Origin of the sequence: Streptomyces sp. NPDC047043 (assembly GCF_040644055.1) — a bacterium.
Taxonomy (GTDB): Bacteria; Actinomycetota; Actinomycetes; order Streptomycetales; family Streptomycetaceae; genus Streptomyces.
This window is the reverse complement of record NZ_JBEYVO010000029.1, coordinates 57,672-114,703: the sequence shown is the minus strand read 5'-3', so window position 1 is coordinate 114,703 and position 57,032 is coordinate 57,672. Positions and strand designations below refer to the sequence as shown.

50 protein-coding genes and 1 pseudogene (2 of these 51 cut by a window edge) are annotated in these 57,032 nt (G+C 71.3%); 19 read left to right on the top strand and 32 right to left on the bottom strand.

Going from position 1 to position 57,032, the window contains the following annotated elements:
• The 3 genes from ABZ880_RS38030 to ABZ880_RS38020 form a co-directional block, all read right to left on the bottom strand.
• Window positions 1–1,574, bottom strand: the 5' portion of a protein-coding gene (locus ABZ880_RS38030; RefSeq protein WP_361272928.1) for a hypothetical protein. The gene continues 40 nt to the left of window position 1, outside the view; 1,574 of the gene's 1,614 nt are visible here — the first part of the coding sequence; the start codon lies at window positions 1,572–1,574; its stop codon lies off the left edge, out of view.
• Between the two features lie 586 nt (window positions 1,575–2,160).
• The gene (locus ABZ880_RS38025; protein ID WP_361272925.1) at window positions 2,161–3,795 is read right to left on the bottom strand and encodes an amidohydrolase; all 1,635 of its coding nucleotides are present in this window, start codon (window positions 3,793–3,795) and stop codon (window positions 2,161–2,163) included.
• A gap of 20 nt (window positions 3,796–3,815) precedes the next feature.
• Window positions 3,816–4,079, bottom strand: coding sequence for a hypothetical protein (locus ABZ880_RS38020; protein ID WP_361272922.1), 264 nt, complete (start codon window positions 4,077–4,079; stop codon window positions 3,816–3,818).
• A gap of 17 nt (window positions 4,080–4,096) precedes the next feature.
• On the opposite strand from ABZ880_RS38020, the pseudogene ABZ880_RS38015 reads away from it, so the two are divergent.
• Window positions 4,097–4,261: pseudogene (locus tag ABZ880_RS38015) on the top strand (VOC family protein); the annotation flags it as partial.
• Window positions 4,262–4,309: 48 nt separating this feature from the next.
• On the opposite strand, the gene ABZ880_RS38010 reads toward ABZ880_RS38015, so the two are convergent.
• Window positions 4,310–4,612: a DUF4235 domain-containing protein gene (locus ABZ880_RS38010; protein WP_361272919.1), complete on the bottom strand. Its 303-nt coding sequence runs from the start codon at window positions 4,610–4,612 to the stop codon at window positions 4,310–4,312.
• A 33-nt stretch (window positions 4,613–4,645) separates the two neighbouring features.
• Window positions 4,646–5,656 carry a glutathione S-transferase C-terminal domain-containing protein gene (locus ABZ880_RS38005; protein WP_361272916.1) on the bottom strand — a complete coding sequence of 337 codons (1,011 nt, stop codon included), beginning with the start codon at window positions 5,654–5,656 and terminating at the stop codon, window positions 4,646–4,648.
• 120 nt (window positions 5,657–5,776) lie between these two features.
• Here ABZ880_RS38005 and ABZ880_RS38000 point away from each other — a divergent pair, with 120 nt between their 5' ends.
• Window positions 5,777–6,745: a cation diffusion facilitator family transporter gene (locus ABZ880_RS38000; RefSeq protein ID WP_361272914.1), complete on the top strand. Its 969-nt coding sequence runs from the start codon at window positions 5,777–5,779 to the stop codon at window positions 6,743–6,745.
• An 87-nt stretch (window positions 6,746–6,832) separates the two neighbouring features.
• Here ABZ880_RS38000 and ABZ880_RS37995 read toward each other — a convergent pair whose 3' ends face one another.
• Window positions 6,833–7,270 (bottom strand): nitroreductase family deazaflavin-dependent oxidoreductase, encoded by a 438-nt coding sequence (locus ABZ880_RS37995; RefSeq protein ID WP_361272911.1) that lies wholly within the window; start codon window positions 7,268–7,270, stop codon window positions 6,833–6,835.
• Window positions 7,271–7,572: 302 nt separating this feature from the next.
• Here ABZ880_RS37995 and ABZ880_RS37990 point away from each other — a divergent pair, with 302 nt between their 5' ends.
• The gene (locus tag ABZ880_RS37990; RefSeq protein ID WP_361272909.1) at window positions 7,573–8,772 is read left to right on the top strand and encodes a cytochrome P450; all 1,200 of its coding nucleotides are present in this window, start codon (window positions 7,573–7,575) and stop codon (window positions 8,770–8,772) included.
• 13 nt (window positions 8,773–8,785) lie between these two features.
• Window positions 8,786–8,992 (top strand): ferredoxin, encoded by a 207-nt coding sequence (locus ABZ880_RS37985; protein ID WP_361272906.1) that lies wholly within the window; start codon window positions 8,786–8,788, stop codon window positions 8,990–8,992.
• Between the two features lie 2 nt (window positions 8,993–8,994).
• On the opposite strand, the gene ABZ880_RS37980 is transcribed toward ABZ880_RS37985, so the two are convergent.
• Window positions 8,995–9,546, bottom strand: coding sequence for a TetR/AcrR family transcriptional regulator (locus tag ABZ880_RS37980; RefSeq protein ID WP_361273121.1), 552 nt, complete (start codon window positions 9,544–9,546; stop codon window positions 8,995–8,997).
• A gap of 114 nt (window positions 9,547–9,660) precedes the next feature.
• On the opposite strand from ABZ880_RS37980, the gene ABZ880_RS37975 reads away from it, so the two are divergent.
• Window positions 9,661–10,119, top strand: a complete 459-nt coding sequence (locus ABZ880_RS37975; RefSeq protein WP_361272903.1) for a nuclear transport factor 2 family protein — start codon at window positions 9,661–9,663, stop codon at window positions 10,117–10,119.
• Window positions 10,120–10,128: 9 nt separating this feature from the next.
• A complete protein-coding gene (locus ABZ880_RS37970; RefSeq protein WP_361272901.1) occupies window positions 10,129–10,656 on the top strand; it encodes a flavoprotein in 528 nt (175 codons plus the stop codon).
• 1 nt (window position 10,657) lies between these two features.
• Here ABZ880_RS37970 and ABZ880_RS37965 read toward each other — a convergent pair whose 3' ends face one another.
• From ABZ880_RS37965 to ABZ880_RS37915, 11 genes are all read right to left on the bottom strand, one after another.
• Complete coding sequence (locus ABZ880_RS37965) at window positions 10,658–11,146, bottom strand: alpha/beta fold hydrolase (RefSeq protein ID WP_361272898.1); 489 nt, start codon at window positions 11,144–11,146, stop codon at window positions 10,658–10,660.
• Between the two features lie 20 nt (window positions 11,147–11,166).
• Complete coding sequence (locus ABZ880_RS37960) at window positions 11,167–12,000, bottom strand: alpha/beta hydrolase (RefSeq protein WP_361272895.1); 834 nt, start codon at window positions 11,998–12,000, stop codon at window positions 11,167–11,169.
• Between the two features lie 20 nt (window positions 12,001–12,020).
• Entirely contained in the window at window positions 12,021–12,845 is an 825-nt protein-coding gene (locus ABZ880_RS37955; protein WP_361272893.1) for an alpha/beta hydrolase, read from the bottom strand.
• A gap of 97 nt (window positions 12,846–12,942) precedes the next feature.
• Window positions 12,943–15,690 carry an AAA family ATPase gene (locus ABZ880_RS37950; protein WP_361272890.1) on the bottom strand — a complete coding sequence of 916 codons (2,748 nt, stop codon included), beginning with the start codon at window positions 15,688–15,690 and terminating at the stop codon, window positions 12,943–12,945.
• A 111-nt stretch (window positions 15,691–15,801) separates the two neighbouring features.
• The gene (locus tag ABZ880_RS37945) at window positions 15,802–16,644 is read right to left on the bottom strand and encodes a hypothetical protein (protein ID WP_361272887.1); all 843 of its coding nucleotides are present in this window, start codon (window positions 16,642–16,644) and stop codon (window positions 15,802–15,804) included.
• Window positions 16,645–16,762: 118 nt separating this feature from the next.
• On the bottom strand, window positions 16,763–18,064 hold the full coding sequence (locus tag ABZ880_RS37940; protein ID WP_361272884.1) for an alpha-glucosidase/alpha-galactosidase: 1,302 nt from the start codon (window positions 18,062–18,064) through the stop codon (window positions 16,763–16,765).
• Window positions 18,061–19,008, bottom strand: coding sequence for a carbohydrate kinase family protein (locus ABZ880_RS37935; protein ID WP_361272881.1), 948 nt, complete (start codon window positions 19,006–19,008; stop codon window positions 18,061–18,063). Before ABZ880_RS37935 ends, ABZ880_RS37940 begins: the two co-directional genes overlap by 4 nt.
• Window positions 19,005–19,826, bottom strand: a complete 822-nt coding sequence (locus ABZ880_RS37930; RefSeq protein WP_361272879.1) for a carbohydrate ABC transporter permease — start codon at window positions 19,824–19,826, stop codon at window positions 19,005–19,007. Before ABZ880_RS37930 ends, ABZ880_RS37935 begins: the two co-directional genes overlap by 4 nt.
• Window positions 19,823–20,788, bottom strand: coding sequence for a sugar ABC transporter permease (locus ABZ880_RS37925; RefSeq protein WP_361272876.1), 966 nt, complete (start codon window positions 20,786–20,788; stop codon window positions 19,823–19,825). Before ABZ880_RS37925 ends, ABZ880_RS37930 begins: the two co-directional genes overlap by 4 nt.
• Window positions 20,789–20,812: 24 nt before the next feature.
• Complete coding sequence (locus ABZ880_RS37920) at window positions 20,813–22,108, bottom strand: ABC transporter substrate-binding protein (protein ID WP_361272874.1); 1,296 nt, start codon at window positions 22,106–22,108, stop codon at window positions 20,813–20,815.
• A 5-nt stretch (window positions 22,109–22,113) separates the two neighbouring features.
• Window positions 22,114–22,938, bottom strand: a complete 825-nt coding sequence (locus tag ABZ880_RS37915; RefSeq protein WP_361272871.1) for an endo alpha-1,4 polygalactosaminidase — start codon at window positions 22,936–22,938, stop codon at window positions 22,114–22,116.
• Window positions 22,939–23,187: 249 nt separating this feature from the next.
• Between ABZ880_RS37915 and ABZ880_RS37910 the strand changes: the two genes are divergently transcribed.
• The gene (locus tag ABZ880_RS37910) at window positions 23,188–24,159 is read left to right on the top strand and encodes an aldo/keto reductase (RefSeq protein ID WP_361272869.1); all 972 of its coding nucleotides are present in this window, start codon (window positions 23,188–23,190) and stop codon (window positions 24,157–24,159) included.
• On the opposite strand, the gene ABZ880_RS37905 is transcribed toward ABZ880_RS37910, so the two are convergent.
• The gene (locus ABZ880_RS37905) at window positions 24,160–24,981 is read right to left on the bottom strand and encodes a phytanoyl-CoA dioxygenase family protein (RefSeq protein ID WP_361272867.1); all 822 of its coding nucleotides are present in this window, start codon (window positions 24,979–24,981) and stop codon (window positions 24,160–24,162) included. It abuts the gene before it with no gap.
• Window positions 24,982–25,044: 63 nt separating this feature from the next.
• Here ABZ880_RS37905 and ABZ880_RS37900 point away from each other — a divergent pair, with 63 nt between their 5' ends.
• Together ABZ880_RS37900 and ABZ880_RS37895 are read left to right on the top strand one after the other, a co-directional pair.
• A complete protein-coding gene (locus ABZ880_RS37900) occupies window positions 25,045–25,953 on the top strand; it encodes a helix-turn-helix domain-containing protein (protein ID WP_361272865.1) in 909 nt (302 codons plus the stop codon).
• A 424-nt stretch (window positions 25,954–26,377) separates the two neighbouring features.
• Complete coding sequence (locus ABZ880_RS37895; RefSeq protein ID WP_361272863.1) at window positions 26,378–28,237, top strand: RICIN domain-containing protein; 1,860 nt, start codon at window positions 26,378–26,380, stop codon at window positions 28,235–28,237.
• 9 nt (window positions 28,238–28,246) lie between these two features.
• Here the strand turns inward: ABZ880_RS37895 and ABZ880_RS37890 are convergent, their stop codons facing one another.
• The 3 genes from ABZ880_RS37890 to ABZ880_RS37880 form a co-directional block, all read right to left on the bottom strand.
• Window positions 28,247–29,500: an SLC13 family permease gene (locus tag ABZ880_RS37890; protein WP_361273119.1), complete on the bottom strand. Its 1,254-nt coding sequence runs from the start codon at window positions 29,498–29,500 to the stop codon at window positions 28,247–28,249.
• 80 nt (window positions 29,501–29,580) lie between these two features.
• Entirely contained in the window at window positions 29,581–30,258 is a 678-nt protein-coding gene (locus ABZ880_RS37885) for a DUF4232 domain-containing protein (RefSeq protein WP_361272861.1), read from the bottom strand.
• 127 nt (window positions 30,259–30,385) lie between these two features.
• The gene (locus ABZ880_RS37880) at window positions 30,386–31,750 is read right to left on the bottom strand and encodes a serine/threonine-protein kinase (RefSeq protein WP_361272858.1); all 1,365 of its coding nucleotides are present in this window, start codon (window positions 31,748–31,750) and stop codon (window positions 30,386–30,388) included.
• Between the two features lie 19 nt (window positions 31,751–31,769).
• Between ABZ880_RS37880 and ABZ880_RS37875 the strand changes: the two genes are divergently transcribed.
• A complete protein-coding gene (locus ABZ880_RS37875; protein ID WP_361272856.1) occupies window positions 31,770–32,339 on the top strand; it encodes an RNA polymerase sigma factor in 570 nt (189 codons plus the stop codon).
• A 35-nt stretch (window positions 32,340–32,374) separates the two neighbouring features.
• On the opposite strand, the gene ABZ880_RS37870 is transcribed toward ABZ880_RS37875, so the two are convergent.
• Window positions 32,375–34,750, bottom strand: coding sequence for a SpoIIE family protein phosphatase (locus ABZ880_RS37870; protein ID WP_361272853.1), 2,376 nt, complete (start codon window positions 34,748–34,750; stop codon window positions 32,375–32,377).
• 256 nt (window positions 34,751–35,006) lie between these two features.
• Between ABZ880_RS37870 and ABZ880_RS37865 the strand changes: the two genes are divergently transcribed.
• The 5 genes from ABZ880_RS37865 (at window position 35,007) to ABZ880_RS37845 (ending at window position 45,887) form a co-directional block, all read left to right on the top strand.
• The gene (locus ABZ880_RS37865) at window positions 35,007–38,105 is read left to right on the top strand and encodes a glycoside hydrolase family 2 TIM barrel-domain containing protein (RefSeq protein WP_361272851.1); all 3,099 of its coding nucleotides are present in this window, start codon (window positions 35,007–35,009) and stop codon (window positions 38,103–38,105) included.
• 186 nt (window positions 38,106–38,291) lie between these two features.
• Window positions 38,292–39,233 carry an ABC transporter ATP-binding protein gene (locus ABZ880_RS37860; RefSeq protein WP_361272849.1) on the top strand — a complete coding sequence of 314 codons (942 nt, stop codon included), beginning with the start codon at window positions 38,292–38,294 and terminating at the stop codon, window positions 39,231–39,233.
• A 73-nt stretch (window positions 39,234–39,306) separates the two neighbouring features.
• Window positions 39,307–40,665, top strand: coding sequence for an ABC transporter permease (locus ABZ880_RS37855; RefSeq protein ID WP_361273116.1), 1,359 nt, complete (start codon window positions 39,307–39,309; stop codon window positions 40,663–40,665).
• A 4-nt stretch (window positions 40,666–40,669) separates the two neighbouring features.
• Window positions 40,670–43,426 (top strand): phosphoesterase, encoded by a 2,757-nt coding sequence (locus tag ABZ880_RS37850; RefSeq protein ID WP_361272846.1) that lies wholly within the window; start codon window positions 40,670–40,672, stop codon window positions 43,424–43,426.
• Between the two features lie 217 nt (window positions 43,427–43,643).
• Window positions 43,644–45,887: a glycoside hydrolase family 9 protein gene (locus tag ABZ880_RS37845; protein ID WP_361272843.1), complete on the top strand. Its 2,244-nt coding sequence runs from the start codon at window positions 43,644–43,646 to the stop codon at window positions 45,885–45,887.
• Window positions 45,888–45,893: 6 nt separating this feature from the next.
• On the opposite strand, the gene ABZ880_RS37840 is transcribed toward ABZ880_RS37845, so the two are convergent.
• From ABZ880_RS37840 to sigJ, 3 genes are all read right to left on the bottom strand, one after another.
• The gene (locus ABZ880_RS37840; RefSeq protein WP_361272840.1) at window positions 45,894–46,394 is read right to left on the bottom strand and encodes a hypothetical protein; all 501 of its coding nucleotides are present in this window, start codon (window positions 46,392–46,394) and stop codon (window positions 45,894–45,896) included.
• Between the two features lie 104 nt (window positions 46,395–46,498).
• Window positions 46,499–47,968: a cytochrome bc complex cytochrome b subunit gene (locus ABZ880_RS37835; RefSeq protein ID WP_361272837.1), complete on the bottom strand. Its 1,470-nt coding sequence runs from the start codon at window positions 47,966–47,968 to the stop codon at window positions 46,499–46,501.
• The gene (sigJ, locus tag ABZ880_RS37830; protein WP_361272835.1) at window positions 47,965–48,885 is read right to left on the bottom strand and encodes an RNA polymerase sigma factor SigJ; all 921 of its coding nucleotides are present in this window, start codon (window positions 48,883–48,885) and stop codon (window positions 47,965–47,967) included. Before sigJ ends, ABZ880_RS37835 begins: the two co-directional genes overlap by 4 nt.
• Window positions 48,886–49,056: 171 nt before the next feature.
• Between sigJ and ABZ880_RS37825 the strand changes: the two genes are divergently transcribed.
• Complete coding sequence (locus tag ABZ880_RS37825; RefSeq protein WP_361272833.1) at window positions 49,057–49,668, top strand: hemerythrin domain-containing protein; 612 nt, start codon at window positions 49,057–49,059, stop codon at window positions 49,666–49,668.
• Here the strand turns inward: ABZ880_RS37825 and ABZ880_RS37820 are convergent.
• Window positions 49,665–50,387, bottom strand: a complete 723-nt coding sequence (locus ABZ880_RS37820) for a 2OG-Fe(II) oxygenase (RefSeq protein WP_361272830.1) — start codon at window positions 50,385–50,387, stop codon at window positions 49,665–49,667. The two genes, ABZ880_RS37825 and ABZ880_RS37820, sit on opposite strands and share 4 nt — an antisense overlap.
• A gap of 14 nt (window positions 50,388–50,401) precedes the next feature.
• The gene (locus ABZ880_RS37815) at window positions 50,402–50,893 is read right to left on the bottom strand and encodes a methylated-DNA--[protein]-cysteine S-methyltransferase (RefSeq protein ID WP_361272827.1); all 492 of its coding nucleotides are present in this window, start codon (window positions 50,891–50,893) and stop codon (window positions 50,402–50,404) included.
• A gap of 146 nt (window positions 50,894–51,039) precedes the next feature.
• Here ABZ880_RS37815 and ABZ880_RS37810 point away from each other — a divergent pair, with 146 nt between their 5' ends.
• The 3 genes from ABZ880_RS37810 (at window position 51,040) to ABZ880_RS37800 (ending at window position 53,721) form a co-directional block, all read left to right on the top strand.
• Window positions 51,040–51,285, top strand: a complete 246-nt coding sequence (locus tag ABZ880_RS37810; protein ID WP_361272824.1) for a hypothetical protein — start codon at window positions 51,040–51,042, stop codon at window positions 51,283–51,285.
• Window positions 51,286–51,288: 3 nt separating this feature from the next.
• Window positions 51,289–51,666, top strand: coding sequence for a toxin Doc (locus tag ABZ880_RS37805; RefSeq protein ID WP_361272822.1), 378 nt, complete (start codon window positions 51,289–51,291; stop codon window positions 51,664–51,666).
• A gap of 447 nt (window positions 51,667–52,113) precedes the next feature.
• Complete coding sequence (locus ABZ880_RS37800) at window positions 52,114–53,721, top strand: RICIN domain-containing protein (protein ID WP_361272819.1); 1,608 nt, start codon at window positions 52,114–52,116, stop codon at window positions 53,719–53,721.
• Window positions 53,722–53,752: 31 nt separating this feature from the next.
• Here ABZ880_RS37800 and ABZ880_RS37795 read toward each other — a convergent pair whose 3' ends face one another.
• The 4 genes from ABZ880_RS37795 to ABZ880_RS37780 form a co-directional block, all read right to left on the bottom strand.
• Complete coding sequence (locus ABZ880_RS37795) at window positions 53,753–54,733, bottom strand: NAD(P)-dependent oxidoreductase (RefSeq protein WP_361272817.1); 981 nt, start codon at window positions 54,731–54,733, stop codon at window positions 53,753–53,755.
• 2 nt (window positions 54,734–54,735) lie between these two features.
• Window positions 54,736–55,899 (bottom strand): lactate 2-monooxygenase, encoded by a 1,164-nt coding sequence (locus tag ABZ880_RS37790; protein ID WP_361272814.1) that lies wholly within the window; start codon window positions 55,897–55,899, stop codon window positions 54,736–54,738.
• A gap of 73 nt (window positions 55,900–55,972) precedes the next feature.
• Window positions 55,973–56,668, bottom strand: coding sequence for an alpha/beta fold hydrolase (locus ABZ880_RS37785; protein WP_361272812.1), 696 nt, complete (start codon window positions 56,666–56,668; stop codon window positions 55,973–55,975).
• Window positions 56,665–57,032: the final stretch of a cytosine permease gene (locus ABZ880_RS37780; RefSeq protein ID WP_361272809.1), read on the bottom strand. The gene runs 1,234 nt beyond the window's last position; only the last 368 of its 1,602 coding nucleotides appear in the window; the start codon falls outside the window, past its right edge — the gene reads right to left on this strand; the stop codon is at window positions 56,665–56,667. The genes ABZ880_RS37785 and ABZ880_RS37780 overlap by 4 nt, the downstream gene beginning before the upstream one ends.

The following is a 57,032-nucleotide window of genomic DNA, read 5'->3' as shown; positions in this document are numbered from 1 at the left end:
TATCCCGTGGCGTTCCAGAGGAAGTGCGGGTGGGCGCCGGCGAACATGTAGGCGAGCAGCGCGGTGTCCTCCCTCCCGGTCTGAGGGTCGTGCAGGGTGTAGAAGTTCTCGGATCCGACTACGCCGGCGTCTTGTTGGACATCACGGGCGCGGGCCGGGGACGGTGCGGCGCTGGATGCCTCCACGGCGGCGATGTAGGTGCGGCGCAGGATCTCCCATGTGCTTTCGATGTTGCCGTGCCAGGGGCCGTGCAGTGCTTCGAAGGCATGGAGCTCGGCGTCGAAGAGGGGCCATGTCCGGGGGTGTTGGGCTCTGCAGCGTGCGGACAGCTCGGCGGTCCGGGTGCTCAGTGCCGGTGCGGTGGGCCGCGGGGCGATGGTGAGGGTGGTGCCGTGGGTGAGGATGCCGGTGCAGGGGTTGGGCTGCAGGTCGCAGAGCGGGCAGTCCTCGGCCGGGGGGAGGCCCTGGGTGATGCCGTCGAACCACAGGGCGTGGCGGCCGGTGAGCCCCATCCAGACGATGGTGGTGGTCATCAGCCAGGTGTTCCACATCGGGGTGTGCGCCTCGGGCATGCAGCCGTACTTGACGATGGCTATGGCGCAGGCGGCGTAGAGGGCCTTGGTGTGGGTGGGCATCTCGGCGAGCCAGAAGTTGCTGATCTCGCCGGTGAGGGCGTCGGCTCGTACGTCGGCCATGTCGTCGATGACGCGGCACAGCAGCAGGGAGGCGAGGTTCTCCTCCTGCCAGAGTTCGGCGTCGGGTGCGACGTGCCAGAACAGGCAGTCCAGCATCTGCAGGATGGAGTAGGTGCTCTGGCTGAGCGGGTTGCTCTGGGGGAGCGTGACATTGCCCGCCTGGTGCTGTTGGAGCCAGTACTCGTCGACCGATCGCTTGTGGGCCGAGAAGAGTCCGCTGACCAGGGCCCGTGCGCTGTTGGTGCTGAAGTTCTCGGCCAGGCGGCCTTCGACGTGTTGGGTGAGGCGGGTGGTGTCTATGGTCTCGATCACGCGTTTGTATTCGTGGAAGACGAGGATGTCGTCCTCGAATCGGTGGCGGTGCCCAAGGTCTCGTTCGAGGTCGTTCATCTGCCGGGTCCAGGACCATCCACCGGTCAGGACGCTGTCGAGTTCCCGGCGGTGCGGCCAGGTCTTGACGGTGAGGGGACGACCGGCGCTGTGCCGCCATCGGTAGTCGTCCAGCGTGCGTTCCGGGGGTGTGGGCAGCTGACGGCACAGAGGGCAGGCGCAGGCGGTTGACTGCTCCTCCTCGCGCGGCGGGGTGAGCGCCCGGCTCCGCCAAGCCCCCTCCAGCATCAGGCAGGTCAGTCGGCAGACCTCAATATCGGTGCTGACCTGGGGGAAGGCCGCTTCGATCATGCGCAGGCTGGTGTCGAGGTGCCTCAGCCTGGCGTAGCCCTCCTCGTCGGGAGGCAGGAACTCGGGCTGCGCCAGACGGAGCGCTCCCTCCACATGCAGGGTGGTGCCGGAGCCGCGGGAGCCGAGTGCGTCCAGCCGCTGCCGAGCGGCGTTCTGGGACCTTCGGTACTGCTTCGTGCTCCCATTGATGCGTTTCACCAGGAGGCGGGCCAGGGTGGTTCCCGCCTCCGTGGGCTGGAGCTGGGCGCTTGGCTGCGCCGGGAGCGGTCTGTCGGCGGACGCCTTCGGAACTGCACCTGCGACTCGAAATTTCACACCGGTCTCCCATCAAGCTGTGGTCCTGGCAACGGAATCGCTCGACCGTGGCCGGTGGCCCGGTCGGGTCGAGGAGTCATCTGTGGCTTCCGCGACGGCCTTGCCGAACAGCCGGACTCACGCGATCGGCTCCGGCTTCTGCTGCGAACGACCGCGATGGGCTCACGCGCCACCTCGGCTGTGTCGGCCGCGGCGCGTGGATGGGTGAGGGCGGTCGGGGGCGGTTCCCATGACTGGTGTTCCTCGAACCCCGGCCCGGCCGGGGAGGGCGAACGTGACGTCCTGGGGCATGCGCTTCCTTCCGGGCGACGGCGATACAGAGACCCCCGACCTGCGAACGGGTGGCCGAATTGGCCACCCGTTCACTCGAACTCAGCCTCTATGGCCGAAAGTTGAATCGAGAAGCGGTATGAGGCTGCCCGGGGCGTAAATGATCTACGCGTGACCTCACCGTGATGTCCGTTACTGCTTACGCCTCTTGAGCTGCGTACACTGCCTCCCCTCCCACGTACGTCAGGGCCACGCCCGTCTCCGCGATCGCCTCGGTCGGACCGTCGAACGGGTCGCGGTCCAGCACCACGAGATCCGCCAGTGCACCCACCTGGATCCGGCCGGTGTCGTCGAGGTGGTTCACCTGGGCCGATCCCGCGGTGTACGCGGTCAACGCCTCGGTGAGGCCGATGCGTTGGGCGGGCAGGAACACGGAGGCGCCGGTGCTGTCGGGCGTCACGCGGTTGACCGCGACATGGATGCCCTGAAGCGGGTCGGGGCTGCTGACCGGCCAGTCACTGCCGGCCGCGAGCCGGGCTCCGGAGCGCAGCAGCGCGCCGAACGGGTATTGCCACGCCGCCCGTTCGGCCCCGAGGAAGGGAATGGTCAGCTCGTCCATCTGCGGTTCGTGCGCCGCCCACAGCGGCTGGATGTTCGCCGTCGCGCCCAACTCGGCGAAGCGCGGCACGTCGTCGGGGTGCACGATCTGAAGGTGCGCCAGATGCGGCCGGGTGTCGCTCGGCCCGTTCGCGGTACGCGCGGCCTCGATGGCGTCCAGGGCGTCGCGTACGGCCCGGTCGCCCAGCGCGTGGAAGTGACACTGGAAACCGAGCGCGTCCAACTCGGTGACGTACTTGGGGAGTTGGCCGCGATCGATGAAGCTCTTGCCCCGATTGGCCGTGGCGCAGCCGCACTTGCCCAAGTACGGGTCGAGCAGCGCCGCCGTGCCGTTCTCGGCGACCCCGTCCAGCATCAGCTTGACGCTGGTCGCCCGGAACCGGCCGCGGCTCAACGCGGCCCGCTTCTCGACGAGTTCGGGGATCTGCTCGGCCCCGCGCTCCCGGTCCCACCACAGGGCCCCGACCACCCGCGCGGTCAGCGAGCCGTCGCGGGCGGCCGCCAGATACGCCCCGGACGGGTCGTCCATGCCGAGGAAGTCCCCGATCAGCGCGTCCTGCCAGGCCGTGATGCCGAGCGCGTGCAGATGACGCTGCGCGTGCAGCAGGGCAGCCAGCCGGTCGGCCGCGGTGGCCGGGGGAGTGAGCCGCCCGACGAGCTGCATCGCCCCCTCCTGCAGGGTGCCGCTCGGCTCGCCCGACCTGTCCCGCTCGATGCGCCCGTCGGCCGAATCCGGAGTGTCGCGGCCGATGCCCGCGAGCTCCAGGGCGCGGCTGTTGACCCAGGCGCCGTGATGGTCCCGGTTGGGCAGGTAGACCGGCCGGTCGGGTACGACCGCGTCCAGCAGCTCCTTCGTCGGCGTACCGCCCTCGAAGGCCTCCATGGACCAGCCGCCGCCGAGGATCCACTCCCGCTCCGGATGCGCCTCGGCGTACGCGCGGACGGCGGCGACCGTCTCCTCGGCCGTCCTGCTCCCGGTCAGATCGCACTGGCTCAGCTCGAGGCCGGCCGGGATCGGATGGACGTGCGCGTCCTGGAAGCCCGGCAGCAGCAACCGCCCGGCCAGGTCGACCACTTGGGTCCGCGGCCCGGCGAGATCCAGGACCTCGTCGTGCCCGACGGCGGTGATGCGGTCGCCGGTGACGGCCACGGCGATGGCGGTGCGGCCCTCGGGGGTGAGGACCGGGCCGCCCGTGAAGAGAAGATCTGCGTGCATGTTCCGTTTCCTGGTGGGGGTCAGTTGGAAGTGGCCAGCAACTGCGGCGCGTCGGCGTCCGTACCGTCGCCCGTGCGGAAGTACGGCGACCTGCGCACCCACTTGGCCCACACGGCGGCAACGAAGCCCGACGCGATCATCGCCAGGGGAGTGAGCAGCAGGAACCAGCCGTTGTCCGCGCGCAGTTCGAGGTGGTCTGTGGAGGTGTAGAAGGACCAGCCGAGATAGCCGCCGAGTCCGAGCAGCGCGGCGGCGCTCAGCGCGGGCAGCACCACCGCCCGCACGCCCTGCCGCCAGTGCGGTCGAGGACCTGGACGCGGCGGAGCGCAAGGTCGTGGAACTCGGCGGACGCCCACTGGAGACCAAGGACGCGTCCGGCCCCTTCGAGGAACGCGGCTACGCCGACCCGGCGGGCCACTCCTTCACCCTCCGCAAGGCCACACCCACCGCCCCCAAGCAGGGCTGACCCAGGGCCTGTCCGGCCGGCCTGATCCGTCGGACAGGCCCTCCCCGGTCAGTCCCGGCCGCCCTTGTCGTCGGTCGGCCACACGCCCGTCGACCGCTCGATGGCCTTCGCACCCCCGCGGTCCACGGCGCTGCGCACCACGGCGAAGATGGCGCCCTGGACCGCGGCGGCCAGCAGGATCTCCCCCCAGCCGCGGTCCCGGTCCAGGGCGTCGGGTGCGTCCTCCTCGTGCCGTAGCGCCATCCACGTCTTCTGGAATGCGAGTCCCGCCAGCCAGCCGCTCGACCAGCCCAGGACGAACCCGAGGGGCTTGTAGGCGAGGGGGAGCTTCAGCTTCTTCTTCTTGGCCATGAATCTCTCCGTACGTTGTCGGGCCTGCGTGGGTCAGGGCCGTCCCTGTGCCTGGATCTCCTCGCCCGCCGGCACGGGCCCGGGCGGTGTCCCGTCGCCGAACGGGCGGCCGCCCAGCTCCGCCCGGTGATGGGCCGTCAGCCAGCCGGACAGGTCCGGTCCGAGGGGCACGATGCGGGTCGGGTTGATGCCGGTGTGCACCTGGTGGTAGTGCCGTTTGATGTGGTCGAAGTCGACGGTGTCACCGAAGCCCGGCGTCTGGTAGAGGTCGCGGACGTACGCCCACAGGACCGGGTTCTCCGCGAGCTTCCAGCGGTTGCACTTGAAGTGGCCGTGATAGACCGCGTCGAAGCGGACCAGTGTGGTGAACAGCCGGATGTCCGCCTCGGTGATCGTGTCGCCGACGAGATAGCGCTGCCGCTCAAGGCACGGTGTGAGCAGCTCCAGCCGCCGGAACACGCCGGCGCAGGCGGCCTCGTACTCCTCCTGGTCGGTGGCGAAACCCGCCCGGTACACACCGTTGTTGACGTCCTCGTAGACGTCCGCCATCACCGTGTCGATCTCGTCGCGCACGGCGTGCGGGTAGAGGTCGGGGGCGCCGTCGCGGTGCAGGGCGGTCCACTCGGTGGCGAGGTCGAGGGTGATCTGCTGGTAGTCGTTGGTGACCAGCTTCCCGCTCGGTTCGTCGACGACGGCGGGCACACTGACCCCGCCCGGATAGTCGCTCTCCCGCCTGTCGTAGGCCTCGGCGAGGAAGCGGATGCCGAGGACCGGGTCGCGGCCGTCCGGGTCCAGGGTGAAGCGCCAACTGCGGTCGTCCTGGATCGGGTCGGCGATCCCCATCGACAGCGCGCCCTCGAGACCGAGCAGCCGCCGGGAGACCACCGCGCGGCTCGCCCACGGACAGGCGCGACTGACCACCAGCCGGTAGCGGCCCGCCTCCACGGGCCAGCCGTCGCGGCCGTCCACCGTGATCCGGTCCGTGAAGTGGCTCTTGGACCGCTTGAACGTCTTCTTGCCGTAGTCGTCGTTGCCCCCGCCCATGATTCCTCCCTGCGGTGTCCGGGCCCTGTCGGCCGTTTTCCCCCGCGTTCGTTCCTCTGAGTTCCCCGTTTTCCGCCGCCCGCACGGTGTGAGCCGTCCGCAGAGGGGCAGTCGGCGAAGGTGAGCGGGACACCCTCGGACAAGAAGGCGGACCGGAAGACACGCGTCACCGTGCTGGTGGCGCTCGCGGCCAATCTGGTGATCGCGGCGGCCAAGGCCGTCGGCGGCCTGATGGCCGGATCGCCGGCCCTGCTGTCGGAGGCGGCGCATTCCGTCGCCGACAGCCTCAATGAAGTGTTCCTGCTGGCCGCGCTGCGCCGCAGCCGCCGCCCCGCCGACCGGCGCCACCCTTTCGGCTACGGCAAGGAGCGGTTCTTCTGGTCGCTGCTCGCCGCCGTCGGGATCTTCGTGATGGGCGGCTGCTTCTCCTTCTTCCAAGGCTTCGAAGCGCTCAGGAACGGTGCCGAGGAGAAGCTCAGCGGATACGTGGCGGGCCTGATCGTGCTCGCCGTCGCCTTCCTCGCCGAGGGCGCCTCGCTGCTGCGGGCCCTGCACCAGGTGCACCAGCAGGGCGGCAGGGGCGGCCTGCGCGACCCGGCGCTGCGCACGGTGGTCGCCGAGGACGGCACGGCGGTGCTCGGCGTGACGCTGGCGGCCGTGGGGATGGCACTGCACATGGTCACCGGAGAGGTGGTGTGGGAGGCGTCGGCGTCGTTCGCGATCGGCGCGCTGCTCGTCTTCGTCGCCTTCCACCTCGGCCGCGAGGCGCGCGACCAGTTGATCGGGGAGGCCGCCGACCCGGAGGCGGCCCGGCGGATCCGGTCCCTGCTGGAGGCGCAGCCGGAGATCGACAGCGTGGAGGCGCTGTTCACCATGAAGACGGGCCTGGACACGGCCCTGGTGGCCGCCCGCGTGGACCTGGTGCCCGGCATGGACAGCGAGCGGGTCGAGGAGGTCGCCGTGCGGATCAAGCGGTCCGTGGCGAACAGCGTGCCCGAGGCGGACCAGATCTTCCTCGACATCACCGACCGGCCGGCCGAGGAGGCACGAGAAAGCCCCGCCGCGACGGGGGAACGCGGCGGGGCCTGACGCACGCGTGCCCGGCGGACACGGCTTCATGCGTCTTCCGGCGAAGATTTTTCCGGCAACCCTCTCAACAGCTGCTCGGGAACCCCCTCAGGGTTCGACCACGAACACCGGGATCTGCCGGTCCGTCTTCTTCTGGTAGTCGGCATACGGCGGATACGCCGCCACGGCACGCTCCCACCACTCGGCCTTCTCCGCGCCGGTGACCTCACGGGCCCTCATGTCCTGCTTCACCGGCCCGTCCTGGAGCTCCACCTGGGGATCTTCCTTGACGTTGAAGTACCAGACCGGGTGCTTGGGCGCACCGCCCTGCGAGGCGACCAGCGCGTACCGTCCCTCGTGCTCGACGCGCATCAGCGGCGTCTTGCGGATCTTGCCGCTCTTCGCACCGCGGGTCGTGAGCACGATGACGGGCAGGCCCGTGTCCATCAGCGTCGTGCCCTCCGTGCCGCCGGAGCTCTCGTACAGCTCCACCTGATCGCGCACCCACTGCGCCGGGCTGGGTTCGTACTCGCCCTCAAGAGGCATGGCATCCGTCCCATCGTCGGGTCCTACGGCTGACGGGCCATTTCAACACCTGCACGCGCGGGATTCATCCACCCCGCGCGGCTCGGCCATGTCCGGCGGTCCGTCCGAGCCGTCGGGCGCCCTTATCGCGCCAGGCTCGGCCTCCTGTCGTACGGCGATCACCGGGTCCGGGACCGCGGAGGCGGGCATCACCGGCCAGTTTGGGCCCGCCACCGATCTGGCCGAACTTCACGTCGCCCCATAGATGCCCCGGGCATCTAATGAAGATCTGCACGACGCACTCTTCGTCTGCGAGGTCTTCCATGACGGCAACGGAACCCGTCGCGTTTCCCCAGGACCGGACCTGCCCCTACCACCCGCCCACCGCCTACGAGCCCCTGCGCGCCGATCGCCCGCTGACCCGGGTCACGCTCTACGACGGCAGGCAGGTGTGGCTGGTCACGGGGCACGCCCTCGCCCGCGACCTGCTCGCCGACCAGCGCCTGTCCACCGACCGCACCCACCCCGACTTCCCGGCGCCCACCGAGCGGTTCACGGCGGTGAAGAACCGGAGGGTCGCGCTGCTCGGCGTCGACGACCCCAAGCACCGCACCCAGCGGCGCATGATGGTCCCCAGCTTCACCCTCCGCCGCGCCGTCGAACTGCGCCCGGAGATCCAGCGCATCGTGGACGAGCGGATCGACGCGATGATCGCGCAGGGGCCGACCGCCGAGCTGGTGAGCGCCTTCGCGCTGCCGGTGCCGTCGATGGTGATCTGCGCTCTGCTCGGCGTCCCCTACGCCGACCACGACTTCTTCGAGGGGCAGTCGCGCCGGCTGCTGCGCGGCCCGACGGTCCACGACGTGCAGGACGCCCGCGACCAACTGGACGCGTACTTCGAGGAGTTGATCGACCGCAAGCTGAAGCAGCCGGAGCCCGGCGACGGCGTGCTGGACGAACTCGTCCACCAGCAGCTGCGGGAAGGCGTGCTGGACCGCCAGGAGGTCATCTCCTTCGCGACCATCCTGCTGGTCGCCGGCCACGAGACGACCGCCAACATGATCTCCCTCGGCACCTTCACGCTCCTCCAGCACCCCGAGCGGCTGGCCGAGTTGCGGGACGACCCCGGGCTGATCCCGCACGCGGTCGAGGAACTGATGCGCATGCTGTCGATCGCGGACGGACTGCTGCGCAGGGCCACCGAGGACATCGAGGCGGGCGGCACGACCATCCGCGCGGGCGACGGCGTGGTCTTCGCGACCTCGGTCATCAACCGCGACCAGGACGTCTACGCCGAGCCCGACACCCTCGACTGGCACCGGCCCGCCCGCCACCATGTCGCGTTCGGCTTCGGCATCCACCAGTGCCTGGGCCAGAACCTGGCCCGCGCCGAGCTGGAGATCGCCCTGCACACCCTCTTCGACCGGCTGCCGACGCTCCGCCTCACCGCCCCGGCCGAGGAGATCCCCTTCAAACCCGGCGACACGATCCAGGGGATGCTGGAACTCCCCGTGACCTGGTAAGAGGCTCGAGGCCATGCACACCGACACGCGTATCGAGATCGACAAGGACGTCTGCATCGGCGCCGGCCAGTGCGCCCTGGCCGCGCCGAGCGTCTTCACCCAGGACGACGACGGATTCAGCACGCTGCTGCCGGGCCGCGAGGACGGCGGCGGCGACCCGATGGTCCGCGAGGCGGCCCGGGCCTGCCCGGTGGGCGCCATCACGGTGTCCGAGGGCTGAACTCAGCGGGCCCGCAGCAGGAGGCGCGCCGCCTCGCGCGCCTCCCGGGCGGGCTCCGTGCTCTGCGTTGTACCGGCGGCCACCATGGCGCCCTCGGCCAGCAGGAACAGCTGCCCGGCCAGCGCGCCGGGCAGCCCCGCGTCCGCCACCAGCCCGGCGAGGTGGTCGCGGAACGCCCGCTTGTGCGCCCGTACTTGGGCCACCACACGCTCCGACGTGGCCCCCAGCTCGCCGTAGGCATTGATCCACGCGCAGCCGCGGAACCCGTCCTCGCCGAACCACCGCTCCAGCCAGTCGAAGACCGCCAGGATCCGCCGCTCGGGATCCTCGTGCCGCTCCACGAACTCCGCGAGCCGCCCGCGCCAGCGCACGTCGCGCCGCTCGAGATATGCCTCGACGAGCTGCTCCTTCGCCGGGAACAGCTGGTACAGCCGCTTGAGCGAGACGCCGGAGGCGCCGCGGATGTCGTCCATGCCGACGGACTGGATGCCCCGCCCGTAGAACAGCTCCTCGGCTGCGTCCAGCGCCTGCTCCCGGGCGGCTGCGCTGTCCATGACGGCCATGCGGTGTACGACCTTCCTTGACGTGAGAACGAGCGTTCTCCTACGGTAGCAGCCGACCGGAGAACGCCCGTTCTCCATCGCTGTCCGTCCGTCGAGGAGGAGACCGTGGCCGACCGTCCGCCCCTGCCCCCGTTCACCCGCGAGACCGCCGCGCAGAAGGTCCAGGCCGCCGAGGACGCCTGGAACACCCGCGATCCGCACAAGGTGGCGCTCGCCTACGCCGAGGACTCGGTGTGGCGCAACCGCGACGCCTTCGTCACCGGCCGCGCCGAGATCGTCGAGTTCCTGACCGCCAAGTGGGAGCGCGAGCGGGACTACGCGCTGCGCAAGGACCTGTGGGCCTACGACGGCAACCGCATCGCCGTCCGCTTCCAGTACGAGTCCCGGGACGCCGGCGGTCAGTGGTGGCGCTCCTACGGCAACGAACTGTGGGAGTTCGACGAGCACGGCCTGATGACGCGCCGCGAGGCCAGCATCAACGACGTACCCATCGAGGAGAAGGAGCGCCGCATCCACGGCCCGCGTCCCGAAGCCGAACGCGGGCGGTCCTTCCCGCTCGAATAGGGTTCCCGGGTGACCGAACAGGCCGAGAAACCCTTCCTCTACGTCGTCGTCTGCGCCGCCGGGATCGCCGCGGACGTCGGCAGGCTGATCACCGCCGCGCAGGAGCGGGACTGGGAGGTCGGCGTCATCGCGACGCCGGTCACCATGAACGGCTTCTTCGACACCGCCGCCGTCGAGGCGCAGACCGGCCGCCCGATCCGCTCCGCCTGGCGCACACCCGGCGATCCGCGGCCCTTTCCGCCGCCGGACGCCGTCATCGTGGCGCCCGCCACCTTCAACACGATCAACAAGTGGGCGGCGGGCCTGGCCGACACCCTCGCCGTGGCCACCCTGTGCGAGACGTACGGCCTGGGCGTCCCGGTGGCCGTACTCCCTTGCGTGGCCGACGCGTTGGCCGCCCACCCCGCCTACCAGGACAGCCTGATACGCCTGCGCGCGATGGGCGTCCGGATCGGCGAGCCGTACTCCGGCGAGGTGGGGGAGGACGGTGTGCGCCCGGAGTTCGGGTGGGAGGGGGCGCTGGACCTGCTCGGGTGAGTCAGACGGTGACCTCCAGCGGGGACCCGGTCGGCAGCCAGCGGAAGCGTTCGCGGATCTCTGCGGGAGCCTTCGCCAGCTCGGCCTCCACCGTCCGACGGCCCTCCCGGAAGTGGGACCAGCCCTCGTAGTGGACGGGCAGTACGGTGTGCGCGCGCAGCAGGCCGCACAGCTCCACCGCACGGGACGCCGTCATCGTGTAGCGGACCGGCCCGGTCACGGGGAAGCGCACGCCGCCGGGGCCGATCAGAACCGGCGGCCGGTCCAGGCCGCGGACCACCTTCTCCAGGCTCTCGATGATCTGTGGGACGGTGACCTGCTCGATCGGGCCGGGGTCGGCGTTCAGGGACTCGACCTCCGCCTCGAAACCGGGATAGGCGGGCGCGAGGACGCGCAGGCCCCGCTTCTCGTAGTGGGCGACCCAGTGCTCCCAGCTCCTCGGTGTGACCCAGAAGCCGTGGACGAGGACGACGGTGTCCGGAGCGGTCATGTCTCCTCCTTCCGGAGGTGTCAGCGCGTGGCGCGGTAGGCGGCCTCGATCTGCCGGACGACGGCGTCGGGGTGCGACATCATCACGACGTGCGAGGCGCCCTTGACCTCGACGGTCCTGCTCTTGGCGCGGTCGGCCATGAAGCGCTGCACCGCGGGCGGAATGACACGGTCGGCGCCGGCGACCACGTACCACGACGGCAGGCTCTGCCACGCCGGTACGCCGCTCGGCGCGCCCAACCCGCCCACGGCTCCCGGGCGTTGGGCGGCCGCCATCAGGCGGGTCACCGAGCGCGGCAGGTCCTGGGCGAAGACGTCGTGGAACTTCGCCGGGTCGATGTAGCCGTCGGTCCCGGTGGTGCCGTCGGGCAGCGGGAACGGGCGGGTCAGCAGTGCGTCCGGCAGCCTGCTCCCCGGGAACTTCCCGGCCAGCTGCAGCGCGCTCTCGCCCTCGTCCGGGGCGAAGGCCGCGACATAGACGAGTGCCCTGACGTGGGCCCGTCCCCGCCCCGCGTTGGTGATCACCTCGCCGCCGTAGGAGTGGCCGACCAGGATGACCGGGCCGGGGATCGTGTCGACGATGCTGCCGATGTACGCCGAGTCGCCGGCCAGGTCGCGCAGCGGGTTGGCCGCGGCGATGACCTCGTAACCCGCCTTCTGCAGGCGGGAGATGACGTCGTTCCAGCCGGAGGCGTCGGCGAAGACACCGTGGACCAAGACGACCGTCGGTCTGCCGCCGCCTTCCGTGCGGACGTCGGCCGAGGCGGGCGTGGCGGCGGTGCCGAGGGTGACGGCACCTCCCGCCGCCAGCAGCCCGCCGAGGACGCGCCGGCGAGGATGACTTTCGGGGAGCATCCGATGGGTTCCTTCCGGTGTCAGGAGTTGAGGAACTCGAGGAGGTCGGCGCTCAGTTGCTCCTTGTGGGTGTCCGTGATGCCGTGCGGCGCGCCCGGGTAGATCTTCAGCGAGGCGTTCTTGACGCGGTCCGCCGATGCCTTGCCGCCCACCTCGAACGGCACGACCTGGTCGTCGTCGCCGTGGATGACCAGCGTGGGCACGTCGACGGCGTCCAGGTCCGGGCGGAAGTCGGTCTCGGAGAACGCGGCGATGCTCTCGTAGGCGTTGCGGTGCCCGGCCTCCATGCCCTGGCGCCAGAAGGCGTCCCGGGCGCCCTGCGAGACATTGGCGCCGGGCCGGTTGTTGCCGAAGAACGGCCCGTCGGCCAGGTCGCGGTACAGCTGCGAGCGGTCGGCCAGCGATCCGGCGCGGAGCGCGTCGAAGACCTCGATCGGCACCCCGCCCGGGTTGTCGTCGGTCCTGAGCATGAACGGCGGTACGGCGGAGACCAGCACGAGCTGCGCGACGCGGGCGGTGCCGTGCCGGCCGATGTAGCGCGTGACTTCGCCGCCGCCGGTGGAGAACCCGATGAGCGTGACGTCGCGCAGGTCGAGTGTGTCGACGAGGGTGGCCAGGTCGTCGGCGTAGGTGTTCATCTCGTTGCCGTGCCAGGTCTGGGTGGAGCGGCCGTGGCCGCGCCGGTCGTGGGCGATGGCACGGAAGCCGTGCGAGGCGAGGAACAGCTGCTGTGCCTCCCAGCTGTCCGAGTTGAGCGGCCAGCCGTGGCTGAGGACGACGGGGCGGCCCACCCCCCAGTCCTTGTAGAAGATCTCGGCTCCGTCGGCTGCGGTGACGTACGGCATTGCGAGTCCTCTCGTCCGTGGGACGTGTTCGACCCGTCGAGCCTCGTACGGATGCCTGTGCCCCCGAATCCCGTGGAACGCGTAGTCGTGACCGGACTCAGAGCTCCGGGGCCCGCCTCAGCTGCCGCCGGGAGGTGACGTCGAGCTTCCGGAAGATCTTCCGCAGGTGGTAGTCGACCGTGCTCGCGCTGATGAACAGCTGCGCGGCGATCTCGGCGTTGGTCGCGCCGCTCTTCGCGAGCCGCGCGATGGTGAGTTCCTGCGGCGTCAGCGCACTGGCCGTCCCCGCCTGCGCCCGCTGCGGATGCTCTCCGGTCGCCGCCAGTTCCTGGGCGGCGCGGGCTGCGTATCCCGTGGCCCGCATGCGGTCGAACAGCTCCCAGGCCGTGCGCAGTTGGTCGCGGGCGTCCCTGCGGCGCCTGCGGCGGCGCAGCCATTCGCCGTACAGCAGATGGGCGACGGCGAGGTCGGACCGGGCCCGGGTGCCGGACAGCGTGGAGATCGCCTCGCGGTACAGGGGCTCGGCCTCGCTCGCCGGGGCGAGCAGGGCCCGGCTGCGGGCCAGCAGGCCGAGCGCCCACGGCGTGCCGGTGGCCGTGGCGCGGGAGGCCAGCGTGCGCAGGGCCGCCGTGGCCAGGACACGGTCGCCGCAGCGCACGGCCGCCTCGACCAGATGGGGGAGGAGGCGGGAGTGGTAGGCGATCAGGTCGTGTTCGACCAGTTCGTGGAGGATGGGCCGGGCGCGGGCGTAGTCGCCGCCGCCGAGGGCGAGGATCACCATGCCGATGCGGGCGATGGACTCGACCGCGCCGTTGCCCAGCCAGCTGCCGGCCTCCATCGATCCGCGCAGCGCCGCCTCCAGGTTCTGTGCCTCGGCATGCCAGGCGAGCAGTTCGGGATGCCGGTACATGGCCCACATGTCGTCGGTGGCGCCGATCGCCGCGCGGATCTGGGTGCCCTGCGCCTGCACCTCGTCCGCCGTCGCGAGTTCGCCGAGGATCGTCTCGTGCATCACCGTGCAGTACAGGGCGGTGTCCAGCTGCGTCAGGGCGCCGGTCCTGCGGGCGGCGTCCGCGGCCCGGGCCAAGACCGCACTCTGCGCGTCCGCGTCCCACAGCATCATCGACAGGGTGACCGCGGGCAGATAGGCGCGCAGCACCTCCTCGTCCGGCGTGCCCGGGTCCACCACCACCGAGTGGGCCCGTCGCATGTGCGGTACGGCGCGCTCGTAGCCATCGGTGACCAGGACGGCGAAGGCGCGCAGCACCAGGTCGCCGCCGGTGGCCGGGGCCGAGCGCGGCAGCAGGTCGTCGATGGCCCGTGCGATGTCGCCCGGTGTCACATCGCGTATCAGGTGCTCCGCGGAGATGGCCCGGTCGACGGCCCGCAGCAGTGCATCGCGGGCCAGGCCGGGGGCGCCGTCCGCGAGGTACTGCGCGGCGTACAGACACAGCGCCGGGGCCACGGCGAACGCCCCGGCGTCGCCCAGCAGGGAGATCGCGTGCGCCCGCACCAGCAGCGCCCGGCCCCGGCCGACGTCACCCAGCAGCCCGACGTCGATGCGGTCGAGCAGCGACTCCGCCTGCAGCGGCGCCCCGGCCGTGAGTGCCGCCTCGGCCGCCGCGAGCAGCCGTCCGGCCCGCACGCCGGCCTCCGGGGTCAGCTCGGCCGCCCGGGTCAGAAAGGTGGCGCGGGCCGCATGGCCGCCGCGCGCGCCCGCCCGGTCGGCGGTCCGCTCCACTTCCGCGGCGACGGCCTCGTCCGGCCCGAACGCCGCGGCGGCCAGGTGCCAGGCCCTGCGGTCCGTGTCGGCCGGACGGTCGGTGACCTCGGCCAGCGCGGCATGCGCGCGCCGCCGTTCGACGCCGGCCGCCCCGCCGTACACCGCCGAACGCACCAGCGGATGACGGAAGTCCGCGGCCGCCCGCAGCACCACGAGCCGTGCCGCCTCGGCCGGCCCGGAGGCCTCGGGAGCGCAGTCGAGCAGCTTCGCCGCGGCCGTGACGTACCCCAGGTCCCCGCCCGGCTCGGCGGCCGCGAGCAGCAGCCAGGTCCGCGTCGACTCCGGCAGCTCACGGACCCGTTGCAGGTAGTGCTCCTCCAACGTGCGGCCCACCGGCAGGGGTTCGGGCAGCGCCAGCGAACCGGCGAGCTGGTCTGCGGTCAGCTCCTGGCCGAGGTCGGCGAGCGCGAGCGGGCTGCCCGCCGTCGCGGCCACGATCCGCGCCGCGACCCGTCCGTCCAGCGGCCGGGACACGGCCTCCCGCAGCAGCTCCAGCGCGAACTGCTCCTCCAGACCGGCGACTTCGGTGACGGGCAGCCCGGCGGGCACATCGAATCCGGTGCGCGCGGCGAACAGCAGGCCCACGCCCTCTGCATGCACCCGCCGCCCCACGAAGGCGAGCACCGCGAAGGACTCGTCGTCGAGCCACTGGGCGTCGTCGACGCAGGCCAGTACCGGCCGCAGCTTCGCCGACTCCGCGAGCAGCGTCAGGGTCGCGAGGCCCACCAGGAACCGGTCGGCGGGCGGCCCGTCGGCCAGCCCGCAGGCCACCCGTAGCGCCTCGTGCTGGGCCGCGGGCAGCGCACCGGGCTCCTTGAGCTCCTCGACGAGCGGAACCAGCAGCCGGTGCAGCGCGGCGAACGGGAAGCCGGACTCGGCCTCCACCCCCGCCACCCGCAGGACCTGCAGATCCGCTGCCTCCCGGGCCGCATGGCCGAGCAGCGCGCTCTTGCCGATGCCCGCGTCACCCCGCAGCACCACGACGCTGCTGAGGCCCTCGCGCAGGGCGGCGACGAGGCCGTCGAGCTGCTCACGTTCCCGGGCCCGCCCCTTGAGGATCACGCCAACGCCCTTCGGTGAGGCCCGCATGTGAAGGCCATCGGCAGTTTTCGTGAAGCTCGGTCATTCAAACAATTTCGGGCGGGGACTGTACGGCGAACGTGAGTATGGATCTCAAACGCACTCCACAGTGGGGCCCGCCAGCATTCCGCCCGTGTACAGCGCCTGGCCCTGCGGCATCCAGTAACCCAGCTTGGACACCACGGTGGAGCAGGTCTGCTGCGTCACCACACGTACGACGACGGTCGAGGGCCGTCCCGGCTGGAGGTCGGTGAGTGCGCAGTCGAGGGCGTAGGCGTTCCTCGTCGTCGCGGGGTAGCGGCCGATCAGCGGATTGACGCAGCGCGGGTCGGACGTGGACAGCCGCACCCCCGAGGCCTCCTCGCCGATCAGCCCGAACCGGGCGCTGCCGTCCCCGTTCTCGCTGTCGCGGAAGATCCGGTAGGTCAGGACGGTCGCCGAGTCGCACCCCAGCGTGCTGCGGTCGACCTCGATGCGGTGCGTGGCCGGCGGCTTGGGCGCGGTCAGCGTCAGCGTGGCGCGGACGGTGCCGTGCAGGTCCACACCCGCGGGCGACGACGTCACACGGACGTCGCCCTCGATGTCGTACGTCCCCGGACCGGGATAGTCGCCCGAGCCGGGAAGCTTCCCGGACACGACCGTCACGCCGTACTTCCGCGCGGTCCACGTCCCCGAGGTGAGGCAGGCGAGGCCCTCGGCCGACCCGCTGCGACGGCACGCCGCCGGGGCGGACACCGCCATCATCGGGGTGCCGCTGCCCGCGCACAGGCTGACCGAGGCGCGCTGCCCGTCCGCGCCCCGCAGGACTCCCGCGGGTGCGCACAGCGTGGACGGTGCCGGCGGCGGGCTCGGGCTGGCCCAGACGGGTGACACCAGGGCGAGCGGCAGTACTGCCGTCCCCAGCAGGAGCTTCAGCTTCGTCGGGCGTGTCGGCACCGGGTTCCTCCCGCACGGCCAGGACCGGCCGGACGCCGGTCACCTGCGCCGAGGATGCGGGAGCGCGCCGACCGCCCGGCCGCTCCCACGCCGGGCGGTCACCTGCGGGCAGCAACGATCAGTGCCCCAATCGCCCCCTCAGCTCCGGTGGCAACAGCTCGCCATGAGCTTCTACGAGGTCGTCGCACAGGTCCCAGATCCGCTCCACCGGCAGCGCGGCCGCCGTCGCCGGGTCGGCCATCGCGGCGTGCCGGATGTGCCGCGGGTCGCCGTCCGTGGCCGCGCGGACCACCAGGTCGGTGACGGAGACGTACGCCCGGTTGAGGGCCGCGCACTGGGGCGGCAGGGCGCCGACGCGGGTGGGCTGCACGCCCGACGCGTCGACGAGGCACGGGACTTCGACGACCGAGTCGGCCGGCAGGTTGTCGATCAGGCCGCGGTTGGGGACGTTGCCGTAGACCGTGCGGGGCGTGCCGGTGGCCGTGCTGTGGATGATCTGCGGGGCGTACTCCAGGGTGCCCTCCACGGGGAGGGGGCGGCCCGCGGCCAGGGCCTCGCGGGTGTGCTCGTAACTCGCCGCGTTCTCCTCGATGATCTTCAGGTAGGCGCCGACCGGCAGCCGCAGCCGCTCGATCTCGCTGTCGTGGTGCAGATACCAGGGCACGTACTCGGAGGAGTGCTCGCTGGTCTCGGTCGGGTAGTGGCTCAGCCTGCGGTACATGTCCACGCGGACGCGGCGCAGCAGGCCGGGGTCGCGGGCGATCGCCTCGTCCAGCAGGGGGTACAGGCCCTGCCCCTCGCGTTCGAAGCGCAGCACCCACGCCTGGTGGTTGACGCCGGCGGCCAGATAGGAGACCTCCTCGAAGGGCACGCCCACCAGGGCGGACAGGTCGTGCATCGTCCAGTACACCGAGTGGCACAGGCCGGTGACCTTCAACTGCGGGGCGATACGGCTCAGATAGAGCACGTTCATTGCCATCGGGTTGGTGTAGTTCAACAGGTGGGCGCCTGGGCAGAGTTCGGCCATGTCCTCGGCGATTCCCTTGAGGACGGGGAACGTTCGCAGCGCGCGGAAGATGCCGCCGACGCCGAGCGTGTCGCCGATCGTCTGGCGCAGCCCGTAGCGGGCCGGGACGGCGAAGTCGGTGCGGGTGGCCGCGTCCATGCCGACCTGGACGATGTTGACGACGAAGTCGGCGTCCGCCAGCGCCGCCTTCCGCTCCAGGTGAGCGGTGATCACGGGCTTCGCCCCGCGTACCTCCGCGATGTGGCGGGCGGCGCCCTCCGCCGTCGCCAGCCGCTGCGGGTCGATGTCGTGCAGCGCGATCCGGGCGTGCGCGAGCTCGGGGAAGGCGAACAGATCGGCCAGCAGACCCTGCGTGAACACCACGCTGCCCGCCCCCACGAACACGATCTTCATCTGGTTCCTTTCGGATCGGCGACGGCACATGCCTGCTCCCACGTCGGCTGTGCCGCCGTACCGCCGTGGTCGCGCGTCGACAGCGAGCCGCATGCGACGGCCAACGCCAGCGAGGTGTGCAGGCCGAGCCCGCGCAGCCGCGCGGCGACGAAACCTGCGTCGAAGCTGTCGCCGGCGCCCACGGCGTCGACCGGCTCGACGGGGACGGCCCCGGTGCGCAGCAGCCGTGTGCCCTCGCAGGCGAGGGCGCCGCGGGCGCCGTCCTTGACGACGACCGTCGGACCGTGCCGGGCCAACGCGGTGGCGGCGTCGGCGAGTTGGGCCTCGCCGGAAAGGGCGCGGGCCTCCGCCGCGTTCGGCAGCAGTACGTCCGTCACCTTCAGGACCGGCTCCAGAAGCGCGCGGTCCCAGCGGCCGGCGGGATCGTCATTGGTGTCGAGCGAGGTGGTCGCGCCGTGCGCGCGGGCCTCCGCGAAGACGTCGGCCAGCAAGCTGGCGAGGCGCGGCATCAGGAAGAAGGAGGCCGAGTGGACGTGCCGTGCAGCGGCCAGGAGCTCTGCCGGTACGTCCTCGGGGCCGGTCGCGGCCAGGCAGCCGGGGGAGGTGAGGATCGCCCGGTCGCCGTCGCCCGCGGTCACGATCGCCGTGAGAGGAGTGGGCAGTTGGGGATCCACGACCAGGTGGCCGACGTCGACACCCCGCGCGGCGAGCGCCTGCCGTACGAACGCCCCCGCCGGATCGTCGCCCACCCGCCCCGCGAACGCGACCCGCAGCCCGAGGCGCGCCGCCCCGCACGCCATGATCGCCGCCGAGCCGCCGAGCACCAACCGGCCGTGCTCGACGAGCTGTTCGCGCTGACCGAACTCGATCCCGGTCACCGGGCCGACCACCACGTCCGGGTTGGCGTCACCGATCACCAGCAGGTCGAAGGACAACCCGCTCACCCTTTCAGCCCGCTCGACGTCAACGACTGGATGAAGGTCTTCTGCGCCAGCAGGAACGCCACCAGCACCGGCAGCACCGTGATCACATTGCCCGCCATCACCGCCGACCACTTGACGTGGTGCTGCCCCTGAAAGGTCGTCAGGCCCAGCTGGAGCGTGTACTGCGTGTCGTGGTTGATCGCGATCAGCGGCCAGGACAGGTCGTTCCAGGTGGTCAGAAAGGTCAGTACGGCGACCGTGGCGAGCGCGGGCCGGGCCAGCGGCAGCACGATCGAGAACAGCACCCTCAGGCGCGAACACCCGTCGATCCAGGCGGCCTCCTCCATCTCCCGCGGCAGGGACAGGAAGAACTGCCGGAACAGGAACACCGCGAACGGCGTCACCAGCGACGGCACGATCAGCGCGCCGAGCGTGTCGATCAGCCCGAACCACTTCATCACCAGGAACGTCGGGATCATCGTCAGCTGGAACGGCACCACCATCGTCGCCAGCATCAGCCCCAGCAGCAGCCGCGACCCGGCGAACCTCATCCGGGCGAAGGCATAGCCGCCGAGCGCCCCCAGCAGCAGGTTCGAGACGACCGCGACGCACGCCACGATCAGCGAGTTGGCGAACCAGCGCGGGAACATCGCGTTGCCGAGGACGTACCGGTAGCCGCCGAGATGGATGCCGTCCGGCCACAGGGCGGGCGGGAACCGGTTGATCTCCGTGTCCGACATCACCGAGCTGAGCGCCAGCCACACCAGCGGCAGCGCGAACAGCAGCGCGATCGGCGCAAGCACCAGATGGCGGGCGAGGGTTGAGCTGCGGGCGCTCATCGGGCGGCTCCTTCCGTACGTTCCTGCCGGCGCCGTACGAGATGCACCGCACCGCCCCCGACCAGCAGCGCCAGCGCCAGGACGTAGGCCGCCGCGGCCCCGTACCCGGCGGTGAACAGCTGGAAGGCCTGCTGCCAGACGAAGTAGACGACGACGGTCGTCGAACCGAGCGGACCGCCCTTCGTCGTCACGTAGATCAGGTCGAAGACCTGCAGTGCGGTGATGATCTGCCACAGCAGCAGGAACACGGTGACCGGTGTGAGCGCGGGCAGCGTGACGTGCCGGAGCACCTGCCGCCGGTTCGCGCCGTCGATCCGCGCGGACTCGACGAGTTCGGGCGGCACGTCCTGCAGCGCGGCCAGATAGACGACCACACAGAACCCGAGCCCGCTCCACAGGGAGATCAGCACCAGTAGATACAGCGCCTGATCGGGGTCGGCGAGGAAGCCCTGCCGGGAGATTCCGAGGTGGTGCAGCAGGGCGTTGGCGGCGCCGAACTCCGGGTCGAGGATGAAGGAGAACAGCACGCCCTGCGCGGTCGCCGACACCACGAACGGCACGAACACCAGCGTGCGGTACAGGCCGATGAACCGCATCCGCCGGTTCAGCGCCAGGGCCAGGGCGAGCCCACCGACCAGGCTGAGCGGCACGAACAGGGCCGTGTAGAGGAGCGTGTTCCCCACCGCCGTAAGGAAGCTGGGGTCCTGGACGAGCGCGTCGTAGTTCTCCAGACCCACCCAGCGGCCCGGGGTCACGAGGTCGTCCGCGCGGAAGGACAGCAGCAGCGACCAGACGACGGGTACGACGCTCAGGCCGAGGATCACCAGGACCGACGGGCTGATGAAGGCCCAGGCCGTGGTGCGTTCCCGGCGGGCACGGCGGCGGGCGGCGCGGCGCGCGACGGCCGGGTCGGCCGCCGGGGTCTGCGGCGGGAGGGTGAGGGCGCGGGGCAGAGTGGACATGACGTATCTCCCGTACCGGGGAAGTCACCTGGGGATCCGCAAGGCCGCGTCGGCCTTGTCGGCACAGCGGCGCAGGGCGTGGGCGGGGGAGTCCTTGCCGAGCAGGACGGAGACGATCGCCTCGCCCAGCGCCTGCGAGATCTGCGGATACGCGGCGTGGACGGGACGGACGCGGGCGGTGCGCAGGGAGTCGGTGAACACGTCGAGGCCGACGGTCCGGGCGCTGTGCCGCCGCCAGTCCGGCCGGTCCGCGGCCGTCGAGGTGAGCGGGAGACTGCCCGCCGAGGCGTCCCAGCGGACGTCCTGGACCGGCCGGTTCATCCAGCGCACGAACTCCACCGCCGCCCGGGAGCGGGCCGAGCCGTTGTCGAAGACCGTCCAGGTGTCGGGCCCCGAGATGGTCACCGGCCGCCCGCTGTACGTCGGCAGCGGCACCACCCCGTAGTCCACCTTGGCGCCGACGATGTCGGGCAGCTGCCACGGCCCGGTCCCGACCATCGCCATCCGGCCGCCCTGGAAGACCTGGTACATCTGCTCGCCGCCGCCCGACGGGTCGACGTACACGCTCTTGTCGCGCACCAGTTGGGCGACCGTCTGCAACGCCCGCGCCCCCTGGTCCGCGAAGCCGATGTGCCGGCCGTCGTCGGCGACCACCTCGCCGCCCAGGTCCCAGATCATCGGCCACAGCCGCCACACGGTGTCCTCGTCACCCGCGCCGGGCCAGCCGGTGCCGAACACGCCCCGGCCGGGGTCGGTCAACTGCCGTGCGGTGTCGGTGAATTCGTCCCAGGACCAGCCCGCCCGCGGGTAGGGCACACCGGCCCGCCGGAACAGCTTCCTGTTGTAGACGACGCACAGCGAGTCGAGCATCGCGGGCGCCGCCCGCACCCGGCCGTTGAGCGTGACCGCGTCGCGCACCGGCTTCCAGAAGGCGTTCCAGGGTGTCGGCCCCTCGTGCATGGCGTCCGTCAGGTCGACCACACGGGGACTGCGCGCCACGCTCGCCAGGTCCGAGCCGAAGATGTAGGCGATGTCCGGGTAGGAGCCGGCGGCCATCGCCGCGGTCACCTTCTGGAGCATCGCGTCGGCGATGACCCCGCCACCGCCCGCCTCGACACGGATCCCGGGATGCGTCCGGTTGAACTCGGCGACCAGTGTCTCCAGGGCCTTGCGCGCGGTGTCGGCCTGACCGTGCCACAACTCCACGGTCACCCTGCCGTCGGCGCCCACCCCGTCCGACGCACCGCCCGCACAGCCGCTCACGGCGGCCACCGAGGCCGCGCCGAGCAGCAGTCGGCGGCGTGACATTCCCTCGGTCATCGCCCTCACCGCACCTTGCGCACGTAGTCGTCGCTGCCGGGCGTCGACACCATGACGTCCCGGCGCACGATGCTCAGCCGGCCGCCGAAGCCCGCAAGTGCCTTGCGCAGCCCGGAATCCGAGTACTCGACGACCACCACCCGGTCGTCGAAGGCCTTCGCGTACTGCCCGCACTCGTCGTACTCCGCGCACTCCTCGGCCACCGCGAAGTCGAGCCCCGTCCGCTTCCTGAGCCCGGCCAGCTCGACCGTGTTCTTCTGCGCGATCGCCAGCTGCCGGGCGTGCGCATGCCGGGCCAGCAGGGTGATGAAGGCGGTCGCGTCGCTCGCGGTCAGCAGGTGCCGGGAGCGGGTGTAGCTGTCGTAGTTGTCCGGCTCCACGGCGTCGAAGCCCTTGGCGGCGCAGCCGTCGATCCACCCGTCGATCCGGGCGGCCACACGCTTCCGCTTGGCCGGCGTACGGATGTCGAGCAGCGCCTCGCCCCAGTCCTCGTCGACGGCCACCTGGCCGTCCTTGTCGCGCAGCAGCAGGTCGGCGGGCCAGGAGGCGCGCTCGTCCGGCTGGGACTGGAAGGCGTTGACGTAGCAGATGTTGTAGAGCCCGGGCGCCGGGCTGGCCGTACGGTCGCGGCTGACGATGCGGACGCCGGCCGGCGGGGGATAGGCGCCGCCGATCTGGTAGTCGAAGCCGGCGTGGCGGGGCGGCAGCCGGAGTTCGGCGGACGACGCGCCGGCGGAGGAACCGCACGCGGTCGACCCTGTGACGAGAAGAAAACTCGCGCCGACGGCCGTCCCGAGACCTCCGACGCGGGAGACACCCTTGACGGGCATGTCCTGCTCCATCAATCGCGGGTACGACCCCGCCTCGGACCGGGTGTCCGGTCGGTCCTGGCGACTTTGGCCGGACTTGGAGCTCGTCCGCTACCGGCTGGGCGCACCTCTGTGTGCCCCGCTGCAGGCGGCGGCACGTGTCCAGGATGAAAGCGCCCGCCGCCGTCCGCCGTCAAGAGGGCGGCACGTGAGTGCACACGAGGCCGTACGCTCCCCTTCGTACCCAACCCGAAGGCAGGAGCAGCAACGATGCAGTACGTGAAGCTCGGTTCGACGGGCCTGGACGTGTCGCGGATCTGTCTGGGCTGTATGACCTACGGCCTGCCCGACCGCGGCGTCCACGAGTGGACCCTCGACGAGGAGGCCTCGCGTCCGCTGATCCGGCAGGCACTGGACGCCGGGATCAACTTCTTCGACACGGCGAACGTCTACTCCGACGGCACCAGCGAGGAGATCGTCGGCAAGGCACTGCGCGACTTCGCGAACCGCGACGAGATCGTCCTCGCCACCAAGGTGCACGGCCGGATGCGGCCCGGCCCGAACGGCGGCGGCCTGTCCCGCAAGGCGATCATGACCGAGATCGACCACAGTCTCGACCGCCTCGGCACGGACTACGTGGACCTGTACCAGATCCACCGCTTCGACCCGCACACCCCGGTCGAGGAGACGATGGAAGCCCTGCACGACCTGGTGAAGGCGGGCAAGGTCCGCTACATCGGGGCGAGTTCGATGTACGCCTGGCAGTTCTCGAAGATGCAGTACACCGCCGAGCGGCACGGCTGGACCAAGTTCGTGTCCATGCAGAACCACTACAACCTCCTCTACCGCGAGGAGGAGCGCGAGATGCTGCCCCTCTGCGCCGACCAGGGCGTCAGCGCCCTGCCCTGGAGCCCCTTGGCCCGCGGCCGGCTCACCCGCGACTGGGGCACCGTCACCGAGCGCAGCGCCAACGACAACTTCGGCAGCCGTCTCTACCCGGAGGGCGACCGCACCATCGTCGAGTCGGTCACCCGCATCGCGACCGACCGCGGTGTTCCGCGTGCCCAGGTGGCCCTGGCCTGGCTCCTGCACCAGCGGACGGTGGCGGCCCCGATCGTCGGTGCCGCCAAGCCGCACCACATCGAGGACGCCGTGGCCGCCGTCGAACTGGAGCTGAGCGACAAGGAGATCGAGGAGCTGGAGCAGCCCTACACCCCGCACCCGATCGTCGGTCACAGCTGACTAGTGCGGCCCGTGCGGCGCGAACTCGGTGCCGCACGGGCCCGCACCCTCGCTCTCCGCCAGCGTCACACGCTCACCGCTCATCGACAGCGTCCGGTAGTACGCGCCGATGCGCTCCGCCGACCGCCCCACGTAGTGCCCGATGAACGACCGCCGGAACCGATCGGCCGTGCGGTTGGGCTGAGACCCGTGCACCAGGCTGCCGTTGAAGAACAGGACGTCCCCCGGCGCCATGTCGACCGGCACGGTCGCGAGACCCGGCGGCGGTGCAACGTACTCCCGCGCGAACGACACCTCGACGTCCGCCTCCTCCGGGCAGAACAGATCCATCCGATGCGTACCGGGGACGACCTCGAGTCCGCCGTTGTCCCGGTCGATCACGTCGCAGGCCACCCACGCCGCCACACATGTGCCCGGCTCCACCCGCAGATAGAAGTTGTCCTGGTGCAACGCCTGCCCCCGCGCACCCGGCGGCTTGAAGTAGAACATGCTCTGCGCGGCCAGCACCTCCTCGCCGAGCAGGGCCTCCAGGGCGGTGCGCAGCCGGGCATCCAGCAGGACACGCCGTGCGAGCTCGCTGATCTCGTGCGGGTGCATCACCCGCGGATGCGTCGCGAGCGGATCCGCGGACGACGCCTGCGGCGAGAAGTGGCCGGGGACCGGCCCCGCCGCCTGCAGCGCCGCGAACTCGGCGCACAACCGGTCGATCTCGTCGTAGCCGAACAACCCGCGCACGACCGTGAACCCGTCCTCCTGGAACTGCCGCAGTCCGTCCTGCGTCAGGATGGACCGGCCGGCGGCGCCGATGCCTGTGGCTGTCATCCGTTTCCTCCTCGGTGAGGTGTCATCTGTGCAACACGCTAGGTCGCTGCCCACTCCAGGAGGATGCCCGTGAAGGCTGACGGATTGCCCGAGACTGCTGCGCCGCCACCGGGGCTGGTCGTGCTCGGCTACTACGACCAGGCCCAGGGATACGCGATCAACCGGCCGAGCGGAGCCGAGAGCTGGCTCTTCCTCTGGACGACCGGCGGTCGCGGCCGCGTGCGCCAGGGAGCGACCGAGGTGCGCGCCGGCGCGGGGGACCTGATGGTGCTCAGGCCCGGCGCGCCCCACCAGTACGCGGTCCAACCGGGCGTCCCAGACTGGCAGTTCTGGTGGGTCCACTGCCAGGCACGGCCCTCCTGGACACCCTGGCTGCGCCCCTACGACCGCGGCGACGGACTGTACGCCGTCACCCCGACCCCGGCCGCGTTGCACGACCGCGTCGGATCGGCCTTCCGGCGGATGCTCGCCGACGCCCGCTGGACGGGGACCGAGCCGCCGCCCGCGCCGGCGCCCGCGGAGCACGACCGGGTCGCCGTCGCCCATTCCAGCGCGGCCCGCGAACTCGCCCTCTCCTCGCTCGAAGAGGTCGTCCTGCTCGCGGCCGCCACCGCACGGCCCCCGTCGCCCCCGTCCGGCTTGGATCCCCGGGTGGACCGGGCCGAGGCGCTCATCGCCGCCGATCCGGGCGCCCCGCACACCGTCCGCTCGCTCGCCGAGAGCGTCTCCCTGTCGCCCTCCCGCTTCGCCCACCTCTTCACCCGGCAGCTGGGCCAGTCCCCGATGCGGGCGCTGCGCGAGGCCCGGCTGCGGCATGCCGCCCGGCTCCTGGAGGGCACCGATCTGCCGGTGGACCGGGTGGCCGCGGCCTCCGGGTTCGCCAGCCCCTTCCACTTCAACCGGGCCTTCCGCGCCCGCTACGGGGTGCCGCCCGGCGCATACCGGACAGCAGGCCCAATGGTTGCGGAGTGAACGAACCGCCCCGACTCGACCGGTCGGATGCGCGGTGGGAGGACCTTTCAATGGTTGGGAACCGGGCGGCCCGCAGCCAGGTGAATCCCATTCCCGATTAGGCTTCCGATACGGCGGTCATGCCCGAGCCGTACGGATTGACGAATCGTCAAATCCACAGGGTGCGCACGCAATGCACAAAACCGCGAGATCTCTTGTTCATGCTTGCTGACCTGTGCAAAGGTGTGCCCTGTCGGCGCACAGCGAATACATATTCACGCTGTGCGCGCGAGGCGCTCCCGTTCCCCCTATGCTCCAAAAGGGCTTCCCCAGGTGGGAGTTGGAGCCGCCGAATCCCGTACGGGTGGGACCCGTCGCGCCGTCGGCGGATCCCCATACCCCTTGGTATGGACTTTATGTCGCATGCCCCGAGAGGAATGCAGCCGTGAAACACGCCGGCCTGTCGAATTCCCCGACGCCCGACCGCCGGTTCGACGTGACCGACGAGCAGCTGAGCGCCGAACTCAAGAAGTGGACGGGGACGACGCCCGCGCTGCAGCCCGTCGGGGAACTCCTCGACCGGCACTGGGAGGCGGCGTTCGCCTATGCCCGGTTGTGCACCGACGGCGCCCCCTCCGCGGGAATGCTCACGACCGCCGCTTTCACGAGGCTTTTCGGCGAGACCCTCCGGCAGAACGGGCCGACCTCCGCCTGGCGGCCCCAACTGCTCGTCACCGTGCGCCGTATCGCCGCCGAGTGGGACAACGACCACCGACGGGAACACCTCCACCCCGAACTGCGCACCGCGACCGCGGGCGGTGACCGGCTCGCGGCCCGGCTGCTCCCGCCGCCCGACCGGCGCCTGCTGTCCGGGGCGTTCCAACGGCTGCCCCAGTCGGCCCGCTGCCTGCTGTGGCACGTGGAGGTCGAGGCCGAACCGGTGGAGATACCCGGCGGCCTGCTGGGCCTGGACGCGGAGGACGCGCGCATCGAAGTGGGCCGTGCCCGCGAGCGGCTCCGCGAGGAGTGCCTCCAGGTCCACCGCGAGCTCGCCCCCGAGCAGGAGTGCCGCCGCTATCTGCGCATGCTGGACGTGACCTACCGGCGCGGCGGGGCCGAGATGGACCCCGACCTCGCCGCCCACCTGGCCCGCTGCAAGCACTGCCGCCACACCGCCGACCAACTCGCCCAGTTCAACCAGGGGCTCGGCCTGGCGCTCGCCGAGGCGGTGCTCGGCTGGGGCGCCCGGACCTATGTGGAATCCCGGATGGCCCCCGCCGCTGCCGGCTTCCCGGGCCCGCTGCCCGAGGAGGTCCTGCCCCCGTCGTTCGTGGGCGAGCCCTTCACCGCCCCGGGATCCGGTCCCGCCGTAGGCCTGCGCGCGGGTTCCCGTACCGCCTCGCGCCGCTCGGCCCACAAGGCCGCCCGGCGTGCCGCCGCCCGCCGCCGCAACCTCGCCGCGGCCGTGCTCACGGTGAGCGGACTGATCACGCTCCCGCTGGTCCTGTGGTCCGTCCTCGGCTCCGGCGACGGTCCCACCCCGGCGCACGGCGGCCCGCCCTCGCAGACGCCCGGCCCCGCCAAGAGCACCCCGGGCAGCTCGTCCTGGGTCAGCGCCAGCGAGGCCTCCCAGGGCGATGTGCAGGGCCGGCTGCACAACCTCGACTCCGGGCTGTGCATCGCGATCGTCGGCAAGAAGGCCGTCAAGGGGGCCGAGACCGAACTCGCCAAGTGCTCCGCCGCGACCGGCCAGCAGTGGTCGTACGAGACCGACGGCCGGCTGCGCAGCGTCGAGGACCCCGATCTCTGCCTCGACTCCCACCTCGGCTACTCGGTGCAGCTCGCCCCCTGCGCGGGCGCCTCCAAGTCGGCGGCCAGGAACATCCGTTACGACTTCACCCTGCAGGGCACCCTGGTGCCGCGCTGGGACCAGGACCTGGCCCTCACCCCCGCCGCCACCGACGGATCGGGCGCACTCGTCGTCAAGACCCGCACCGACGGCGACGACGCCCAGCGCTGGGTGTTCGACACCTCCAAGGCGGACCTCCAGATGCAGGTGGTCAACTGGGACGCGGACAGCGCCCTCACCCGGTCGCCCACCCCCAAGGCAACCCCCAAGGCCAAGGCCTCCAAGACGCCGACACCCACCCCGACGCCGTCCGCGACCCCGTCGACCGCGAAGCCGACGAGCTCGTACCCCTCGAACGACTACTGCTACTACAACCCGAACTACTGCGGGTGGGGCGGATACGGCTCCGGCGGTGGCTACGGCGGCGGTTCCGGCTACGGCGGGAACCGCCACTGACCGGCCCGCTCAGCCGACGACCTGCAGCGACAGCCACAGCGCCGCCACGGACGCGATCAGCGCGGCCGGGGTGGTGTACAGGCCGAGGCGGGTGAACTCCTTGAGGTCCACGTCCTGTTCGTGGCGGTGCACGATGCGCCGCCACAGCAGCGTCGCCAGCGATCCCGCGTACGTCAGGTTCGGGCCGATGTTCACCCCGAGCAGCACCGCCAGCACGGCACCCGGCCCGCCGGCGGCGGTCAGCGGCAGCAGGACCAGCACCGCGGGCAGGTTGTTGATCAGGTTCGCCAGCAGCGCGGCCAGGGCGGCGACGCCCAGTAGCGCGGGCAGCCCGGAGTCGTCGGGCAGCAGGTGGTCGAGTGCGTCGGCGAGCCCGTTGTCGACCACCGCCCGCACCACGATGCCGAGCGCGAGCACGAACGCCAGGAAGGCCGGGGCCGAGGCCCGCACCACCGACAGCGGGGTGGCCTTGCGCCGCACCAGCGCGCGGCCGGCCAGCACCAGCGCCCCGGCGGTGGCCACCCACACCGGTTCGACGCCGACCGCCGAGGCCACGACGAACCCGGCCAGCGTGCACCCCACGGTGACCAGCGCGAACAAGGGCAGCTCGGGGGTCTCGCCGGGCTCGGGGGAGGCGGCGGAGGAGGACAGGTCGTCGGCGAAGAACCGCCGGAAGACCAGGTACTCGGCGCCGATCGCGACCAGCCACGGCAGCGCCATCAGCGCCGCGAACCGGGTGAAGCTCAGCCCGCTCGTCTCGAACGCCAGCAGGTTCGTGAGGTTGGAGACCGGCAGCAGCAGCGACGCCGTGTTCGACAGATGGGCGCACGCATACAGGTGCGGTCGGGCGCGCACCCCGGCCCGGGCCGCGGTGGCGAACACCACCGGCGTCAGCAGCACCACGGTGGCGTCCAGGCTGAGTACGGCCGTGATCGCCGAGGCCAGCACGAACACCGCGGTCAGCAGCCGCACCGGAGAGCCCGCCGCCCGGCGTGCCATCCACGCCCCGCAGGCCTGGAAGAGTCCCTCGACGTCGCAGAAGTGCGCGAGGACCAGCACCGCCGCGAGAAAGCCGACCACCGGCCCGAGCCGCTCGACCTCGGCCCGCGCATGCTCGAGCGAGATCGCCCCGGCGGCGATCACCACGCCCGCCGCGGGGACGGCCAGTACGGCCTCGGGCAGCCCCTTGGGCCGCAGGACGGCGAAGGCGAGGACGGCGACGAGCAGGACGATGGACAGCGTCTCGGCGAGCGGGGTGTTCAGAGCAGGGTCCTTCGGAGCGGATCAGCGCGGGCTCTCCATGAAAACAGGTCACGGCACGGAGCCCGCGAGGACCCCGCCGCTCAGGCTCCGGTTCCCGCGCTGAAGACGGTCAGGCGCACCGAGGACGCGTTCCCGGACACGGGCACCTGGCCGCCCGTCCATTTCACCGTGAGGTGGTCCCGCTCGTCCGGCGGGGTCACCAGCAGCGACGCCGGGGTGGCCGCGTGGGCGCCGCTGACCTCCGGGTTGGAGAACGTCAGCCCCGCCCAGGCGCTCCTGCCCGGCGCCAGCGTCACCGTCGTGGGCGCGCTGCCCGACTCGCGCTTCGGGTCCGGGCCCAGCTGCCGGCCGGACGCGTCGACGAACGCCGCCCCCGGGTAGCCGCGGACCGTGCAGGTGCGGGAGGAGGTGTTGGTCAGGACGATCGGGAAGTTCTCCTGCCCGGCTCCCGGGTTGTTGCGCCCGACGGTCGCGCGCAGCTCGGAGGTGTGACAGCGGCTCGAGGTGTCGGCGGGGGAGGACTGCGGGTTCGACGCGGTGGCCGTGGTCCCACCGGGCGCGCTGCTCGAAGCGGAGACGGATGCGCTCGCCGAGTCCGTGGGGCGGTCGCCGGTGGCGGGTGCCGCCGTACCGGGCAGGGTGCTCGGGGCGCTCGCCGCGCCGTCGCCGCTGCCGCCGCAGGCCGTCAGCAGACCGAGCATCGCGACCGCGCTCGCGAAGAGGGCCGCCCGGTGGACGGAGGGGGACTTGTTCGCCATGTTCCTCAACACTCCCGGAGATTCCACGCACACGTCGTGGCGTGTGCGTACGGCGCTCTGTGCCCCGTCATACACGTCCGATGCATGCCGGGACGGAAAAGTTCGCGCGCGACCCGAGTGTTCTGCGTCAGCTGCCGAGGCGTACGGCGGCGAGGACGCGGTCGGCCTCCGAGGCCCCGCCGCTCTGCCGGATCTGCACATACACCCGAGTCTGAGCGCCGCCGCCCGGCGGGGCCAGCGCGGCCTCCGTGACCGATCCGCCGCGGCCCGGGCAGTCGCTCCAGGTGCGCAGCCTGCCGTGCCAGCGTGTGCCGGTGTAGGCGCGGGCGCCGTCGTAGTGGCAGCCGGGGTGGCCGAGGGCGTTCACCGCGGCCGTGAGGTCGCCGTGCTCGCTCAGGCCGACGAACACGCCGTTGACGTCGGCCGTCAGGTCCTGCCACTTCGTCAGGCGGTCCGCGACCGCGAACCCCGGCTCGTGGCCGGCCGGCAGCCCGAGCGCCCCCGGATCCCACCCCGAGTCGCGCAGCTGCCGGCTCCAGTCGGCAGGAACCTCGGCCGACACCCGGCCGGTGGTGTCCGCGACCCGCACCTCGGCGGCCGGGGACTGCCGCTCCACCAGCGCCAGGGTCACGCCGACGGCCGCGACCACGGCCACAAGTCCCGTCAGTACGAGGGGAGTTCGGCGCTTGCGGGGCCGGTGACCGGGTGCGGCGAGCCGTTCCAGTTCCTCCGCGAAGACCTGCGCGCCGGGCCAGCGGCGCCTGCGGTTCGGTTCGAGCGCCCGCATCAGGGCCCGCCGGACCGCCGGGTCCAGATCCGGCCGCAGCCGGTCGGGCCGTACGACCTTGCCGGGCTCGCCCGGCACTGCACCGGTCACCAGGTGGTATCCGACCGCGCCCAGGCTGTACACATCGGCCCGGGCGTCGATGCCCGCACCGGGCTCGGCCTGCTCGGGCGGCCGGTAGCCCGCCGACCCGGCGGCCTGTGTGAGCCCGGACGCCTGCGCCAGGCTCTTGGCCAGCCCCAGGTCTGCCAGCAGCACCCGCGAGGAGCCGCCGGGGGAGGAGCACAGCAGCACGTTGGACGGCTTGATGTCCCGGTGCACGATCCCCGCCTCGTGCAGCGCGGCCGCGCCGCGGGCGGCCAGCGCGGTCAGCCGCAGCGCCTCCGGTACGGGCAGCGGACCGCCGGCGAGCAGGTCGGCGAGGGTGCCGCCGTCGGCGTACTCCATCACGAAGTACGGTCTGCCGTCCGGGAGTTCACCGAGGTCGTGGACCTGCACCACCCGGTCCGAACCCGCCCGGCGCAGCATCCGCGCCTCGGACAGGAACCGCTCCCGCACATCGAGCCGGTGCGACCAGTTGTCGGCGAGGACCTTGACGGCGACCGGAGCCTCGAGCTCGTCGTCGTGCGCCAGCCACACCGTGCCGAACGCGCCCGTGCCCAGGCGCCGTTCGAGGCGGTAGCGCCCGATCCGCTCGACGGAGTGCATTCGACTATCATGCCTGGCCGTGGATCGATCCCGAGAAGAGCACCTGGTCACGCCGACCGAGGAGCTCGCCCGCCTGGCCGCGGCGGGCGACCGGGCGGCGCTGGAGGAGCTGCTGACGGCGATCCGGCCCGAGGTCGTCCGGCGCTGCGGACGGTTCCTGCCCTGCCGCGAGGACGCGGAGGAGGCGGCGCAGGACGTCCTGCTCCAACTCGCCCGGAAGATCCACACGTTCGAGGGCCGCAGCCGCTTCAGCACCTGGCTCTACTCGGTCGTCGCCAACTGCTGCCGCCAGAAGTACCGCGAGCTCAAGCGCCGGGCCGCGGAACAGCCGGTCCCGATCGACGACGAGCGGCATGTGGACCCGCGCACGACGAGCGTGATCGCCGGCTCCCGCATCGACCTGCTGGAGGCGCTGGAACGGCTGGAGCGCGAACACCCCCAGCTGGTCGAGCCGTTGGTGTACCGGGACATCTGCCATCTCGAGTACGCCGAGGCCGCCGAGCGGGTCGGGATTCCGCTGGGCACCTTCAAGTCGCGGCTGCACGAGGCGCGCAGACAGGTCAGGCCCTGGCTCGCGGACACGACCTGAGCGGCACGCCCCGAAAGGGCAGTGGCCCCGATTCGTCACTCCTCGTCGAGCAGCGCGATCTCCGCCCAGATCGTCTTGCCGTCCGCCGTGTGCCGGCTGCCCCAGCGCTGGGTGAGCTGGGCGACCAGCAGCAGACCGCGCCCGCCCTCGTCCCAGGTCTTGGCACGGCGCAGATGCGGGGCGGTGTGGCTGGTGTCGGACACCTCGCAGATGAGCGTGGCCGTGTCGTGGATCAGCCGCAGCCGGATGGGATGGGCGCCGTAGCGGATCGCGTTGGTGACCAGCTCGCTCACCACCAGCTCGGCGGTGAACGAGGCCTCCGGCAGGCCCCAGGTGTTCAGCTGCTCGACGACCTGCTTGCGGATCGGCGCGACCAGCGCCGGGTCGGCGGGGATGTGCCAGGTCGCCACCTGCGAGGCGGGCAGACCGCGGGTGCGGGCCAGCAGCAGCGCCACGTCGTCCAGCGCACCGCCCGTCGGCAGCAGGGAGTGCAGCACCCGGTCGCAGGTCTCGTCCAGCGAGTCGGAGTACGTCGCCAGCGCGTCGCACAGCATCCGGTGACTGGCGTCGACGTCCCGCTCGCGCGTCTCGATCAGGCCGTCCGTGTAGAACGACAGCACGCTGCCCTCGCGCAGCTCCAGCTCGGCCGACTCGAACGGCAGCCCGCCCAGCCCCAGCGGTGGCCCGGCCGGCAGCTCCACCTGCTCCGGTTCGCCCCCGGGCGGCACCACGACCGGCGGCGGATGCCCGGCGCGGGCCAGCGTGCAGCGCCGTGACACCGGGTCGTAGACCGCGTACAGACAGGTGGCGCCGACCTCGCCGGGGCTGCCCTCGTTCCCGGCCTCCGCGGACAGCCGTACGACCAGGTCGTCGAGGTGGGTGAGCAGCTCGTCGGGGGCCAGGTCGATGTCGGCCAGCGTGCGGACCGCGGTGCGCAGCCGGCCCATGGTGGCCGAGGCCTGGATGCCGTGGCCGACGACGTCCCCGACGACCATGGCGACCCGCATCCCGGACAGCGGGATCACGTCGAACCAGTCGCCGCCCACCCCGGCCCGGGCCGCCGGCAGGTAACGCGAGGCGGCGTCCACGGCGGCCGTGCGCGGCAGCGAGCGGGGCAGCAGACTGCGCTGCAGGGCGAGGGCGGTCTCGCGCTCGCGGGAGAACCGGCGGGCGTTGTCGATGCACACGGCGGCCCGGGTGGTGATCTCCTCGGCCAGCAGCACGTCGTCCGCCGAGAAGGGGTCCGGCCGCCGGAACCGGGTGAGGACCGCGACACCGAGGGTCAGCCCGCGGGCCTGGATCGGTACGGACATCGTGGAGTGGATGCCGTACTCCTTGACCCGCTCGGCGCGCGCCTTGTGCCAGCTGAGCCACTGGTCGAGCGCGCCCGAGGAGATGGAGGCGACGATCGTGCGGCCCGCCTCCAGGGAGTCGGCCTGGGGCGAGCCGGCGGGGTACTGCTCCAGCTGCCCGGGCTTGAGGACGGCCTCGGGCGTGCCGGGATTGACCGAGAGATGCGCGGCGCGGCGCAGGCCGATCGGGGCGGTCAGCCGCAGCGGGGGCTCGCCGCCGTGCTCCTGCAGATCCAGCAGGTCGACACTGACCAGGTCGGCCATCGCGGGCACGAGGACGTCCGCGAGCTCCTGCGCCGTACGGGTGACGTCGAGCGTGGAGCCGATGCGCACACTCGCCTCGTTGACCAGCTGCAGCCGCTCCCGGGCGAGGTAGTTGTCGGTGAAGTCGTGCGCGGCCAGGCACACGCCCCGCACCCGTCCCTCGTCGTCCGTGAGCGGCGCCATCCGGGCCAGCCAGGCGTGCGCGTTGTCCTCGCCGCCGGTGCGCATGTACGTCTGGACGTCCAGCGGGCGCCCCGAGGTGAGCACGTGCACCATGTGCGCCTCGAGCTCCTCGCTCTGCGGCTTGCCGCCGATCTCGGACAGGCGCAGCCCCCGCATGCGCTCCTCGGGCAGCCCGATCACCTCGGCCATGGCGTCGTTGACCCGTCTCAGCCGCAGGCGCTCGTCGTACACGGCGACCGCGCAGGGCGACTGGGTGAGCACCGCCGTGGCCAGCGGGTCGTCGGGGGAGTGCGGCGCGGCGCCGTCCAGGGGGGTGAACAGGAGCCATCGGCCGGGAGTGTCGTCCCGCGGCGGCCGGTGGTGGGCGAGCAGCCAGACGGACACCTCGTGGCCGTCCCGGTGACGCAGCGCGACGGTGCCGTCCCAGCGGAGCCCGGCGGGCGCGAGGACATCACCGTCGACCAGCAGATTTCGGCCGGGCCGGCCGACGACCTCGGGGACCGGCCAGCCCAGCAGACGCTCGGCACCGGCGTTCCACTCGAGAAGTGTGCCGGATTCGTCGATGACAGCCCGCGCCGTCGCGTCATCGTCGAACGGATACTCCGGGCTCATCGTCGCCACTCTTTCGCGAACACTCACAGTGAACCGCCGGGTCACATGAGTTCCAGCCTAGACCGTCGCCGTCCTGCACGGACGCGAACCCCGGGGGGCGCGCAGGGGCGCGGTCAAGGGGGATTTCCGGTCGTTGTGCCCCGTGGGGCAGATGAGCACTTCCGCACCCTTGACGGGCCTGAGTGGCAGCGCGTCAGAATCTGTTTGTTAACGATCAGTTGTGAGTACTTCTGGGCCCTGATGAGGGGGAGCCGCCATGACAGTGACTCGAAGATCGGTTCTGATCGCCTCTGCCGCCGCGCCCGCGGCCGGAGCGCTTGTGGGCTCGCCGGTGGCGCGGGCCGCCGAGGCCGTCGCGGGCGGGTCCGGCCGCCGCAGTGTCGCCCTGCGGGACGGCTGGCGCTTCGCGCTGGTCAACCCGGGCGGGATCACCGACCCGACCGGCGCGTACGCGAACGCCCCCGACCCGGGCTACGACGACTCGGCGTGGCGCGAGGTGGCGGTGCCGCACGACTGGAGCATCGAGCAGACCCCCACCACCGAGCACGGCACCACCAGCGGCACCGGCTTCTTCCCCGGCGGCCTCGGCTGGTACCGCCTCGCCTTCACCCTGCCGTCCGCCTTCGCCGGCAAGCGGATCTCGGTGGAGTTCGACGGCGTCTATATGGATTCGTACGTCTACTGCAACGGCACCCAGGTCGGCCGGCACCCCTACGGCTACACCGGTTTCGCCTTCGATCTGACCGACCTGCTGCACACGGACGGCACCACCGAGAACGTCATCGCGGTCAAGGTGCAGAACCAACTGCCCAGCAGCCGCTGGTACTCGGGCAGCGGCATCTACCGCGAGGCCCGCCTCGTCGTCACCGAGCCGGTGCACGTGCAGCGCTGGGGCACGTACGTCACCACGCCGGACATCACCGGCGAGCGGGCCGTCGTACACGTACGGACCTCGGTGGTGAACGAGTCCGGTGCCGCGAGCCAGGTCGAGGTCCGCTCGACGGTCAAGGACCCCGACGGCCGTACGGTGGCCCGCGCGGCGACCACCGTCGCGGTCACGGACACGACGTCCGAGACCCACGAACTCACCGTCCCCAAGCCCAAGTTGTGGGACTTCGCGACCCCGGAGCACCGCTACACCCTGGAGACCGAACTGCGCGTCGGCGGCAAGAGCGTCGACACCTACCGCACCACCTTCGGCATCCGTACCTACCGCTTCGACCCGGACGAGGGCTTCTCCCTCAACGGCGCCCACAGCAAGATCAAAGGCGTCGACCTGCACCACGACCAGGGCGCCCTCGGCGCCGCGATCAGCATCGACGCGGTGCGCCGGCAGCTGACCATCATGAAGTCGATGGGCGTCAACGCCTTCCGCACCTCCCACAACCCGCCCTCGCCGCAGATCATCCAGGTCTGCGAGGAGCTGGGCATCGTGATGATGGTGGAGGCCTTCGACTGCTGGAAGACCGGCAAGACGAAGTACGACTACGGCCGCTTCTTCGACGAGTGGTGCGAGAAGGACGCCACCGAGATGGTGCTCGCCGCCCGCAACTCGCCCGCCGTCGTGCTGTGGTCCATAGGCAACGAGATCCCCGACTCCACCTCCACCGCCGGCCTCGCCATGGCCGACCGCATCATCGCCGCGATCAAGGCCGCCGACGACACCCGTCCGCTCGTCATCGGCTCGGACAAGTACCGCAATCCGCCCGCCAAGGGCTCGGCGTCCGACCTGATGCTCGCCAAGCTGGACGGCCTGGGCCTGAACTACAACACCGCCAAGTCGGTGGACGCCCTGCACGCGGCCTATCCGCGCCTGTTCCTCTTCGAGTCCGAGTCCTCGTCGGAGACCTCGACACGCTCCACCTACCAGGAGCCCGAGCACCTCAACACCGGCGAGAACCACACACCGGGCAGACGGGCCACCTCGTCGTACGACAACAACCTGTCCTCCTGGACCATGAGCGGCGAGTACGGCCACAAGAAGGACCGGGACCGCAAGTGGTTCGCGGGGCAGTTCCTGTGGTCGGGCATCGACTACATCGGGGAGCCCACGCCGTACAACGTCTTCCCGGTGAAGGCCTCCTTCTTCGGCGCGGTCGACACGGCCGGCTTCCCCAAGGACATGTACCACCTCTTCCGCAGCCAGTGGGTCGGCGAGCCCATGGTCCATCTGCTGCCCATGAGCTGGAACCACGAGGAGGGCGACACGGTCGAGGTGTGGGCGTACTCCAACGTCGCCACCGTCGAACTCCTCCTCAACGGAAAGTCCCTCGGCACGCGGACGTTCGACACGAAGAAGACCACCGACGGCCGTACGTACCTGGAGACCACGGAGGCGACCGGCGACGACAAGACCTTCACCACCGGCCCCTATCCCGGCAGTTACACCAGCCCGAACGGCAGCGCGGGCAAGCTCCACCTGATCTGGAAAGTGCCGTACGAGCCGGGTGAGTTGAAGGCCGTGGCCAGGAGCGACGGGAAGGCGGTCGCCACCGATGTGCTGCGCACGGCGGGCGAGCCGCATGCCGTACGGCTCACGCCCGACCGCAAGTCGCTTGCCGCGGACGGGCGTTCGCTGGTGTTCGTGACCGCCGACGTCGTCGACGCCCACGGGGTGGTGTGCCCCGACGCCGAGGACCTGATCACCTTCGACGTCAAGGGCGGCTCCCTCGCCGGGCTTGACAACGGCCGCGAGGAGAGCGCCGAGCGCTACCAGGCCACTACGCGGACCGCCTTCCACGGCAAGGCCCTCGCCATCGTGCGCTCCGGCACCAAGGCGGGCGCCCTGAAGGTGATCGCACGGGCGGAAGGTCTTCGGACGGACACGGCGACCGTGCGCACGACGCACGCCCGGTCGGCCGCCACCACTCCGGCGGCTGACTTCGAGCCCGACTACCCGGCGGCCCCCAACTACCCGCACGCGGACGCCAGTTACTCCGGACGTCCGGACACCCTCCCGGCCGCGATGCTCGACGGCGAGGCGGCCACCGGCTGGTCCAACGCCTTCGCCAAGTCGGCCACGGCCCTGCTGCCCGCCTTCAACGGCGCCCGGCCGGAGGACTGGGTCTCCGTGGACTTCGGACGGGCCCGGAGCTTCGACCGGGTGGAGGTCTCCTTCACCGTGGACGCGACGCACAGCCTGCCCGCGTCGGTCGAGGCTGCGGTGTGGGACGGCCGGCGGTATGTGCAGGTCACCGGAGCCGTGGTCGACTGGGCCACCGCCTCGGACACACCGACGGTCGTCACCTTCGACGCCGTGCGCGGCTCCCGGCTGCGGCTCACCCTGGCCAGCGCCCACCCGGGCCAGACGGTCGGGGCGGTGCGGATCAGCCGACTGGAGGCACCGGCCGGCTGACGGACGCGGACCCGCGGGGCTCGGGCCGGGGATGCCCGGTTCGAGCCCCAGGTCCGGTTCGACTCCTCGTACCGGCGACTTGCCCATGGCTTGACGATCCGTTCCATGAGTGTTCAATCCGCCGTCTGTGTATGGGATGTGTGTCCTCCCTAGGGTCCCTTGGGGTTTACGGGAAGAAGGGGCTTCATGGACGCACTCCACGCAGTCCGCGCCCGCGGGATCGCCAAGTACTTCGGCGACGTCGTCGCCCTCGACGGCGTCGACCTGGATGTGACGCAGGGTCAGATCCATGGCTTGGTCGGACCGAACGGCGCCGGCAAGACGACACTGCTCGGTCTCCTGCTCGGCCTGGCCGTCGCCGACGGCGGCCGGCTCGAGATCCTTGGGACGCCGGTCGAGCGGGCGCTCGCGGTTCCCGACGGCGTCGCCGGCTTCGTGGACGGTCCCGGGCTCTACCCCTCGCTCACCGCCCGCCAGAACCTCGCCGCCCTGGCCCAACTGCGCGGCCACGACGCACGCACGGCGGGCATCGACGACGTCCTCGACCAGGTCGGGCTCACCGATGTGGCCGACGACAAGGCCCGCGGCTTCTCCCTCGGCATGCGTCAGCGGCTCGGGCTCGCCGCCGCCCTGCTCGTCAGACCCCGGCTGCTCGTGCTCGACGAACCCTCCAACGGCCTCGACCCGGCCGGCAAAAGACATGTGCACGCTGTCCTCGCCCGGCTCGCCGCGGACGGAACGAGCGTCGTGGTCTCGAGCCACCGTATGGACGACGTCGAGGCGTTGTGCTCCGAGGTCACCATCCTCGCCACCGGTCGGGTCGTCTTCTCCGGCCCGCTGAACAAGCTGGCCGCCGAGAACAGCGAACTCGACTACCGGGTGCGCACCTCCGACCCGCTGGCCGCGCACCGGCTGGCCGCCGACACCGCCGGGATCCGGGTCCTCGACGGCGCCGGGGTACGGCAGGACGCCGAGGTGCTCGTCGTGCGCGCGCTGGTGCCCGCCCTCGACGAACTGGTGGCCGGACTCGTGAAGTCGGGCGTCGCGGTGCGCGAACTCGCCCCGGTGGTGTCACCGCTGGAGGCCGCGTTCCTCGCCCTCACCGAGCAGCAGGAGGCCGGCCGATGACCGCGACCGACGTCGAGCAGCTGGAGGCCGAGCGGTGACCGCGACCAACGTCCCGCAGCAGCAGGCCGAGCCGATGACCGCGCCCGTAGCCGACGACAGCGTTGCCATCGCCCGCCGGGCCCCCCTCGCGCGCGGCTACCGCTTCGAACTGGTCAAGCTGGTCTCCCAGTGGCGCGTCCGGCTGCTGGTTCTCGCCTGTTGGATCGCGCCGGCGGTCTTCGTCGCCGGGGTGAGCCGGCAGAGCACCCTCCCGAGCGACACCCTCTTCGGCCGCTGGATGCACGCCACGGGCTGGGCCGGACCGCTGGTGATGCTCGGTTTCGGTGGCACCTGGGCGCTCCCGCTGCTGACCTCGCTGGTCGCCGGCGACGTGTTTGCCGCCGAGGACCGACTCGGCACCTGGCGGCATCTGCTGGTGGCGGTCCGGTCGCCGAGGCGGATCTTCGTGGCGAAGTCACTGGCCAGCCTCACCGTCATCCTGCTGCTGGTGGCCGGACTGGCCTGTTCCAGTGCCGCCGGCGGGCTCGTCTCGGTCGGCAGCCAGCCGCTGGTCGGCCTCGACGGCCACCTCCTGGCGCCCGGTGACGCCGCCGGCCGGGTCCTGCTCGCCTGGGTCTGCGCCCTCGCCCCCACTCTGGCCCTCGCCGCCATCGGACTGCTCGGGTCCGTCGCGCTGGGCCGGTCCTCGATGGGTCTGCTGCTTCCTCCGCTCGTCGCGCTCGGCATGCAGGTCGCCCAGATGCTGCCGCTGCCCGTCGCCGTACGACTCGCCCTGCCCGGCTACGCCTTCATCTCCTGGAACGGCCTGTTCACCAGCCCCACGCAACTCGGCCCGCTCCTGATCGGCATCGCGGTCAGCCTCGTGTGGGCCGTGCTCGCGACCGCGCTGGCCTATCTCCTGTTCGTACGGAGGGACTTCACCAACCCGGCCTACGACGGCTCCGGGCGCCGCGCGATCACCGTCGGACTGATCCCGCTCGCCGCACTGACCGCGCTCACCGTGGCGGTGATCGCCGTGGCGACCCCGTCCATGGGCTCCGGCATCAAGCAGGACAAGGTCCAGCACTCCCTCGCCACGGCCTTCGCCCACCTCTACCGCCTGCAGACCGAGCAGCTCCACCGCCCCGCCGTCACCGAGGCGCAACTGCGGGCCACGGCGGCATGCACCAAGAGCGACGGCCGGGGCGCCCAGGAAGGTGCGGGCAACGACTGGCGGTGCGTCGTCACCTGGCATCTCCCGAGCAGCGCCGTGGCGGGACAGGCCATCTATCAGCTCGACGTCGGCTCGGACGGGCGGTTCGTGGCCGACGGCGACGGACCGAAGGAAGTCAACGGCTACTTCCTGGTCCGGACTTCGACCGGGGACGCCCCAAACCCCCTTTGGCAGTTCGACGGCAACGTCGAGCTGCTCGACACCACCTCGAAGGGATAAGTCCATGCAGGTGACACGGCAGCGCCGGGTGAACGAGAAGGAGCAGGTCAACCTCTTCGGCAGACGCGTCGGCCGTCGCGCTCTGCTGGTCACGGCGGGCATCACGGTCGCCCTCGGAGTGACGGGCACCGCGGTCGCCTCGACGTGGCAGTTCGGCACCCAGCAGGTCGCCCAGGAGACCTCCAACGGCCAGGTCATCTCCAGCGACCAGTACATCAAGCCCTACGGCAGCCGCACCGTCGTCAACGACGGCAAGATCATGTCGTCGACGGTCAGCCCGGACGGCACCCACCTCGCGGCCTCGGTCGCCGACGGCGACGCGTCGCTGGTGATCATGGACCTCGCGACCGGTCAGGTGAAGCAGAAGGTCGGCACCAACGCAGCCGACGACCTGCGCATCAAGACCGGTTCCGTCGGCCAGGAGGGCCCGGCCTACTCGCCCGACGGCTCGCAGCTGTGGCTCGGCCAGACCGACGGCTACACCAAGTTCACCGTGGGCGCGGACGGCACCCTCTCCAGCCCGGTGACCGTTCCGATCCCGGCCGACGGCACCAAGCACGCGCTCGTGGGTGCTGCGGTGTTCTCGGCCGACGGCTCCACCGTGTACTCCGCGGTCAACGGCCAGAACCGGGTGGTCGCCATCGACGCGGCGACCGGAACCCTCAAGCAGAGCTGGACAGTCGGTACCGCCCCCCGCGGCATCGCCCTGGTCGGCGACATGCTCTACGTCAGCAACGAGGGCGGGCGCCCGGCCAAGGCCGGCGACACCACCATGAACTCCTACGGCACCGATGTGCCGGCCAACCCGGACACCGGCGCCGCCACCAGCGGCACGGTCAGCGTCATCGACACCGCGGACCCGTCCGCCGCCGTCGGCAGCATCGACGTGGGTCTGCACCCGACCGAGGTGTACGCCAAGAAGGGCGCGGTGTTCGTCACCAACACCGCCGACAACAGCGTCTCGGTCATCGACACGGCCAAGGACAAGGTCGTACAGACCATCGCCACCCAGCCGTGGCCCGAGGCCTCGGTCGGCTACGAGCCCAACGCCGTGACGCTCACCGACGACAACCGCCTCCTGGTGACGCTCGGCCGCGCCAACGCCGTCGCCGTCTACCGCTACACCTCCCCGCAGCAGCCGGCCCGCTACATCGGCCTGCTCCCCACGGACTACTTCCCCTCGGGCATCGCCACCGTCGGCAAGAACGTCGTCGTCTCCAACACCCGCGGCATCGACGCCCGCCGCCCCACCGCCGCCGGCGGCCACAACACCCACGACACCACGTCGAGCCTGACCCAGTTCACGCTGCCCGACGACAGTGTCGTCAGGTCCCAGACGGCCAAGGTCTTCAAGCAGAACGGCTGGACGCCCGGCTCGGTCACGACGGCCAAGGGCAAGAGCCACGCGAAGGCGCTGCCGGTCCCGGTGCGGCTCGGCGACCCCTCGACGATCAAGCACGTCTTCCTGCTCGTCAAGGAGAACCGGACCTATGACCAGGTCTTCGGCGACCTGCCGCAGGGCGACGGCGACCCGTCGGTCACGACCTTCGGCGAGAACGTGACGCCCAACCAGCACGCGCTGGCCGAGCAGTTCGGGCTCTACGACAACTTCTACGACGTCGGCACCAACTCCGCCGAGGGCCACAACTGGCTGATGCAGTCGGACAACCCGGAGTACACCGAGTCCTCGGCCGGTGAGTACCAGCGCAGCTACGACACCGAGAACGACGTGCTGGGCCACCAGAAGACCGGCTTCATCTGGACCGGCGCGCAGGCGGTCGGCAAGTCGGTCAAGGACTTCGGCGAGTTCCAGTCCTTCGAGAGCAAGCCGGCCGGCGCGACCTGGCAGAACCTGTACTGCGACAGCAAGAACATGGCCGCGACCGGGGCGCAGACCCAGTACCCCATCCAGACCGGCTCGGCGATCCCCTCGCTCAACAAGGTGTCGGTGCAGGGCTTCCCGATGTTCGACCTCGACGTACCGGACATCTACAAGGAACAGATCTGGCAGCAGGACTTCGAGAAGAACGGTCCGGCGAACCTGAACATGTTCTGGTTCTCCAACGACCACACCGGCGGCCCCGCGAACGCGGCCGCCGAGGTCGCCGACAACGACCTCGCGGTCGGCCGGATGGTCGACGAGATCTCGCACAGCAAGTACTGGAAGGACTCGGCGATCTTCGTCGTCGAGGACGACTCCCAGAACGGCCTCGACCACATCGACGGCCACCGCTCCCCGGTCCAGATCATCAGCCCGTACGCCAAGCACGACACCGTCGACAACCACTACTACTCCCAGATCACGATGGTCCGCACCATCGAGCAGATCCTCGGGGTCCACCCGATGAACCAGCTCGACAGCGCCGCCACCCCGATGTACGGGGCGTTCACCCCGAAGGCAGACAACACGCCGTTCACGGCGGTGCCCAACCGCACCTCGCTGACCCTCGGCGTGAGCCCCCAGCCCTCCTGCGGTTCGGACACCCCGGCACCGCAGGACACCAAGGCGGCGGCAGCGCCGACGTCCACCGCGGTCCCGCAGGCCCAGCAGCAGCTCGCGGCGCAGTGGAAGACCTGGGCCTCGCACCAGCGGCTGACCGGCCCGCACGCCGTGCCCGACTACGCCAACCCCGAGCAGATGAACCGCTACACCTGGTACCAGACGCACAACTTCAGCAAGCCGTACCCGGGGGACAAGAAGGTGTACGCGCCCAATGACGTGCCGGGCGCCTACATCCCGTCGCCGGACTCCGACGGCTGACCTGACCTGATCCCGGCAAGGGGTCCCTGGCCGGTGCCACTGCCGGCCAGGGACCCCTTCTGTCCCCCCGACCCAGGCCGCGCCATCGACCCGCTGTTCCTGTCCGAACCGTTGACGGGATGTCATGGCGCGAACAAGCATGAGCTGCGTCCGCATCTGGGAGCGCTCCCACCTTGTTGGGCAGCGTCACCCGTACCTCCGCCCGAGGAGCCCAGACGTGAAACGACGCAGAATCGTCCTGCTGACCCTGACGGCCCTCTTAGGGGCCGCCCTCACCGCGCTTCCGGCCGGCCCGGCCGCCGGCGACGAGGTCGAGCAGCTCAAGAACGGCACCTTCGACACCACCACCGCCCCCTGGTGGACGACCGCCAATGTCACCGCGGGCCTGTCCGACGGGCAGCTGTGCGCCGATGTGCCGGGTGGTACCACCAACCGCTGGGACGCCGCCGTCGGCCAGAACGACGTCACCCTGGTGAAGGGGGAGTCCTACAAGTTCAGCTTCAAGGCGTCCGGTTCGCCCGAGGGGCATGTGGTCCGGGCGATCGTGGGGCTCCAAGTGGCGCCGTACGACACCTACTTCGAGGTGAGCCCGCAGCTGAGCGTCTCCGGGAACACGTACTCCTACACGTTCACCTCGCCCGTCGACACCACCCAGGGCCAGGTCGCCTTCCAGGCCGGCGGCAGCGCGGACGCCTGGCGGTTCTGCATGGACGACGCCTCGCTGCTGGGCGGAGTCCCGCCCGAGGTGTACGAGCCGGACACCGGGCCGCGGGTGCGGGTCAACCAGGTCGCCTATCTGCCGTCCGGCCCGAAGAACGCCACGCTCGTCACCGACGCCACCGCCAAGTTGCCCTGGCAGCTGAGGAATTCGGACGGCGCGACGGTCGCCCACGGCTGGACCGTGCCGCGCGGGGTCGACGTCTCCTCGGGACAGAACGTCCACTCGATCGACTTCGGTGCCTTCCGCAAGCCGGGCAAGGGCTTCACGCTGGTCGCGGACGGGGAGAGCAGCCGGCCGTTCGACATCGGCACCAGCGCCTACGAGCAACTGCGGCTGGACTCGGTGAAGTACTACTACACGCAGCGCAGCGGCATCGCGATCCGCGATGCCTTGCGGCCCGGGTACGGGAGGGCAGCCGGGCATCTCGACGTGGCGCCGAACCGAGGCGATGGCAGCGTCCCCTGCCAGCCCGGCGTGTGCGACTACACCCTGGACGTCACCGGCGGCTGGTACGACGCGGGCGACCACGGCAAGTACGTCGTCAACGGCGGCATCGCCACCTGGGAGCTGCTGAGCACCTATGAGCGCGAACTGCTCGCCCGCACCGGGGAGTCGGAGAAGCTGCGCGACGGCACCCTCGCCATCCCGGAGAGCGGCAACAAGGTGCCCGACATCCTCGACGAGGCCCGCTGGGAGCTGGAGTTCCTGCTGAAGATGCAGGTCCCGGACGGGCGGCCGCTGGCCGGCATGGCCCACCACAAGATCCACGACGAGCAGTGGACCGGCCTGCCCCTGCTGCCCAGCGACGACCCGCAGAAGCGTGAACTGCACCCACCGTCCACCCAGGCGACCCTCAACTTGGCGGCGACCGCCGCCCAGGCGGCCCGCCTGTACCGGCCCTACGACGGCGCATTCGCGGCCAGGGCGCTGACGGCCGCCCGCAAGGCCTGGACGGCAGCGCTCGCCCACCCCGAGATGTACGCCTCTGCCAGTGACGGCACCGGAGGCGGCACCTACGACGACGCCAACGCGACCGACGAGTTCTACTGGGCGGCGGCGGAGCTGTATCTCACCACCGGGGAGAAGCAGTTCGCGGACCACGTCCTCAACTCCCCGGTGAACACGGCCGACATATTCGGCAGCCTCGGCTTCGACTGGGGAAGGACCGCCGCGGCGGGCCGCCTCGACCTGGCCACCGTGCCGAGCCGGCTGCCCGGCCGGGACAGCCTGCGCCACTCGGTCGTCAAGGGCGCCGACCGCTACCTGGCCACACTGCAGGCACAGCCCTACGGCATGCCGTACGCGCCCGACGGCAACATCTACGACTGGGGCTCCAGTCACCAGATCCTCAACAACGCGGTCGTCCTAGCGACGGCCTACGACATCACGGGCGGCTCGAAATACCGGGACGGCGCGGTGCAGAGCATGGACTACATCCTCGGCCGCAACGCGCTGAACATCTCCTACGTGACCGGCTACGGCGAGGTCAACTCCCACAACCAGCACAGCCGTTGGTACGCCCACGAGCTCGATCCGAACCTGCCCGGTCCGCCGAACGGCACGCTGGCCGGCGGTCCGAACTCGTCCATCCAGGACCCCTACGCACAGAGCAAACTCCAGGGCTGCGTCGGCCAGTTCTGCTACATCGACGACATCCAGTCCTGGTCGACCAACGAGACCGCGATCAACTGGAACGCGGCCCTGGCCCGGATGTCGTCCTTCGTGGCCGATCAGGGCTGACGGCCGCTACGCTCCGGCCCACTTGCGCAGCAGCGCCTCGCGCTCCTCGCGGCGCGGGGTGCCGTCCGCGGCGTGATCGCGGCCCCAGGCGAGCAGCTCACCGACCGTCGAGACACGGTCGGTGAGCCGTTCCAGAACCGCGCGGGAGAGGTCGTACTCGACCGGTGTGTAGATGCCGCCGACGGCGGGGGAGTAGACGCTCACCTCCTCGGTGCCGTCGACGGTGTCCACCCGCACGGTGAAGGCCGGCGGGAGCACCCCGTCACCGGTCACCAGCACGAGCACCGAGTCCAGGGCCATGGAGGCCAGCCGCCGTCCGGTCGAGCGCACGGCCACGTCGGCGGCCTCGATCCGCCGTACCTTCTCCCAGCCCCAGGACGAGCCGTGGTCGAGCCCGAGGGTCTCGACGCCGTCCCCCGTCAGCCTGACCCCGGACGCGGCACCGACGGCCTCGGCCCCCACGTACACACAGTCATCGGTGAACCAGAACAGCCCGACCATGGTCATCGGTGCCTCCCCCAACGGTGCCGACGGGCGAACGCCGGTACGCCGCCCGGGTGTCGGTGTGTGAGACGGCCCGCACCCCCTAGCGGTTGCGCCCCCTTGAGGCGTCACTGCTGCTCGTGCTCCACGAGTTCCCGGGGACGCTCGTGCGCGGTCAGGGTGTGCAACTCGGCCTGGCTGAGCGGCTGGTGCACCTCGACGTACTCGCCGTGCGGCAGTCGCTTGATCAGGCCGGTCTCCCGGCCGTGCAACACCAGCTCCCGGTCCCGGAGCTGGAGGCCGAGGCAGATACGGCGGGTGACGACGAAGACGATCGCGGGCAGGACGAAGACCGCCACACGGACTGTCCAGGTGACCGTGTTGATCGACAGGTGGAGGCGGGTGGCGACGATGTCGTTGCCGCCGCCCGCCAGCAGGATCAGGTAGAGGCTGATCCAGGCCGCGCCGATCGCCGTGCGGTTCGGGCGGTTGCGGGGGCGGTCCAGGAGGTGGTGTTCGCGCTTGTCGCCCGTCACCCGGGACTCCAGGAACGGGTAGACGCCGATGAAGACCAGCAGCAGCGGGAAGACCACGACCGGTATCAGCACGCCCAGGACCAGCGTGTGGCCCCACAGCGTGATCTCCCAGCCCGGCATCACACGGACCAGGCCCTCCGCGAAGCCCAGGTACCAGTCGGGCTGGGCGCCCGTGGAGACCTGGTCGGGGCGGAAGGGGCCGTACACCCAGACCGGGTTGATCGTCGCCACCGCTGCGATCAGGCTCAGGGCGCCGAAGACCAGGAAGAAGAAGCCGCCCGCCTTCGCCAGGTACACCGGAATGAACGGGGTTCCTATGACATTGCGTTCGGTCCGCCCGGGCCCCGCGAACTGCGTGTGCTTGTGGTACACGACCAGGATGAGGTGCGCCACGACGAGCGCGGCCATGATGCCGGGGATCACCAGGATGTGCAGCGAGTAGAAGCGGGCCACGATGTCGTGGCCGGGAAACTCCCCGCCGAACAGGAACATCGACAGGTACGTCCCGACGATCGGCACCGACAGCAGGGCGCCGTTGACGAAGCGCAGCCCTGTGCCCGACAGCAGGTCGTCCGGCAGCGAGTAGCCGAACAGACCTTCGAACAGGCCGAGGAACAGCAGCGTCCAGCCGAACAGCCAGTTGATCTCACGGGGCTTGCGGAACGACCCGGTGAAGAAGTGCCGCATCATGTGCGTCACCATCCCGGCGACGAACACCAGCGCCGCCCAGTGGTGCAGCTGCCGGATCAGCAGCCCGCCGCGCACGTCGAAGCTGATGTCGAGCGTGGAGGCGTACGCCTCGGACATCCGCACGCCGTTGAGCGGCACGTAACTGCCGTGGTACGTCACCTCGTTCATCGACGGATGGAAGAACAGGGTGAGATAGACACCGGTCAGGATCAGCACGACGAAGCTGTACAGGCAGATCTCGCCGAGCAGGAACGACCAGTGGTCCGGGAAGACCTTGCGCAGGTACTTCCTGCCGAGCGTGTGGATGCCCAGGCGGCCGTCGAGCCAGTCGGCGACACGCTCGCCCCTGCCGGGGGTCTCCGTGGCGGTCACTTCGCCTCCTCCTCGTCCTTGTGCACATGCGTGAGCTTGTCGGGGTTGGTGACGATGTAGACGTCGGACACCCGGTCGCCCTCGGGCGTGAGGTCCATGACCATCACGGCGTACGGGGAGTCGCCCTGGAAGAGCACGGCCGCGTCGTCGCCGTTGACGCGGCGGTAGTGCAGGTCCATGACCGGGGCGCCGCGTCGGGCCGCGTACGAGGTGATGAGGCGGGCCGCCTTGTCCCGGCCGTGCACGGGGCGCAGCCCGGCCGGCCTGCGCTTGCCGCCGCCGTCCGTCCACACCGTGACGTCCGGCGCGAGGATCTCCATCAGCGCGGCGATGTCCCCGCCGAGTGCCGCCCGCACGAACCGCTCCGTCGCCTCCCGCCGCACCCGCGGATGCGCCCGGTACAGCGGCCGCCGCGCGTGCACATGGGCCCGCGCGCGATGCGCCAGCTGCCGTACGGCCGCCGGGGTACGGTCGATGATCTCCGCGATCTCGGTGTGGGCGTACCCGAAGACCTCGTTCAGGACGAACACCGCGCGTTCCAGCGGGGTCAGCGACTCCAGGACCACCAGCATCGCCAGCGACACGGACTCGTGGCGCAGCGCCGGATCCTCGGCGCCGGCGTCGTCCGCGACCAGCGGCTCGGGCAGCCATGGACCGACGTACGTCTCGCGACGGCGGCCGATCGCGGCCCGGCGCTGCAGCGCGTGGTTGACGGCGATCCGGACGAGATACGCGCGGGGGTTGGTGATTCCGCCGGTGCCGCGGCCGGTCCACGACAGCCATGTCTCCTGCAGCACGTCCTCGGTGTCGGAGACGCTGCCGAGCATGTTGTAGACGAGGCCGAACAGCAGCTCCCGATGCTCCATGAAGACATCGGTCGCCTCGTCGGCGACAGGACGTGCCGAGCTTTCCGTCATGTGTGGGCCTCCCCGGTGCCGCGCTCAAAGCTTCGAGGCCTCCAGGGGGTGCGAATGTGACACCGGGTGGGCGAAATGTGACGTAGCTCTCAGGGAAGCGTGGTCGCGTCACACCCGTCGTCCGCGCCGGCCTCTTGAACGCGAGACCGACGCAAGGAGACGAGCAATCCGATGAGCATCGACTTCACCGCCATGTACGCATCGCACGACGCCTTCCGGCGCGACCTGGAACGGCTCGCGCAGGCCGTCGCCGACGGCCGGGCGGACGCGCCCGGCGTCCGGGCCGGCTGGGAGAACTTCAAGCGCCAGCTGCACATCCACCACACCGCCGAGGACAGCGACCTGTGGCCGCGGGTGCGCGAGCGCGTCGCCGGGCGCCCCCGCGATCTGGCCCTGCTCGACGACATGGAGGCCGAGCACTCCCGCATCGACCCGCTGCTCGACGCCGTCGACACCGCACTGGCCGACGGTGCGCCCGAACTGCCCGACCTCGTACGGGCGTTGGCGGCGACACTCGACGACCACCTCAAGCACGAGGAGGACAGCGCCCTGCCGCTGATGCAGGAGGTCCTCACGGCCGCCGACTGGGGCGCCTTCACCGGCCGCATGCGCGAGGTCCAAGGTCTGCGCGGAGCCTCGGTGTTCGTGCCGTGGATCGTCGACGGCGCTCCGGCGGCGGACCGTGCGGCTTTCCTTGGCACCATGCCGCCGCCCGTCCGCGTACTCAACCGCCTTTTCTGGCAGGGGAGTTACCGCCGCCGGGGAACGTGGGCAGGTGCCTAGGACGCGTCGTGGAAGACGATGCCCAGTGCGTGCCGGCGGCCGGAGCGCACGGTGCTCACCCCGTGCCGCATCGCTCCGGCCGACCAGCCCCGCTTGGTGCGCACCGGCCGGTCACGCGTGGTGAACACCAGGCCGTGACCCTGCCGCAGCGCGGTCGCGGTGCCCCGGGACTGGGCCCTGGGCCGCTGCTCGACCATCAGGAACTCGCCGCCGGTGTAGTCGGCGCCGTACTCGTCGAGGCCCACGACCACCTGGAGCGGGAAGACCATGTCGCCGAACACGTCGCGGTGCAGCGCGTTCCAGTCGCCCTCGGTGTAGTGCAGCAGGATCTGCGCCGAGCGGTCCTGCCCGGCCGCATGACACCGCTCCAGCCACTCCTCGAGGGAGTCCGGCCAGGGTGCCGGGCGGCCGAGCCGGGCCGCCCAGTCGCGGGCGACCGGCAGCAGCCGCGGATACAGGGCGGCGCGCAGGGCGGCCACCGGAGCCGGCAGGTCGTGGGTGAAGTACCGGTACTCGCCGGATCCGAAGCGGTGCCTCGCCATGTCCACCGTGGTCCGGAACAGCTCCGGCTTCTCGTACAGCGCGGCCAGGTCGCGGCACTCGGTCGGCGTCAGCAGCCGTCCCGTCGGCGCGCTGCCGAGCAGGTCCAGCTCGGCGGCCAGGGCGGGCCAGTCGGTCTCGGCGACCCGCTCGCGGGCCTGGGCGGAGGTGGGAGTCATGACGGCTCCCGCCCTCACACCAGCATCGGCTGCAGCGCACCCTCGTGCGTGAGCAGCCGCACCTTGCGCTCGACGCCACCCGCGTACCCGCGCATCGAACCGTCGGCCCCGATCACACGGTGGCACGGGCGGACGATCAGCAGCGGGTTGGAGCCGATCGCCGCACCCACGGCCCGGATCTCGGCCGGCGGCACGTCCAGCCGCCGGGCGAGCTCCCCGTACGTCGTCGTGCTGCCGTACGCGACCTCGTCGAGCGCCCGCCACACGCGCTGCTGGAACTCCGTCCCGTCCGGGGCCAGTTCGAGCTCGAAGCGGGTGAGCCGGCCCGCGAAGTACGCGGACAGCTGACGGGCCGCCTCGGCGAACGCCGCGTCGTCGCGTCGCCATCCGGGGCGGACGACAGGCGCGTTGCGCTGCGCCGGCATGGAGAGTGAGGTGAGGGTGGTCCCCTCGCCCACGAGAAGCAGTTCACCCACCGGGCTGTTGATCTTCGTGTACGTCGTCATGGCTCCAGTCTGCTGCGCCGGGGCGGCCGGAACCGGCGGGAATCGGACATGGTCCTCGGCCGGGGCGAGCATCGGTCGGTACCGTAGAAAAGCAGCTATGACCAGCAGGTATTTACGAGTAAGTACCTCGGCGGTACCGTGAAGGCATGCCAGCTCTGAATGTGGAGTTCAGCGACCGCGAGCTCGAGGACCTGCGGCAGATCGCCAAGGAACGCGGTACGTCTATGAAGGCGCTCGTGCGTGAGGCCGCAGCGGCCGACATAGCCCGGCACCGTGCGCTGCAGGAAGGCGCGGAGGCGTTCCGCCGCTTCTTCGCGTCCCACGCCGACGAGTTCGCGGCTGCCTTCCCCGAGGACGAACCGGCGCACAGCGGCGAGGGGCGGGTCGCCTGACCGATGGCACCCGTCATCCATATCGACGTGCCCTGGCTGCTGCAGCGCCACGAAGAGGTCCTGCCGGAGCAGCCCACCATCAACGACTTCTCGGCGCTGGTCGCCGCCGTCGCCCGCCATCGCGTCGACCCGCCCCGGCTGGGCGTGGACTCCGACCCGGCCTGGCGGGCCGCCGCCCTGCTGCACACCCTCGCCCTGCTCAAGCCCCTGCCGGCGGCCAACGCCCGGTTCGCCTGCGCGACCGCCATGGCGTACATGTTCGTGAGCGGCGTCGGCATCGACCCGCCCTACGGAGCCCTCGTGGACCTCGCCCGCGACCTGATCTCCGGCAAGACCGACGTCTACGGCGCCGCCGACCGACTGCGCTCCTGGCAGATCTGAGGGCCCTCGTCTCCCGTGCATGCCGACCCGCCCTCGGGGCCGCCGACCGAGGGCGGGAGGAACAAGGTCGGCGGCCCGTGAGGCGCAGGAGAGCCGCCGTCCTGCGCATGGCCTCCGAGAAGGGCCGGTACCCAGTGCACTACGGGGTGGTGCACGCCGGGAGCGTGCGCGGTGCTCCGGCGCGTGCGCCTGTTTCACACGGGGCGCATGGAATGGCGAAAGGTCCTGCGGGTGAGGCGAGTTGCCGCCGTTTCTGACCAACTTTCAAAGAGGCGGATGTTGCCCAAGTGCCTTGTTGGTCATGAGTGTGTTGTGCAAGGGTGAACTACCCGTGCGGGGGGTGTAATGGCCGGGTGTCGTTCGCCCTATGGGGATCCGGGTCCGATGGACGTACCTGAATTCACGCCCTCCTGATTTGTGCCATGCGCGTGGGAAGGAATCCGCTCAGTGCCCACCCCCCACCCCCCTCGTCCTCCTTACCCGCCGCCCGGCGGGGTTCCCGGAGAATCCGACGAGAACGTCGCCGCCCGGCTCCGGGGCCGACCCGACGGCGAGATCGCTCATGCCGTCGCGCTGCTCATGGCGCGGCACTGGCAGCCGGCCCGCGACTACGCGGGCATTTGCCTCGCCTCCCCGGCCGACGTCGCCTCGATGGTGACGGCGGCCGCGTTCCACCAGGTCCTCGACCGGCTGGCGCTGGGCGAGCAGGCCCTCGCGCTGCGGCCCCGGCTCCTGGTGGCCGTCCGGGAGACGGTTCGGGTGTGGTCCGCGGAGGACCGAATATCGAGTGTTCTGCCGGAGTTGGAGAAACCCTCCGGCGGCCGCGGTATGCGTACGACGAAGTCCATGACGCCCGAAAATCGCAAGCTGGCCGAGCGTTCATTCCAGGGCCTTCCCGGACTTGCGCGGTGTTTGCTGTGGCACACCGAGGTCGAGGCGGAGTCGATATCCGTTCCCGCCGGTCTGCTCGGCATGGATACCGACACCGCGTCGGCCGCACTCGAACAGGCGCGTGAAAAATTCCGCGAGGGTTGTGTACATGCTCATCGGGAACTCGCGCCGACCAAGGATTGCCGGTTCTACAACCGCCTCCTCGATGTTCCGATTCGCCGGGGCGGGGCGCTGCTGCCGGATGTCCAGCAGCATCTGTCCCAGTGCCGCTACTGCCGTTTCGCCGCCGAGCAACTGAGCCATTTCGAGGGCGGGTTGGGGATGCTCCTCGCCGAGGCGGTGCTCGGCTGGGGCGCCCGCCGCTACCTCGAATCCCGCCCGGGCCGTACGAGTGGGCCGACGCGTACCCGGAGCTCCTCCCGGCACGGCGGCGGCCGCCCGCGCATCCTGCCCCGCCTCGCCCTGCCCGGCCGCCGGCCGCCGGGGGCGCCGCGGAACTCGCGGGCGCTGCTGACCGGGGTGGGCGTCGCCTCCGCCGGGCTGATCGCCACGTTCGTCGTCGCCGGCCTGTGGTCCCAGGACGACGGCGTCGACCCGGCCGCCTCGAACAGTGCGAGTGACGGCGCGACACCGGGCGTCGGCTCCCAGTCCTCGCCGGGCACCGCCCAACTCCCCACCGCACCCGGGCAGTCGAGGCTGCGCAACGCCGCCGCCGACCTGTGCCTCGACATCAAGGGCGAGGTGAAGGCCGGCGCCGGCACCGAGCTCGCGGCGTGCTCCAACTCCCGGACCCAGCAGTGGTCGTACGAGAGCGACGGGCTGGTGCGCAGCGAGGCGGACTCCGAGCTGTGCCTGGACTCGCATGTGGACGCCGGTGTGGTCGTCCTCGGCAAGTGCGCCGGGGAGAAGGCCAAGCGGGGCGACGACGTGCGCTACGACCTCACCGTGCAGGGGGAGTTGCTGCCCCGCTGGGACGAGCAGCTCGCCCTCGCCACCACCGGCGACGAGCCGGGCGCCGACATCGTCGTCAAGGTCCGCGACCGCTCCGCGGCCCAGCGCTGGCTGGCCGACCCGGCCGCATCGGCCACCCCGGGCTCGCTGTCGATCACGGGGACGCAGACCCCGGCCGCCCGTTCCGTGCGGTTGTCGGAGCAGGCCACCTGAGGCAGGGCCGGTCCACCGGACCGGCCCTGGTTCAGCTCACGACGTCCCGAGGCTGCCCGCCCGCCAGGAAGTCCGCCACGTTCTGCACGGCGGCCAGCGCGATGCGGATCAGCGTCTCGCGGGTGACCCCGCCGACGTGCGGCGAGAGCACCACGTTCGGGGCCTTGAGCAGGCGCAGGGCCGGGGTGGGCGGCTCGGGGTCGAAGACATCGACGCCCGCCCCGGCCAGGGCGCCCTTCTCCAGCGCGTCCGCGAGGGCGTCCTGGTCGATCATCGCGCCCCGCGCCGTGTTGATCACGAACGCCGTCGGCTTGAGCAGCGCGAGCCGCTCGGCGTTCAGCAGATGCCGGGTCTCGTCGGTGAGCGGGGCGTGCAGGGAGACGTAGTCGGCGGTGCGCAGCAGTTCGTCGAGCGGGACGTGCCGGGCGCCGCCGAAGCGGGCCTCCGTCTCCTCGGGCAGCCGCCGGCGGCCGGCGTAGACGATGCTCATGTCGAACGCGGCCGCGCGGCGGGCGACTTCCTGCCCGATCTGACCGAGTCCGACGATGCCGAGCGTCTTGCCGGACAGCTCGGTCAGGGAACGTTGGAGGCGGGGGAGTGCCCAGTCGGCCTCGACGAGCGCGGTGTGCGCGGGGATCAGCTGCTTGGCGAGCGCGAGCATGAGCGCGAAGGTCTGCTCGGCCACGTTCTGCGACTCGGCGCCGCTGGAGCCGATGTTCGCCACCTGCACCCCTCCGGCACGTGCCGCGTCCACGTCGACGTACTCGAAGCCATGGCTCGCGCACTGCACCAGCCTCAACTCCGGGGCGGCGGCGAGGTGTTGGGCGGTCACCGGGGCGAGCGCGGTGATGATCACATGCGCCTCGCGCAGCGCGTCCGGGTTCTCGTCGGCCGCCTCCACGACGGTGACGTTCGCCTCGCCGGGGAAGAGCGTGGCGAGTCCGGCCCCTGCGGCGCGGCCGCCGACGTGCGGGGCGATGACGGCGAGAACGTTCTTCGGGGCAGTGGTCATGCTCAGTCCTCGATGAGGTCGGCGGGGCCGATCGTGGCGGGCGTGGCGTGTCCGGACAGGGCGAGGGTCAGGTCGAACTCGGCCAGCAGGCATCGGATCACGTGCTCGACGCCCGCCTGTCCGTCGAGGCCCAGCCCATAGACGTACGGCCGCCCCACGAGCACCGCCTGCGCGCCGAGTGCCAGCGCCTTGAAGACGTCGGCGCCGGTGCGCACGCCGCTGTCGAACAGCACGGTCAGCCGGTCGCCGACCGCCTCGGCGATCCGGGGAAGCGCGTCGGCGGCGCCCACGGAACCGGCCACCTGACGGCCGCCGTGGTTGGAGACGACCACGCCGTCCATGCCGGCGTCGGCGGCGAGGCGGGCGTCGTCCGGGTGCTGGATGCCCTTCAGGACGATCGGGCCGTCCCAGTTCTCCCGCAGGAACGCCAGGTCCGGCCAGGTCTTGGCGGGGTCCGCGAACATGCCGAGAAAGTGCATCACTGCGGCGTTCGGGTCCTCGGCCGCCGGCTTGGCGAGGCCCGCCTGGAAGGCCGGGTCGGAGAGGTAGTTGGCGGTGCCCACGCCGTGCAGGAACGGCAGATAGGCCTGGTCGAGGTCGCGCGGCCGCCACGCCAGCAGCGGTGTGTCCAAAGTGACGACCAGCGCAGTGAACCCGGCCGCCTTCGCCCGGTTCAGGAAACTCCGGGCCACCTCGACGTCCTTGGGCCAGTACAGCTGGAACCAGCGCTCGGCGTCCCCCATCGCCTCCGCGACCTGCTCCATCGGCGTGCTGGAGGCCGAGGACAGGACGTACGGCATGCCCTGCGCGGCGGCGGCCCGGGCGACCGCGGACTCGGCGTCCGGGTGCATGATCGACAGCACGCCGACCGGCGCCAGCCCCAGCGGGGCGGGCAGCGCGCGGCCCAGTACCTCGACCGACAGGTCCCGCTCGTGCACGTCCCGCAGCATCCGCGGCACGATCCGATGCCGCTCGAGCGCCGCACGGTTCGCGCGCGCCGTGCTGCCGTCGCCCGCGCTGCCCGCCACATAGCCGACCGGTCCGGCGCCGAGACGCTGCTCGGTCAGCTCCTCCAGCCGGGTCAGATCGGTGGGCAGCCGCGGTACGGCCCCCGACATCCCGTTGAGATAGATCTCGTACTGGAAGTCCGCCCAGTGCTTGGCCATCGACACGCCCCGCCTCTCGTCGCTGAGAACGCCCCTGCAGGCCGACCATACCGGCGGGTAGGTCAAGGAGGAGTCAGCGGGAGGCCACCGACTCGCGCAGGACACCGGCCAGTTCGCGCGGCTGCGAGAACATCGGCCAGTGGCCGGTGTTCAGCTCCACCAGCTGCCACAACTCGCCCTTGAGCAGCTCGGCCACGGCGGGCGGCGGCGCATCCCCGTCCAGCAGGCACTTGACGTAGGTGGCGGGCACGTCGCCCGGTGAGCCCTTCAGTACGGCCGGTTCGGTGAGCGTGGCCCCGGGGTGCGGGGTGCCTTCGGACACGATGCGGGCGATCTGCTCGTCGGTCAGGCCCTGTCCCGCGTAGTCGTCGGCGCCCAGGGGCGGCCAGAACCCGTCGTGGTCGTCGATCGAGCGCCGTACGTGGTCGCTGGGCCAGCCGGACAGGAAGGACTCCCCGTCGGAGGGCACGTTCGCGTCGACGTACACGACCCTTCTCAGCCGGTCGCCGAGCCGCTCCGCCGCCTGGCCGACCGGGACGCCGGAGTAGCTGTGGCCGACCAGCACCACGTCCTGCAGGCCGAGGCGCTCCACCTCGTCGACGATGTCCTGGACGTGCGTCTGCTGTCCCGCGGGCAGTGATCTCTTCTCGGCCAGTCCGGACAGGGTCAGGGGATGGGCGTCGTCCCCGGCGGCACGCAGCTCCGCGGCCACCTCGTCCCACGCCCAACCACCCAGCCATGCACCGGCGACCAACACGAAATGAGTCATGCCCGCAACGTAGCCGACGGGTCTGACAAGGCCCCGTCGTCAACTCCCGCGCCCGGTCCCGTGATCGGCGGCACCGGCACCTCGACGGTACGGGCAAGGCGCGCACCCTCGGGCCCGTAGACCGCGCGCGGCTCCGGGAACAGCCGCAGCAGCGTCAGGAACAGCACCGCGGCCACGACCAGCGACAGCGGCAGGCTGATGTCGACGCCGTTCGCCAGATCGCCCAGCGGGCCGACGAACTGGCCGGGGATGTTGGTGAACAGCACGCCGACGACCGCGGACACCCACCACGCGGTCATGCCCCGCCAGTTCCAGCCGTGCGCGAACCAGTAACGGCCGCCGCGCTGACGGCGGTTGAAGACCT

Coding starts and splice junctions, on each gene's coding strand:
- ABZ880_RS38025 (WP_361272925.1), bottom strand. CDS start 3,795: ATGCACGCAGATCTTCTCTTCACGGGCGGCCCGGTCCTCACCCCCGAG.
- ABZ880_RS38010 (WP_361272919.1), bottom strand. CDS start 4,612: ATGGCCAAGAAGAAGAAGCTGAAGCTCCCCCTCGCCTACAAGCCCCTC.
- ABZ880_RS38005 (WP_361272916.1), bottom strand. CDS start 5,656: ATGGGCGGGGGCAACGACGACTACGGCAAGAAGACGTTCAAGCGGTCC.
- ABZ880_RS37995 (WP_361272911.1), bottom strand. CDS start 7,270: ATGCCTCTTGAGGGCGAGTACGAACCCAGCCCGGCGCAGTGGGTGCGC.
- ABZ880_RS37990 (WP_361272909.1), top strand. CDS start 7,573: ATGACGGCAACGGAACCCGTCGCGTTTCCCCAGGACCGGACCTGCCCC.
- ABZ880_RS37985 (WP_361272906.1), top strand. CDS start 8,786: ATGCACACCGACACGCGTATCGAGATCGACAAGGACGTCTGCATCGGC.
- ABZ880_RS37980 (WP_361273121.1), bottom strand. CDS start 9,546: ATGGACAGCGCAGCCGCCCGGGAGCAGGCGCTGGACGCAGCCGAGGAG.
- ABZ880_RS37965 (WP_361272898.1), bottom strand. CDS start 11,146: ATGACCGCTCCGGACACCGTCGTCCTCGTCCACGGCTTCTGGGTCACA.
- ABZ880_RS37960 (WP_361272895.1), bottom strand. CDS start 12,000: ATGCTCCCCGAAAGTCATCCTCGCCGGCGCGTCCTCGGCGGGCTGCTG.
- ABZ880_RS37955 (WP_361272893.1), bottom strand. CDS start 12,845: ATGCCGTACGTCACCGCAGCCGACGGAGCCGAGATCTTCTACAAGGAC.
- ABZ880_RS37940 (WP_361272884.1), bottom strand. CDS start 18,064: ATGAAGATCGTGTTCGTGGGGGCGGGCAGCGTGGTGTTCACGCAGGGT.
- ABZ880_RS37930 (WP_361272879.1), bottom strand. CDS start 19,826: ATGAGCGCCCGCAGCTCAACCCTCGCCCGCCATCTGGTGCTTGCGCCG.
- ABZ880_RS37925 (WP_361272876.1), bottom strand. CDS start 20,788: ATGTCCACTCTGCCCCGCGCCCTCACCCTCCCGCCGCAGACCCCGGCG.
- ABZ880_RS37920 (WP_361272874.1), bottom strand. CDS start 22,108: ATGACCGAGGGAATGTCACGCCGCCGACTGCTGCTCGGCGCGGCCTCG.
- ABZ880_RS37915 (WP_361272871.1), bottom strand. CDS start 22,938: ATGCCCGTCAAGGGTGTCTCCCGCGTCGGAGGTCTCGGGACGGCCGTC.
- ABZ880_RS37910 (WP_361272869.1), top strand. CDS start 23,188: ATGCAGTACGTGAAGCTCGGTTCGACGGGCCTGGACGTGTCGCGGATC.
- ABZ880_RS37905 (WP_361272867.1), bottom strand. CDS start 24,981: ATGACAGCCACAGGCATCGGCGCCGCCGGCCGGTCCATCCTGACGCAG.
- ABZ880_RS37900 (WP_361272865.1), top strand. CDS start 25,045: ATGCCCGTGAAGGCTGACGGATTGCCCGAGACTGCTGCGCCGCCACCG.
- ABZ880_RS37885 (WP_361272861.1), bottom strand. CDS start 30,258: ATGGCGAACAAGTCCCCCTCCGTCCACCGGGCGGCCCTCTTCGCGAGC.
- ABZ880_RS37880 (WP_361272858.1), bottom strand. CDS start 31,750: ATGCACTCCGTCGAGCGGATCGGGCGCTACCGCCTCGAACGGCGCCTG.
- ABZ880_RS37870 (WP_361272853.1), bottom strand. CDS start 34,750: ATGAGCCCGGAGTATCCGTTCGACGATGACGCGACGGCGCGGGCTGTC.
- ABZ880_RS37865 (WP_361272851.1), top strand. CDS start 35,007: ATGACAGTGACTCGAAGATCGGTTCTGATCGCCTCTGCCGCCGCGCCC.
- ABZ880_RS37860 (WP_361272849.1), top strand. CDS start 38,292: ATGGACGCACTCCACGCAGTCCGCGCCCGCGGGATCGCCAAGTACTTC.
- ABZ880_RS37855 (WP_361273116.1), top strand. CDS start 39,307: ATGACCGCGCCCGTAGCCGACGACAGCGTTGCCATCGCCCGCCGGGCC.
- ABZ880_RS37850 (WP_361272846.1), top strand. CDS start 40,670: ATGCAGGTGACACGGCAGCGCCGGGTGAACGAGAAGGAGCAGGTCAAC.
- ABZ880_RS37840 (WP_361272840.1), bottom strand. CDS start 46,394: ATGACCATGGTCGGGCTGTTCTGGTTCACCGATGACTGTGTGTACGTG.
- sigJ (WP_361272835.1), bottom strand. CDS start 48,885: ATGACGGAAAGCTCGGCACGTCCTGTCGCCGACGAGGCGACCGATGTC.
- ABZ880_RS37825 (WP_361272833.1), top strand. CDS start 49,057: ATGAGCATCGACTTCACCGCCATGTACGCATCGCACGACGCCTTCCGG.
- ABZ880_RS37820 (WP_361272830.1), bottom strand. CDS start 50,387: ATGACTCCCACCTCCGCCCAGGCCCGCGAGCGGGTCGCCGAGACCGAC.
- ABZ880_RS37815 (WP_361272827.1), bottom strand. CDS start 50,893: ATGACGACGTACACGAAGATCAACAGCCCGGTGGGTGAACTGCTTCTC.
- ABZ880_RS37810 (WP_361272824.1), top strand. CDS start 51,040: ATGCCAGCTCTGAATGTGGAGTTCAGCGACCGCGAGCTCGAGGACCTG.
- ABZ880_RS37805 (WP_361272822.1), top strand. CDS start 51,289: ATGGCACCCGTCATCCATATCGACGTGCCCTGGCTGCTGCAGCGCCAC.
- ABZ880_RS37795 (WP_361272817.1), bottom strand. CDS start 54,733: ATGACCACTGCCCCGAAGAACGTTCTCGCCGTCATCGCCCCGCACGTC.
- ABZ880_RS37790 (WP_361272814.1), bottom strand. CDS start 55,899: ATGGCCAAGCACTGGGCGGACTTCCAGTACGAGATCTATCTCAACGGG.
- ABZ880_RS37785 (WP_361272812.1), bottom strand. CDS start 56,668: ATGACTCATTTCGTGTTGGTCGCCGGTGCATGGCTGGGTGGTTGGGCG.